A 57671-nucleotide genomic window follows, 5' to 3' on the forward strand; every position below is an offset into this window, starting at 1 on the left:
CGACCCCATCTTTGTACGGCGCCGGTTGACCCGGTCGGTAAAGGCAAGGCCTTTTGTGGTACCAGCCAGTGATCTTTTTTGGGTTACCGACAATTCTTCCAGGTTATCCTCATACTGGCTCTGGTGAAGAAACTCCGTGGCATCGGTATGGTACTCAAACCTTGAAAACCCTTTTTTCTCGAAGTCTTTCGCCATGTTGTCCATGTATCGTGCAAAGCCATCGCCTTGCACTATTGCGTCGAACTCCTGCCGGGCATTGTTGGGCGGCATGAATGCCGCGATAACGGTCTGTATGACAGTGAGCAGCTGGCCGACCAGGTCGGCAATCACACCAAACGGTGGAAAAAAGTCCAGCACCATGCCGACAAGATCCAGGGCAATCGAAATCGCATCCAGGGCGATCATCATTTCGTAATAAGTCGCCTGGGCATCGTTGCCAGACGCTCTTGCATCTCTGGCGGACATCTCATTAGAGGTGATGGAAACAACGGCACCTGCAATACCAATGAAACTGCCTCCCACCGGCACCATCCTGGTCACGACCCTTGAGGCTTTTGCCGCCCTGGTGGTGGTCTTCAAGGTCTTGAGACCAGAGCCTGCGGCATCGCTCCCCTTGATCAGACGCTTGCCACTGCTCACCAGCCAGTGGCTGGTCATCGCCAGGCCATAGACAGAGTTGCCAATCTCCAGGCCGGCCCCGGCATAGGCCAGGTTCCGGGTTTCATCAGGCAGTATGTGGCCGTATTTCTTCAGATTCTCAATGGCCTGGATACCACTGGCAAGCCCTACAATGGATTGCCCCGCGCCAACACCGACTTTGATACGCCCGTATGTTTTGCTTCTGTCCAGCTTATCGAGCATGCGGGTAACTTTTCCGGGCCGCTTCTTCGACCCGCCCCCCGGACCGTTGGCATCAAAGCCACTCCCTCCGGGATGATCTTTGCGGGTCTTCAAGCCCTCCATGAACGCCTGGTTTTTAAGCAGCTGCTCTTTTACATACCGGGTATCGTCAGCACTGTAGCCCGAGTCATTGAGCGAACTGACAACACGGTCAATCACCTGCTCTGGCGTCAGCCCCTGCTGCTCTGTCAGTGTTTGCCGGAATAGATCAAGGAACTTCTTGCGAAACACCGGGCTGTCCTGAATATCCTCGGTGGCCACCGCTGCAAAACGCCCTTGTTCCAGCAGCAGGAAGGCGTCTGCCAGTAACCCCTTGTCACCGGCAGTCTGCCTGATATGGTTGAAACGATCACTGACCTCAATGGCATCCAGGTGCCCGCTGATCCGGTCCATCAGGTCCATCGCCGTCCTGACCGGTCCGGAGCCGTTGCACAGCACGCAGTCTGCATCGGGCAGCCGTGTTGCCTGACCGGCTGGCAAACCCGCCTTGTCCAGTTTCTGCAGGGCCTGCCGGAAATGAGATTCGGTCATATCAACGATGCCGGCCATCTGGCCAAAATCAATATCGCTCCTGAGTGCTGTCAGGCTGTCGGCCACATTCTGGCGAATCTCCCCGGCCAGAAGGCGGGATTCAGAGGAGCCCTCCCGGTTCAGCCTGTGGGCCATCCCGATAAAGCTGGTCAGACGTTCCACCAGCCCGGAAAGCGTCAGCTTGCCCTCTTTAACCGTGAACTCGCTGACCAACGACTCAGGCGACAGCTTGTCCATGCCCTCTGGCAATTTGATCCGCTTCTGTTGCAGGGCCAGGAATGTTTTTGTCTGATCCTCCGGTTTCTGTGCCTGGACGGCTTGCAGCAGAGCCAGTGCTGCCGCGGCGGTCAGCGGACTGTCAGCAGCGCCATTGCCCAGCACCAGCGTGCGTTGCGCTGGCATCAGGTAGGAGGCATCGGCGGTGATTGAAGGGTCGGTCAGCACCCGCATCGTCAGGTTGCCAGAGGTCAGTGAAAACGTCCTTTTCCCGGTCAGGTTCAGCAGTCCATTAAGCCGCTGATAAAGCCCGGTAGAGATCTTTTCAGGCAGGGAACCCAGCGCGCTGATCTCTGCTACAAGTAACTTCCCGGCGATGGTTTCGGCCAGACCTGCCGGGATGGCTGACTGCCGGGCATAGTGTAGAAAACTGTCTGCAAACCGCTGGCGGGTGACATCGTCCATCTTGTCAATAACGGCATTGACCTGGCCAGTCATGTCAATGTCTTTCAGTTCCCTGAAAGTCTCATAATGGCGTGCCAGCTGTGACAGGTAAGCCTCAGTGGTTGCAGCGTTTTCACCCGGTTTCAGGGGCTGGCGCAACAGCCTCTTCAGGCCATCCTGTGACTGGGGGGACATGAGCGGGAAAGGATTGCCCGGGCCCGCCGGGGTGATTTTCAGATAGCGCCTGTCACCGTCTGCCATCACCCCATGTCGGGGACTGCTGGCGATGGTTTCAATGGTCTCAGGCTGCCACGGTAAAGCCTGCACAGACCTCTGGACGTCCTGCTGCGGGTGAACAGGCAACTGGAACGACCTTCCGACCTGCTGTCGCAGTTTTACCGCCTTCTGGAATACGGTGTGCACATCTTCATTCATATTGGCCAGCAGGCCAGTGTCAAAACGCTCCCAGCCCAGCCCCCGGGCAACAAAAGCGCAGGCTTTTTCCAATGCGGCGACCATGGATGCCCCCGATCCAATGGGAGGCAAATTAAGATTGTTGATAACTTTGATATCGCTGTCAGGCAATATGGCCGTTACCGCATCGGTCACTCCCAGATGTATCTGGCTGGCTGGCTGCCCGTTGCTCCCCAGAACCTGATCCATCTTCCAGTAGATAAAATGAACCACCAGCGACTTCAGGTAATCGCTGATAACGAGCCTTAGCCCGTAATCTTCGTAAATCACCTTTGCCCGATAGGACAGGAAGTTTGCCGCTGCCGCCCGACTTAACCCGAGCAGGTTAGGGTCGAGCAGGGATTCCATACCGGAGCCGACAGTCCAGAAGGCCTGGTAATCGGCGTCGACCAACTTAGAGGTGGAGGGCAGGGGGCTATAGGAGGCGATGTTATTATCAACGTCGGGATCTGGAATCAGGGGCGCTGAGGATTGTTTATCATTGACGACCTTGTTGAAAAGAGTGCGCTCACTGTCACTGACTTTAATTTCTCCTTTAGAAAGGCTGTCCTTTATTGCCTGAATTCTGGCTTTATCATGAAGCTCCAAATACGCCACTGCCCGGCGGTAATCGGCTTCAGTACCTTCAGCTAACAGCAGGTTATGATAGCCTTCGACCAGTTGCCGGTAGAGGCTTGTGCCTGAAGGATTGTCAGCCACCGGGGTCAGTGCGTATTGACGGGTCAGTCCCAGAGGGCGCGGCTCATGGTCAGGCACTGTCCCGGTGCTGATCCCGAACTGCTGCCGCACCTGCTGGCGCATGGCTGACAGCGATTCATCATCGCCCTCAAGAGCCTTTAACAGACTGGCCCCCACCAGGTCCATCAGGGTTTCCCGGAAAATGAACGGCCTGTTCTTGTCCTTTGTGCCCAGCAATAACAGGACCTGGGCACTGTTTTCCTCATTCACCTTGACACGGCTGTCCACCAACGGCCAGTCAGGCCGGGGGCTGATTCTTATTTTAAAAGGGCCATCATTGGCAATGCCCGCGTCTCTGACGGGTTGCACCAGCGCCTGAAGAAGGTTCGATAGACGTGACTCACCCATCCCCCGGGCAATCAGCTGAATGTCGTTCTGTAATTGCTCTCTGCCAATACGACCCTTCCGTTCCAGCCTGCGATAAGGCTCTATATGAACAACCAGCCTGATCTGCAAAAGACGGTCTGGCCAGCGATCTGGAAGCTCGACGCGAAAGACCTTGCGGTGATCTTCGCTGTGGATCAGGGCGTAACCGGGACCCTGGTCGGAAAAAGCCAGGTCATCCCGGCGACCCAGCGTGAACGTCTTTTGCCCGTCTGTGGTCTGAACCTTGGCCTGGTGACGGCCCAGCCCGGTATCGAGGGTGAAAGCCGGGGGCTCCCAGCCGGGTCCTGGCGGCAATGGCGGATTTTTTTGCAGGAGATCAAGCCATTCATTGGCCCGCAGGGCATTGGTTCGCAACCTGGCCGGGTCTGTGGTTTTCAGATCCTTAAGCCGCCTGTTAAGCCGCCTGTTAAAAAAATACTCCGCCAGTAGCGGCTCAGCGCCGGTCAGGGATGACTTTTTAAACAAATCAACAAGGGTGTCGTCCAGGTTGTTGGCCTGGGGTCGGGACAAAGGCGACAGTGTTCGCTCGATCGCATCCCGGTAATAATCCGAGTCGGAGGTAGGGACCCACTGAAGCTGAGTCCGCAATGCAGCCACAACCTGCGGGTTGTCAGGCGACTCCTGCCTCAACAGCGCCAGCAAACCGGTCAGTTCATCCCCTGCCGGAGCGGACAGGGGGCCGTTCCGGCTTTCAATGGCAATGAGATGCTGGTCACCCAGTTGGCTTACCTTTTGCCGCCCGGTGCTGGTCAGGGCAAGGTTTTTCCGGCTCCCGGCGGTGACCGGTACATTGTCGTAGGAATCCTCACCGAGAGGAAGCTGTCCGGGGCCGGTCCATTGATCGCGCACCGCCTTTGCGTCCGTCAGTACAGACTCTGCACGACTTAACCAGGTCAACAACGACTGTCGTTTGGTCGCCGTGAGGGTGCTGCCCCGTCGGTCTTTCAGGGCATCGCTCAGTACATCCTCAAGGTGCCCGGCAAGATCGTCGATTCCGGCCAGTGCTTTCAGCTCCTTAGCGTCGAGTATGGCCATGACCACATCCGCCGGATCAGCCAGAAGTGCAAGCTGCGAAGTCACCATACCCTCGCTGACCAGCGCACTCCAGGTCACCTGGGTCAATAGTGAGCGGAGGTTTCCCAGTCTCGAACGACCAGCGTCGGGTAACTGGTCAACCCGTTGGTTGCAAAAATACTGAACCCGCTGAAACAGCAGACGGGTTTCCCTGTCCCCTACCAGCTGGTCAAATCCGGACAGCGGCTCGGCAATGGCTTTATAGGCAATCCGGACCTGCTGGCCGGTTTTCACGGTCGTTATCCCGCCTGCTGCAGTGACCACCTGAACAGGCGCGGGGGCAGAGGCTTTGGTCTGGACGGTCAGCAGGTCGAACTGTTTCCGAAGCTGGTTTTCCAGTTGCAGCAGCGTCCGGGTACCGGTGATTTTTTTCCCCTGCAACCAGGTCATGGCGATGGCTGGTGAGTTCGCCTGGTCAGTACTGGCCAGTGCTGCCCGACAGAAATCCTTCAGGACAGAGGCCAGTGCCCCCAGGTAATTACTGGTGGAATGGCGCTGTCCGGCCAGTACCGCCGGATCAACCTGCAACACCACGAGCCGGTTGCCACTCGTGTCCCCGCTGCCTCCGGGGCGATAGGGTATCACCCGGTCAGCGAGAGCCTGTTTGTCGAGTCGGATCACCAGCCTCAGAGGGTTGGGGGGCTTCATACCGGACAGCAGCTTAGTGTCCAGCTCAGTCATACTGGCAGGTTTGATGAAGCTGTCTGGGAACCCCAGGGCGTTGACTAGACGCTGCCCTGCGGAGCTGGCAATAAAGACTCTCAGTTCCGACAGCAGCCGTTCGGCCTGGTTCGCCAGTGACTGACCGGGGCGATAGTCGGCAGTAAGGATCACGGCGATCCTGTCATCCGTGCCCGTCAACGTCCGTAGCTCGGAACTGTCGGCTGACAGCCGGTGATTTTCCCGGCGGGCGGCGGCCAGCTGATCTTCCAGCGGTTCCGCCGGGTTGAGTTTGAACAGCCCGTTTGTATCTGACGCGGCGTTGTCCAGTTTCAAGCCATAAACTGTCTGTCCATGGTCGTTTTTTTCCAGCACCGGGATCAAGGTTTTCCCGCTGCTGTCGTAGGCGGCTAAGAGTCTGTCGCTGGTTTGCAGGCGGATTGCGCGGTAGTGATCGTCATCTTTTGAACTCAGCTGATAAACCTCGCCGCTGGAACGCCTGACGGCCACGGACGTGGTAGTGACCCCCGTGGCCGGAATGACACGCTCAAATCGGGAACCGTCGCTATCGTGGATACTGTCATGGAGCGAAACTTCATCGCCCAGAGGAGTGGCTGTGATATCGCTATCTGAACGGCTAAGCACCTTGTGCAGCTCACCTTTGTAAGTAAGGAACTCAACTGGGTAATAAGGTTTGCCGGTATCGGTGTTACTGATGTCCTTTTTGTCAATGTCCAAAAGGGGGCGATCTGCCAGATTTCCCGCTAGTAGCAGGCGAGTACCGCACCCGCCGACCCCTCGTCGGCAGCGTTTCTGGCCTGACGCATCCGGGCCTTTGATGACGACAACCTTCAGCCCGCTTTCAGAGTGAACCAGCCGGTAGGGCGATGGACCATACCCGGCGGCATCGGTTACCGGGGCTTGCGAGTTGACCGTTGTCTTAAGTGTGCCTATGAAGTTAATCAGTTCCCAATGGTGAGGAGCCTGTTGAGTCAGAACATCCTTCAGTAATTCGACCTGCTGATGAGTGAGCGTCGCTCTGAACAGGTCCCTGTCATCGTTCGACAGTTTCTGATCAAACTCGTGCAGTGCCCTGGCAAAGGTTTCAATATCCGGGTCATCCCGGTGCGTCTGAATGTAGTCGGAGACCCTGTCAAAGCTCAATGAGAGTAATTCAGATTCCCGGAAGAACAGCCGGATCATCGCTTGTCTAAAGTCTTCCTGACTGGCGGGTGGGCCAAACTGACCTTCAATGGCCTCCCGTTTGTTGTCTGCCAGAAGGGAATAGAGGGTATTGGCCCGATTCCGCAGCGCAGGCAGGGAAACCCATTGCTGGGCAGAGTCAAAACCAATGGCGTCGCCCAGTCGCGCCAGTTGCCCGGCCTCCTTTGGCCAGCCAGACTGGAACAGGGCAGCATCAACAGCCTCTACACTCTTGGCCAGAGCCAGGGCATAGAAGCGGTCGACGACTGTGTCAAAGGACTCGAGGGTCAGCGGAGGGTTTTCCTTCATTCCAAGCTCAACGATGACCACCGTATCCCCGACCTGCAAGCGGGATTCCTGCAGGTGAATGTGGGGGTTTAACCGCCAGTGGACAGGTCGCCCCGCACTCAGGTCAAGCGGTTGCTGCTGTTGCAATCGCTGGCGATAGCTTTCCGGTCCCGGGCTGAAAATTTTAATCAGCCGCCCGACATCATCCCGGAAACGGTTGGCTGCCAGCTGGCCGTCCTGCAGGGCTTGCCGGTAGAGTCTGCTGCTGTGGCGCGTATCCAGAAAGGACCCGGGAAACTGGCTACTGTGTGACCCCATCAGCAGCATCGGTTGCGGATCGGGTGATGGGACCTTTTTGTGGGTTACCGGCAACAGCGAGCCAGCATGAAAATGGACCTTGCTGCCATCTTCGGTTGTCAGCGTGCTCTCGCCTGAGAACGATTCCAGACTCTTGATGCGAAACATCGCCGGTGTCTCGGGATTATTACCCTGAATGATCTGCTCATTGATAATGCCGAGCTGGATGTTGGTAAAGGCACGGGCCAGCCGCCTGACATCGGCCTCCGGATTGGTCGAACGATATTGATCCAGTGCCTCCACCACGAAGAAACGCCGCAATTCAGGCAATGAGGAGAAGCGTCTTGAAAACCATGGCCAGTTGGCTGTATCAACTCCGGACATTGCCATTTCAAGAAAGGCGCGGGTCACCTCCTGATCACGGCCCAGCGAGTCCGGTTTTAACGCCAGCTTGAGAGGGGGCGTCAGGGTATCAGACTGATACAGCAGCTCCATACTGCTGCTTTCGAGCGGCAGGGCTGCGTCCAGCAGATAATAGCCATCGGCGTTCCTGGAGACCCGTCGCGTGGTGCCGTGCTCTGACATCAGCCCGGTCCAGAGTGCCCGGTATTTTCCGCCATCCGCCAGGGGCAGCGAGTAGGTGTCGGGCAGCGTGCCGGGCAAGAGTCCGGCCCCGTTGGCAAGGCGGTAATCCAGGGCCGTTCCCAGCAGGTCTTTGATCCTGGCACCCGCTTGCGGGTCCGGGGTACCGGCTAGCTGTCGTGCAAGATCAGTGAGTTTCGCTGCCAGATCGTCAGTGAATGGTTGCAGGCCAACACGGTTGATGTAGTGACTGAGTGTGGTTACGGCACTGTCAGAAAGGTAGGTGTGGACCCAGTCTGCCAGCCTTACCCCCGGAAACAGGGTTTTCCCGGTCAGGTCGTCACTCGACAGTCGGAACAACAACAGGGTAAACAGCGACCTTAACTGGGCATGGGTTGCCTCGTTACCGCCTGAAGCCGGGGCAACAGCGTCCAGGAACCGGGAGGCGGCCTGCAGGCTGGCCAGCAGTCGCTCCCCCTCGGGGCCGTCAGTGACAGCAAACAGGGCAGGGGCCAACGTCTTATCCAGGTTTTCGGAGGCAAGCCTCAGGATGATTCCGGTGTCTGCCTTGCCGGTGATTTTTGTCTGCCAGATTGTCTTCGGGTCTTCAACAAAAGGGGGCAGCCGGAATTCAAAATACCTGTCAAAGTCTAAGTGAAAGCGTTGGTCACTGAGCGGTTGAGGCTGCGTCGAGATAATTTTGTCCACCGCGTAAAAAGTGGCTTCCAGCTTATCCTTGTTGGTGGTCTGATGACTCAGGGAAAGGGGCGGCGTTACCAGTTGCAGACCCGGGTGGAGTCCGGGACCAAGCCATTTCAGGGTAGTCAAAGGGGTATCACCGATTTTTATCGGGCTTTGATACATCAGGGTGTGTGATCCGGTGGGCCTGTGGACTGTGTAAGTTATTTTTTCAAAGATTAACCAGCCCAGTGTGTCGTTTCTTTTTACTGTCTCCGTGTTGGCAAGCTGTTCGTGAAAGGTCCAGACCAAATCCCGGTTTTTAACCGGGCCAGACAGGGTCGAGATCGTTTTATCCAGTGCCTGAAAAGCCGCATCCAGCAAAGGCCGGTGCCTGCTCAGCTCATCCAGGGAGAGCGGGGCTGTTATCAGTTGCAGACCCTGTTGACTGTCGGTATCCAGCCATTTAAGGGTGAATAAAGGTGAATCATTGACGACTGTCGGGCTTCTGGCCAGCAGCCTTTCCGGTATGGCTGGTTTGTCAATGGTGTAGGTCTTTTCAAGGACGATCCTGTCAGATGCACTGTCCTCTTTTGGAGTTAGATTCTCTATGTTGGCAAGTTGCACCAGGGGAGCCAGTCCCATTTGCTGGCGAACCCTTTTTTCAATTTCTTTAACATCCAGGGGGGCAGGCTGACTGCCTCCGTTCAGTTCATAGCCGGATTTAACCAGGGCCGTAAACACTGGAATCAAGCTGGACAAACGGGTTTTTTGACTGGCAGCGGCATCGGGGTTAATCACCACTCTTTTGCCGGTACGTGAGAATGAAACAACGATTTGCTGCTTTCCGGCAACGGCTTTCGGGGCATCAACTGTCAGGATCTGATATTGAGATGCAGCTGCGGGATCGTTCCCGATTCTCTTCAGGTAATCTTTGCCCAGGGGCGTTGCCAGGAAGTCCTGAAGACTATCGACTAATAAAAGATACTCTGTGCCACCATAACGAAAGTAAGCACGGCTCAGTTTTACCGATATTTTCCTGTCAATCTCAAATGCTGTAGTGTCATCGAACGAATCACGGTCATCATAAAACCGGTCAATAGTCCCGACCCATATCATCGTATTGAGTCCGGCAGTTAATGATGCTTTCTTGTCCGTAAGGGCCTGTTGCAGATAAGTGCACCCCTCTTTCCCGATAGCCTGACGCAGAACCAGACCCGCCCGTTCATCGGGCAGATTCCTGTGTGTCTTCACCAGAGCCGAGGCAAAAGTATCCAGGGATACTTTGAGGTGCTGACGATGGTAGTTCCGAACCCGTTCAAAAGCCTCTTTCAGCCTTTGCTGATCATGCTGGGCAGACAACCAGTACAGAACCCGGGCGAAATCCCCGACCGACCCGGGAGCAAACTGCCAGTTGTGATTGATGCTGCCGACGCCATTCAAAAACTGTGTGTACAGGGGGGCTTTCTGCTTTGGAATAGTAGCCAGCACCAGTTCTGTGGTCAGGCCATAACTACGGCCAGTCGTGATTGCCGATAATCCCCAGATCGCCCGCAACTCTCTTTGAGTCTGACCGAGTGCCGCTACTTCGGGATGGTTTAGCAGGGCCGTTGCGAACAGCTTTCCTATAGCGATAGCCTCACGGTTATCAAAAGAGGCGTCTTTTATTCCCACCGTCAGGGTCAGTGGACCGCTATCAAGGTGACTCTGATACAGGTACCTTTCGGAGGTAAGGATTATGATTATTTCCCGACACAAACGACCCAGCGACATTCCGTTCCCGGAAACTGCCTTTCCCGACTCAAGAACCGCTTTAATAAAATCTTCGGCTCCGGAAAACAAGTACAGAAGTCTGTAGAGACTGGCGGGCAGATTGAACCTTGCCAGCTGCTGCCAGCGGGCGACAAGCAGGGCCTCGCTGTCAGTGATTGTCGCGGGAAGCTGGTGATCCCGGCTGGGCACTCGCTGAAGGTTAAAATCCACAGACACGATTTTTTGCAGCTGCGCCAGGGTGTCCCAGGATGATTCTGAGCGCCCGCCGGTCATTGCCCTGAGGTTGGCCGTCAGCAGCAACCGGCCCAGTGTGTCCTGCCCGGCTGAGCCCTTTACTGCCTCCTGATAGTCGAGGAAGGAGCGGGTTACATGCTCCAGCTTTGCCTGGCTGAGTTGACCCAGTCGGTCGAGGATGGACTGTTTTGCCCAGTCCCGGTAATCCCTGGTTCCGATGTCAGAGGTGAGCAGGGATCGGGCTCTTATAAAAAAGATCCCGTCAATGTCCGGATCTGCACCCAGTAAACTCCGGTTCTGAACGAATTTTATTACCGCAGTCGTTGAAGGGTTGGGAGGGGCAAAACCCATCTTTTTGAGTGCAGGCCAGGGTTCACGAACCTCCAGGGTGCCGAGGTAACGGACTCCATCGACGCCACTGTTATGACGAGTGACAGGTTGTCTCAGGGTTCCCGGGGCATCGATATAAACAAACTTCGGTTCTTTGTTTTTGCCTTGCGGTAATTCGGTACAATCATAGTAATTACTCAGGGGTAAAGGCATCCTCCCATGTTCGATACGATAATCCAGGGTGTTGATAAACAGCGATTCTAATCTGGCTTGCAGTCGTTTTTCGGGCGCTGTCCACTGTCTGCCAGTCCCTTCAGTCTCAGATCCCACTCTGGCCAGTTCATTGACCGTTTCCTGCATCAACGAAGCAAAGGCTTGCCAGCTGTAATCCCGGATGGCTGACTTAAGTTGAGCAGCATCCAGATCAGAGATAACAGTCATTAAAAAATCGGCGGTACCCAGTTTCAATAATCCTTCAAGTTGAGTGACCGGTGAGCCTTTAATACCCTGTTTATCTCTTTCAAATTCCCTGGTTGAACTGTCCAGTGCCTGCTTGTATAAATGAGCAGTAAACATGGATTTCAGCAAGTCAGAATTCAGACCCAGTCTTTTTGAGACATCTGAAGCCATATATTGGCTCCACTGAAAAACTTGCCTTAATAAATCACTTCTCCTCGGAGCAATAAGAGTGGCAATATAGGATGTTACATCCCCAATCCCGCTAAGATCGACCCCGATATTCACCTGAACATGGTAAGGTAATGGCTTTCCTTTTAGCTCGGGAGGCAATGAGACTTCAGGATTCATCTTTGAATTAGTGCGTAACCGGTATTTTTCTAAATCATCAGTGGGATTATTGCCAAGTAGCTTGTTATTATACTCTCGAGTGATGTCGTCTACGGTATAACCACTCTTGGGTAAATTCGCTAAAACCTTGACCAAGGTATTGGTGGCACGAAATAGAGCTGAGGATTCATCCATATAATCCGAGAGAGGTTTGGGCCCGGTAATGATTTCAATGATAGAGCGACCCTCATTGTCATCGGTAGATAGAACCAGATCAGGGTAGGTAGGGTTCAAAAGCTTCTCAGCGATATATCTGGTAAACGCAAGCGATTGTCTCGATTCAGTATCTACGGTTATGCTATCAAGCTCTATTTCAAGACCGAGCCGTCCTCCGCGAGTGTCTTCAGGGATAGTTGGAAGTTTTGCATCCTTTAGTGATATCGCGATTTCGCCAACGCCAATGTCATGCAGAATGTTTTTTCGAAGGGTTTCAGAATCGCTGTCGATGCCTTCCAGGCGATTTGCTGCAACAATATACCGGGCAATCAGGCTTGATAACCTGTGATATTGTTCAATACGCATTTTGCCTTCGGTGAAATACTGGCTCGGATCTGGGCACTGAGGTCCTGAACCAGTCGCTGGTAGTGCTGGTACAGTTCCGTATCATTCAGGTTTGCCATCACTGGCCGCTTAGTTTCCGCTAAACCCATTTCAACGTCGCCTTTCTCACCTGCGACCAGGCTGCACAGGTAATTAACCAGCCGTTGCCCCCTGACAATGATACTGTTCAGGTAGGCCAGGGCTCCGTCCTCTCCCTCGTCACTGTCGCCCACGGTTAAGGTACTCTCATTACTGTTGATCACAGCCATGGGGTTCAGGCTGACCTGTCCGCCTTTAAAGTACAGACTGGCCAGCACGTCCGGTTTCACCAGTGCCAGCGTCTGGTTAGTGGCGGTATTGATGATCCTGAGGGTCTGGCTCTCCGATGGAAGAGAGTAGTTGCTGCGGGTGAGGTTGCTCTGCGCCTGCGGGTCACAGCGACTGAACGCCACCTGTTCTGCGGTCAGGTCGGTAAAGAATAGTGCGGTGCTTTTATCACCAGACAACTGTCTTAAATCTGCCTTCGATCCGGACGAAAGAAGGATATAATGCTTGCCATGGTTGTCTATTGTGCGGGCCGGTTTGCAAGCCCGCAGGTCATAGACATCATTGCCAACACCACCGGCCAGGGGACGAGTCCAGTCCAGGATGGCTTGCCACAGGCTGTTATTACCGGGTGCATTCAGTTTTCGGTTGTCACAACGATCGTTCAGGCTCGCCAGCACTTCTGGCCGCGCAGCGGTTTTTCCCGAGGCCCCAAGCAGCAGCAGGTCATGACCGCCTCGCCCCTGGAGTGACCACTGTCGGGCATCGGCGCCAAGGTACAAGACGTTATTTCGGCTATTGCCCCAGAGCCTCGCTGTCCCGTTGCCCACGGTGGACGAGCTGATAACGGCAGGTATAAACGACCATGAATGGTAACCACTGCGGGGTTCTGGCCCGCTCACCTGTACACTGCCCGGCTCCCAGCCCCACTGCCCTGTGCCGGTAAACAGCCCTGTGCCGGTAATAAACACATGACGTCTGATATAGGCGGTATCCAAGGGTTGCAGTATCAGCATGATCCCGTCCATCGCCTGATGCGTGACGATTTTCACTGACTGATCTCGTTGGATGTACAGGGGGTTGCTGGCTGTAGCCTTGATGAATCGAAGGCGCTCCTCCCCGACAAGAAGGCTGCTCACCGTTAATGGAAACACCATCCCCTGGCCAGAGCCCATTACCCGTTCCGCCAGGTCGGATAACGGCAGCTCAAGGTCACTGAACACCAGTATCGTGGGCTGCAGGAGCCGGTCGTTTTGTTTGGCCCAGACCTCCCGAATCTCGATCTCGGCGTCGCCGGTGCTAAACCGGTTCACCAGCCTCAGGTCCTGACCCCGGCGCTCGGCAATGAAGAGGAAGGCCGGTGCATTCAGCTCAATGCGAGTCTGTGTCTGGTCGTCAACGGCGGTTTTTTCTCCAGCAAGGTTTTCTTCAGCCAGGCCGGGGTGAATAATGATTCTGGCGAAAAACGACAAGTCGGGCTCATCCAGTTCAATCACGTCTGACCCGCCCTGGCCCTCCACCAGAACCCCGAACCGCTGTCGGGTACCGTTCTTGACGAAGGCTACCTGGTGCTCGCGGTAGTAAGTGTCCAGCCGCAACGCTTCCAGGCTGATCTGGTCGGCTCCGGGGGTTCCTGACAGCAGCAGGCCCCCAGCCAACACAGCGACCCTGTTAAAGGTTCCCAGAGACTGGTAACCCTTGGGGGTGATCCGGTACAGCGTTTTCTGATCCTGACTATAAACGACTGTAGCCGGTGACCGAAGGAACCAGAAAGTCTTTTTACTGCCCCCCACGGCGTGCCCAATCAGTTGCTGAACACTGTGCTCCCTGTCAGGCAGGCCGAACATCAGTCTCTGTTGACTGGAATGCCGGCCCCGGTAATCTATCCAGGCTGTCTGGGTTGGGGCATAGCCAGGGCGCAGCCTGAGGGCGATCAGTCCAGCGTCGATCCGCACTTTAATGTCCCCTGGCAGGGATCTCACGGCTCTGTTGAAATCCTGCCGGGTCAAAAAGATTCGGTCGTTGGAGGCTTCCCTGGACCCCATCCAACTGAAATCGAGAGCCACCAGGGTCACATGCTGCCGGTTGGCCAGGTACTGGGCCTCCGGTGTCTGGATGCGCCATGCCCGGGCACCGGGTTCCCACTGGTAGCTGCCCCGAAGCCTGACACCAGGCAGGGTGTAACGGCAGGGAGTGGAGATCAGGTCATCGAACACGCTGGGCACTCCGGTCAGCGGAATGCTGTCTGCTTCCCCACAAAAGGGGTGGCCTTTGGCGCCCTGGTCAGGCCGGAGGAAAAACTCGAAAGCTTCCTGTTTGCGGGTGTCCGACAGGGCGAGCAGCTGGCCGTCGTCGTTCACCATGACCTCAAACCGGTCGCGGGTGTTGGCCGCCAGCAGGGTTTCGCCGTCCGGGAAGTACCAGAAGTCCAGTTGCCTGAAAGGGTTCAACAGAGGGTGGTCAGTGATCGCGGTGATCGGTCTCAGCGGCACCAGTCCCACCCTGGCCGAGAACTGCTCCCGGGCCTGTTCCACCCGGCTGCGCAACCGCTGCTTCAGGGCACGGATGAAAAGCCCGGCACTGGCAGTGGTCCAGGTTGTGCCGGGATGTTCATAGGTCACTCTGGTGAAGACCAGGTTGACTATCCAGCCCAGGTTCAGGCTGTCCATCACCAGGCCAGATTGGGGGGTGAACTGGTGCACACTCAGGGTATCGTTCGACTTGGCGACCATCTGCCCGGTGGCTTCGACCTGCCAGTGCTTAAAGGGTCCTGACTCCAGCGACAGGTTTTCGCTGACCACCCGGGTGTTGTCCCAGGCCTTGTCCGGTATCAACAGCCGGTAACCACTGAGGGTATCGGCCAGGAGGCTGCCGGAGTGCGCCTGCACACGGGTAAAGATGTGCTGGCCGGCGATCTCTGCCACCGTCCGGTTCTCACCTGCCGGGCGGATCAACTGGAAACCGGAACTCAGCCGCTGGACGCTGCCGGGGCGCTCCATGTCAGTGCTGAAGTGATGCAGGTTGCCGGAGTGCTTGCTGAACATAATGTAATAAACACTCTGGCCTCGCACCACCTTATGGACCGGCAAGTGCTCTTCGCGCAGTGCCCTCCGGACAGGCTCATTGATCGTACGTAAACGGCTACCATCGTCTGTATTGTCCGGCGCTTCGCCATCCAGCAGGCTGCTCAGGAAGGCAATATGAGTTCGGGTGTCATCGTCATAAAAACCGGTCTTCAGTAGCCGTCGATTGGCGTAGTCATCGACGACCCGAAAGGGAATCAGTCCCTGGTTGGATGGCGTGGTGTTGGATGCCGTTATTGGTGGGGCAGGAGGGACGCTGAGCTGGTCATCCAGGGTTTCCGCCGCAATTACCTGATGAGTCAGCTGGCCGGATGGGCTGGCGGTCAACAGGTAATAATAAGGGGCATCAAACACCAGCAATTGGGAATCATCTTTGACCCGCACTGTCTTTGATACACTGTTACCAAACCAGGTGCCATATTTGCTGGCGTCAAGTTCATGGAGGTGCTTGATTTCCCGGTTCAGGGCCCCGGCGCTCTGGAATAATACCCGGCCTTTGTCGCGGTCAAAAAAATAGTAGCCCGTAGCCGGGCTTCCCTGGACCAGTTGCAGATCACTAAGGGCAAGGAGCCGGATTTCCTCACCGTGAAGGGTATCGTACCAGAGCCGGATCCGGTCTAACTGACCCCAGTGCGCCCTGGGCAGTCCCAGCTTGTCAGGGAAGCAGCGGTAGGGTTTTTGAAGATACTCATTGACCTGTCGGTCACAGTCCTGCTTGCGTTGCAGCCAGGCCGGGTTCTGCTCGATCCGCGAGGGCCGATCGGGCCCCATGGGTGGTGGATCAAAGGCACTGTTCAACTTCCACGGCTGCGGTTTTTCAGGCGCCAACCAGATTTTCAGCCACTGCTCCGGCGCTCCGGCCATACAGCGTGCACGGATCTGAGGTGAAAAGTCACAGTCTTTTAGCTCCAGCCGGAGGAACCGGCTGGCCCTCCTGGTGTAACGGCTCATGATTCTGTTCAGTTTCGATGCCCTTGACGACTTGTCATTCAGTCCTCCAGTGTCGTACAAACGATGAATCACTTTGCCATCCCGCCGCCACTCAAACAGTCCGTTGACATCCTCGGCCATCACTCTATACGAAACGTCTGGCGTTGGGGCAGGAAACTGGAAACGGGTCTCACCCAGCGTAAGGGTCCAGGTTTTTTCGCTCTGGTTCAGTTCGGATGAACAGCGTACCGACAAGCCTTCCCACTGAGTAATGCAGATATAGGGGAGCTCTCCATCGTAGCTCAACATCCAGGTAGAGGCCGACCCACGTGGGTGAAGGCGGATGCGGTGGCCACCGTTGGACATGAGGACGTTGGTGTTATTGGCTCCTTTGGGGCTGTACAGGTCGTAATCCAACAGTTTGGAAAATTCATCATCGACCTCGCGAAAGAAGACGATGTGATTCTTGTTATTGAGATACAGGCTGGTGGTTGAATGACGGAACTTCAGGCCGTCCGTACCGGTGAGCATTTGTCCGAGGTATTTATAGAGATAGGAGATGGTAGATGAGCCATCTACCGTATGCTTGGTGAGCTGTTTTCTTGCCACTTTTTTCCGGTAAAACCGTTTCAGCTTGCTATCGCTAACGGCATCCAGAAGCTGCGCACCGGGAGAACTGCTGTCTGGAGAACTCCCCGGAAAGTCCTTCTCCTCGTCATAGGCAAAGGGCGTGTAGCGGAGCCTGGCCTCCCACTCGGGTACGGAAGGCATTAAAATGATGAGTTTATCGGTCATCTGCCCAAGGTTGTGGAACACGCCGTTTTCGCATTGGTACCCGGTTAAACGTGACTCCTTCTTACATAAGGTCGCCAGAGCGTCGTCGATCAGGTTAAAGGGGACAGAAGAGTAGTCGATCCGGTTGACTTCGGTGGCGCATTTATGGGTAATTTTTACCATAGGGGGCACATTCTTGCACTTTTTCGAGTCCCAGTCTTTATTACTGCGGGCGACGAAGGTTGTCCGGTTTGAATAGCCGCCACCGTAGGTCAGGGTCTGGTTCACCAGATTGATCGACTTGATGTTCAGGATCAGGGGATTCTTGTCATCCCCGCTGATCAAAGCATTGAGGGTCTGGTTGCCGGCCAGGAAACTTCCGGGATCCAGTTGAGCGTGCATCGGGTCAAAGACCTGTGCCGCCTTACCCGAGACTTCCCGTAACTTTTTATAGTTCAGCCTGTTTAACTTCCTTTGATAATGGCTATCAAAAATATTTCTGACAAAGTGCATGATCCCGTCAATCATGAACCCGAATGGCCCGGCAAAATCTGAGATGATGGAGACAGCCGCATCCACCGACTCAAAGATCACTCTGGATTTCAGTAGTTCCCTGACTTCCGGGTCCTCTTCGGTCTCATATTCGATCACGGTCAGGGTGAGACTGCTAGCCTGCACGCCGAAACCCGCTAAGGGTATAAAACGAGCAGCTTTTTTGCCTGCTCCTTTGGCTTTTTTCAGTCCTCCGGGTAACTTGGATCCGCTATTTGCCGGTAACTTTGGCGCTGCCTTATTAGAAGGAAGTGATGGCAAGACAGCTGGGGCGATCACCTTGATCCCGCGTCGCCCGAGATCAATCATCTCAATCCCTTGTAATGCCATCGCCGTATAAAAAACCGTCTGACGCCCGATATAAATCTGCTGTTGGGTGTCCGTCATATTCCCGGGCGAGGAATTTTTATAATGATGTCCTATGGGGGCAATCCCTGTCATCAGGTCGTAAAGGCCTATAAAAGACCTGAGCCTTTCCAGACTGCCGGTGGAGGTTTTTTTCCCCTTGACTAACATCCCCTGGCGACCCTCTTTCTGGAGAAAGCCCCGGAAGCGGCCAAGGGCTCCGGACGTAAACCGAATGTTCTTTCGGGCCAGGGTGTCGGGCTCCATAAAGTCCATGCGCCAGCCACGGACATCCCGACGAAGGGTGTCCAGTTGGGGGACCATGCTGTCGGGGAGTGAGTGCCGGGCTTTAATGTCGCTCAGGGCGGAGCCAAACTCCAGCAGCCGCTGCCTGAATTCGCTCCGCTTACTGGCGACAATGGATAGACTATCCACTGTCGCTGATTGGAGCTTCGCTGGCACCAAAGTATGGCCAGACGCGCGGGGTGGCAAATACCGGAGAGCTTTTGAATCCGATGGCCGGGGTGGTATCAGCACAGTGGTTTCGCCGGGAAACAGCCGATATTCCGGCTGTCCGCTGGCCGGAGAGCGCAGCACAAGAGTGTCTATCGCCGGACGGTCCTTTGGCATCAGACGCTCGATATCCTTTACCATTCGCTTGAAGGTACGGATGCTTTGGCTCCTGGGTTCGATAATCAGCTCGCCCACCAGGGGTTTGCCGTTAGCAGGCGATTGGCTCATAAAGTTTTTCAGGGCATTCAGGGCTATGATTCCGCGGGGCTGGTCGCTGTTGGCAAGATTGCTGACGGTCAGGGTGGCGATGCGGCCGCCCGGGGCGAAATCAGTGACCAGTGTCGTTAATGCACGGGTGATCAGTCTGGCTGGCCGGCCAATGAGGGTGACGCGATTGCCCTCCCCCCCGGCGATGGCTGACTGAACCCGGCCATCAGGTTTAAGCAACACATAACCGCCAGAGGGGGTGGCTCTGAGTAGCAGGGGCTGCCCATTCAAGGTCCCGGCCTTTATCCGATGTTGGGCGCGGGTAAACGATGTGTCGTCCAGGGCAATGACAGAGTGCATGCCTCGGGTGTCTGCTAACGCGGCCTTGCCTTCCTGACGACGAAATCTAGTGAAAAACGCCTGCAGCCAGAGTTCCCCCTCGTCGGAAGTATTGAGCAGGGCGATATCGGTTTTATCTTCGAGATAGAGTTGAGTATCGGGGCCGGAAAGTAACCGGAGGGCATTCGCCAGCTCTTTACGTCGAGCGTCACAGCGGGCGCTATTGGCTGATCTTCGGCTCCTGCTACAAGACAACGATGGCAGGTTTCTGAAAACCTTGATGTTTTCAAAATCATTTTTGAATAGCGCGTTAAGCGTGGCGACATCTTTTGCCTTTGTATGATCGAGAGGGTAGATGTCGTATGACCTTACCTCTACCCGTCTTTTGAGAGTTGCAAAAGCCCTTTTCTTTGCTTCTTCACTCTGGAAGCTGCTCATTGCCCGCTCAAGCTGGTGGACTTCGTAAGGCTCGGTGTGGAGACATGCGTAGAGAACAAACCATTCCTGATACGAGGAAGAAACCAGCGCCAGACGGAGTGTGTCTTCCATACGAACAGTTTGTCTCCTGTCCGGATTCGCGAAAACAACTTTTTCAGTCGCCGGTTGCTCCACTAATCCATGTAAGAGCGCTTCTTGAAAATCATCGTATAATGAGTATTGACTGGCATCTTTTCTGTTATCTTGAAGGGCGAAGTCGTTTGTGGGTCTGCGCACCTCATCTTCCGATCTATCAGAGTCAGACTCAGCTTCGATCGAACTATCTATTACGACCACGGGCGCGCGAACCTCACCTTGCGAGGCAGGCCTGGCTTCGACCGAACTATCTGTTTCGAGTGGGGTAGGGCCGAACTTATCTCCAACTATGGCTGTGACCAAAGTGACTTTGAGTTCTGAATCGATAGACTTATGGTGGACTATGGTATCGATTAAATTCTCTTTGGTGGTCTCATCAACAGGCTTGCTTCTGACTTCGACTTTGATCAAATCCTCTTTGAGTCCGGCTTCGATAAACTCATGTTCGACTACGGTTTTAATCAAATCCTCTTTGGGTCCGGTATCGGTATGCCTGACTTCGGGTCCGGTATCGGTACGCCTGACTTCGGGTTCGGTGCTGGTGTGCCCAACTTTGTGTCTGATACCGGTAAACTTGATTTGGGGTGCCAGGGAGGCCAACCCGAATCTGGCCTGGTATGTAACGGTGTTGTCGTTAGTCAGGGTAAAAACAATACGGTTGAGTTCAGAATAGGGTCTATCTTCAGAGGCTGCCGGCCCACCAGAATCCCCCCCGGTCGTTTGCTGAGGAACGCCTGCTGACAGTGGACCTCGAACGGCAACAGCTGTATTTGCACGGATGCGTACTCTGGTCAACTCCCTCAGAACTTCAGGTATAACATAATCTCTACGGCTGGCATCCAATGTACCCGCAGAACCCGGAATGTTTTGTGCAGAGTTATCAAAAAAGAATGTTATGCTTTGAACGGTGGTATCCGTGGGAATCGCCATATTTAAAAGCGATGATAGCTCTGCCACTATTTCCCGTGAGAAGAAAGAGGAGCTTTGACTCAGCCTATCGGGGTAATAGAGCATTCCGGTTATGATGACTCTGGTGTCTTCGCCAATATTATTGGGTGGTTCTCCTTTTACTGTTATAAGTTTTTTTCCTCCCTTTGGAGAAACATCAACAGCGTCGTACAAAACGCTGCCTTTTTCAGTTTTGTACATTTTATAAATATCATAAGACTTTGTTAAAGATTGCGCTTTAGCGTCATTATTATCACAAACATTAATTACTATTAATTTGTCGTATTCACGTTCACGTACAATATGTAAATCGTCCATGTCAGGGTTATAAGATTCCCTGTTATAAAAGGGGGTGTTCGCTAACAGGTTATCAGTTAGACGGATTAAAGGCCTTCCATTTATTTGCAATTTTATTATTCTTTGAAAAGCGTCATAACCTAATTGATTAATAATGTCGTAGTCAAACTCCCTGGTATTATCTGAAAGAGCAGGTAACATTCTTACAACTTTATCAATCCTGTCGCCGGAGACAGTGACTCTGTTTTCTCTGTAGAATTTTTCGATACTTTCTTTTGTTCCAGGCAAGAGTTCTTCTATGTTTATCGATGATTTTCTTAAATTACCCGCAGTTTCTTGCAGAAAACGCATTTCATCGAGCAGCATTTTGAATACTGGATTTCTCAGGCGAGACGCTACCATTATTGGCTGGATTGTAGCAGCAAGAGATCTGGCGACAATATTTTCTTCAGAATTTACTTTTGTATTTAAAAATATTTTATAGCGGCCACTTGCGGATAGGCTGTGCTCTTCCAGAGCATGGAACAGGTCACCAATAGGGGTGTTATCTACGATGCCTTTGATCTGACTAAGCAGTACTTTCGGTAGGTTTTTGTCGTATGCCTCAAAATAAGGAGCAGGATCTTGAATAATTTTTTCTGAAAACAGTTTCTCTAAAACAGCGCGTATCTTAGCTCTTTCAAGCTGTTTTCTCCTCTCATCACCTACTGCCGTTCCCGATATCGGGTCGAGCAAATTACCCCTTTTTAAAAAGGGATCGCGCTTCAGCTTTGGCATTATTCCTTTATCAATATATACTCCGCCAAGATCGTATTCATGAGTCAGTCCTATATATCTTTCGATTATTATAGGGTTAGTAAAACTTAAACTGTGCCTGATAAAATCACTGTTGACTTTTTCAAAATGCCCCGTGTCTTTATGAACTTCAGCATTGCTGATGGAATTTTTAATTTCATTTAAGAAGTTGTTGACTCTGGTTATTTGGATGTTAAACGCCGTCTTTACATTATCTGAAAAATCAGATGTCATTATATTCAGGCTTTCTATGGCAGCATCCTTGCCCATAAAACTGTCAACTTTTGCCCAGATGCTATCCCTCAACTGTGCAAGATCAACAGGATAATCTTTCTCAATAGTTATTTTGTTTCTCTCAGAAAAAAGCAGCGAATATAGAATCTTTTGATATATCAAACGTTCGGGAGCCCATACATGGACTGTATGCAGCGGGTTCACTCCGGCCCATATTGCCAGAACACTGAACTCCCAGCCCACTACAGGACCGACAATACTGAAATGAATATCCTTGGGTACTCTGATGTTTGGACTTGGCATGATAACACCTGACAGACTGCCCCACATGGTTTGGGGGGGTCGCAAAACTCCAACCACTCGTTCCCACGCTGGGACCCACAGGGCCTAAAAGCATGGGAGCCAGAGTTTTGCGACAGCCTCAGTTTCGGTTACGACACTCGATTTTTCATTGGTGTGTGGTTGCAGGGCTTTAGATACGAAAAAATTCCATCTTGCAGTGTAGTTCGGAATTGAGACAGTTACCTTCTTAACATTCTTATATAATAAAAGTGTCGTATTAACTTTTAGCTACAGTGGTTTTTAATTTTTATTAATAATCTTTCGTCGTTTATATTTTCAGCGTTGTCACCTATGACCAGGCTGCACAGGTAATGAACCAGCCGTTGCCGCTACTAAAAATCTGACATAATCTGTAATTATCTAGTGCACTCAAGCTCTGATATCCGTACACCCCCCCCCTCGTTCCCACGCAAAGCGAGGGTGTCGCAAAAGCCCAACAACTCGTTCCCATGCTCCGAGGTCGTCATTCCCGCGAAGGCGGGAATCCAGCGCCAACGGTGGATCTCTGCCTTCTCAGGGATGACAAGGCCAGGGGGCACCGGGCAGTACGGTTCTGGTGGTGAGTCAGTGTGGATCCCCGCCTTCGCGGGAATGACGACGTCAGAGCATGGGGACGAGCTGTTGGAGTTTTGCGACACCCTCAAAGCGTGGGAACGAGGGGGTTTTATGTATATCAAGGCTTGGTTGCACTGGACTTATCTACGCCGTCACCATGGATGTACGACGAATCGTGTCTAACTCCACTCTCGCGCAGGGTGTCCCGGTAAAGCCTGCACAGACGTTGTACTCTTTACTATGGGCATCCTGCTGCTGGTTAACCGGCAACTGGGACGGCCTTCCGACACGGTCTCGCAGCCTTACCGCCTCTTCAAATACGGTGTGCACATCTTGACTCATATTGGCCAGCAGCCCAGTATCAAAAGGCTCCCAGCCCACCCTCCGGGCAACATCAGCACCGGCTTTTTCCAATGAGGCGACCATGGATGTCCCTGATCCATGCCATGAGGCGACTATACAGAAGGGTTTCTCGCAGTAGCAGCGCGCCAAAATCGGAGGACATTCCACCCACGTTGAAGTCGTATCTTACGGTTTTACCATTAGATGGATGAAATCGAAGCTGTTTTTGTGCAGATTGAGTCACGACAAGTTCCGGTTTGCTTCTTCCGAAGCTTATTTTTGGTCGACCCAATCATATCAGGTGATTGGGCGGAACCTGCTCTTCTTTATGAAATATCCGGGATAGAACCTTGTTCTCTGCTGGAGCTGTCAGTATAACAATTGCCAACCGTGGTGCTTCAGTGTCCGCTGATGCTTCCTCTTCCATGCCGGTGTCCGGTAGCCGGACTTCACCATAGTCCTCACCGTGACTTGAAATGGCATGAACCGTAGAGCCGGTATCAATATGTGTTTTCAATTTCTCCATACAAGTTTGACTGGTGGCTATCTCTGCATGGGAAAACCTTGCGCCTGAGCATAGCGGGAGGCTGTGATCAGTATTCGCAAGCTTAAAAGTGATCGATGCATCAGCAGGAGTCTTCAGTGGTGCTGGTTTTGAGAGTGGCACGCCTGCGTGGAGATGTGGAGCCAGAAAGCTGACCATCAAGGTTAGAACCCATACACTGGTGAGCAACCATGAGCTGTAAAAAGATTGGATTTTCATAGAGTATTCCAAGGATTAGTGGAAAATACTGAGGGTAGGGAGCCTGATGAAGGATAGAAGGTATCTCAACGGTTACAAGGACGACAGTGAGTGTGGATCGGGGCAATAAAAAAGCGTACAAATAAAAGGACGTACACAAATAAAAGGGCACCCTTACACAAATAAAAGGACACTCTTAAATTTTATGAATATATCCAGTACAAGCTGGCTCACAACCAGAGGTTTGTTGTCAGGGCAACACAAAACCGAATTTTGATTGACCATGACCAACTTCTTTTTGATGCCCTGGCTGAAGAGCCAGCCTTGGGAGCTTTTACGATTAAAGTGCCTCAGCGTGGAGGTCGAAATGCACGTAAAGCACGCGAAGGCTGGGCAAAACTGCAAGACCGTCTCCACACCTACCGGATGACAAGGGGTGTGGAGATCTGACTAAGATACAGCTTTACCTCGTTCCCACGCTGGGACCCGCAGGGCCTAAAAGCATGGGAGCGAGTCAAAATGGAGCAGCGCCAGAAAGGTTAGAGCTCAACTCCGTTAAGGGGATACCAGTCTTTTTCCATTAGCTTTTCATAAGACCATGGGCAGGTATCAGGGAAGCTGCTGTTGTCCAGTTTTGGGCATTCAGTGGGGATATGGCGATTCATTTCCCGAATGGCTCCTTTTTTCCCATCAGGGTAAGACTCAACTAAAGCATCTTCCACCCGTTGTTCTAAACTGTGATTTTTTCTTAATAATTTATTAATACCGTCCCTTGCATTATCAATAGAGTTTAGCCACCCGTTTATGACCCGTTTTGTAGCTACAGTATTCCGCAGCACACTGGTTTGGTAGTCACACTTAAGAAGATGAAGTATGAGATTGGTTAGAAAATGTTCAAGATTATCGACTTTTGATTCTATGCCCAACTCCAAATCCTCTAACAGATTTTCTAAATCCAACTGGTCAAAGTGATGATTTCTCAGCAAAGCTACCTGATTGGATAACCACTGGTGATAATCAGTTTCGTATAAATTACTCATAAATGTTCACTCCATTAAACGGATACCATTCTTCAGCCATCAACCGCTCCCTCCCATCTCTGGGGATAAGTCGGCCAGCAGGTCTGAGTTTCACTTTTGTTCGAGGTTTGAGGATAGCATTTGGTGAGGGGGGTGCAAGTTGTTGGCGGGGGGTTCACCTGGTGAGTAGACCGGCGGAACTTCGCCGCCAGCCCCTCTCAGAACAGTACGTGAACCTCTCGATTCATACCGCTCCCATCAGGCAGGCTACCTCATTAGCCAAAATTTACTCGGGGGATACCTGTCTTCCAGCAGGTATTCCTTGCTAAACCTTGATATCATGATTTGCCCTGTTTTTATTCAACACCTCATCCCACATGGTCAGGTAGTTGTGATCCTTCAACAGGTTGCTGGCTACACCCTTACAGGCATCCAGACAAGATCCTGCTTTCAGAATGACAAACAAGCTCCCTCCCATATCGTTGGGTATTTATAAAAAACTGCCTGACGCCACCCCTTCGCTTCACTCCCATTACAGAAGCTTCAACACTACTACGAGTGGCTCCGCCCCAGTGCGCGGCTTCGGTACTCAGTCTCTTGTGGGGGTTCCACTTGAGATTCTCCCTTAACATCCGCACGACTGGTTCCCGCAGTTCCATAGGAAAGCCCGATACAGAGTCATGCCTTCTATACGCCGGACACCGCCTACACAACATTCGGAATGCGCCTGTAGGCTGACCACCGGAGGGGAACGTGCCTTCGACGACCGACTCCGGCGGGCCTACCGCCATCTTTCCAATAGCTTCCACACACCCAGGCTAATCATCCCTTATCATTCTGATTGTGTGCTACGGCACACCGTTCCCACGCTGCAGCATGGGCACCAGAGTTTTGCTACAGCCTCAGTTTCGGTTACGACACTCGATTCTCACTGGTTTGTGGTTGCAGGGCTTTAAATACGAAAAAATTCCACCATGCAGTGTAGTTCGGAATTACGACAGTGACCTTATTATCTATTTTATATAATAAATGTGTCGTGTATAATTCTTAGCGTCAGAGTTTTATAATTTTTTATTAATTATCCTACGTCGTTTATATTTCTGACGTTGTCACCAACGGCCAGGCTGCACAGGTAATCAACCAGCCATTGCCGCTACTAAAAATCTGACATAATCTGAAATTATCTGGACTTGTCTACACTGCCACCATGGATGCACGACGAATCGTGTCTAACTCCACTCTCGCGTAGGGTGTTCCGGTAAAGCCTGCACAGATGTTGGCTCTTGAGCCAATGCTTTGCCAGCAAATATCTTGAAAAAAACCTTGTTACTACTCTTGATCAGCTACAATTGCCATGTTTTGCTCGCTACTTGGTTCTTCTCATATGAAAACTCCATCCTACTTAGCCGCCTCTGCAACTCTGGCCGCGTTTATTCACTGCAATACCACCATGGCATGGACTTCGGTAAGGACGAGCTCCGACTCCGTTCGGCCTAACTCAAAGGTACTGCAACTATATCGAAACTCTGCCGATGGCGATGAAATTAATTACATCTATTACGATATAGACAAAAGGCGATTGCTTTGGAAAGTTGTTAAGAATGCTAGTCACGAAGAATCTTATGAGCAACTATTACCTGATTTTATTGGTAGTGTCAGCGCATCTGTATTCAAAGGTGATCACTTGTACATCGCTGGGCAGTTGCAATACAAACAAGAGTGGTTTATTAGCGCTTTGAATCCAAATGGTAAAGTTATTTGGGTTAGGCAGGGTAATGATAACGATCCTTCCAGCATACCAAAAGATATTACCTTTTATAAGATCATGACAACGGAAGAAGAAAAAGTAATTTATGCTGTTGGTAAAACACCCAGCGCAGAAATTGTTTTGGAATTAAATTCTGAGAATGGTTCAGATGTTTCTGGGGAAGCATTTAATAAATTTTCAAATAGAAAGCTACTTAATACTTCAAGTAACTCGAATGATGATGGAATCCTTTCGCATGAGCACGATGCGTATTCTGGTCAGCTTGAACACCCATTCTGGTTCATTTGAACACCCTGGATCTCCTACGCATCACCCAGTCTGATTTTTAGTCCAAGTGTTCAAGTGTTTCCAGTTTTCCCAGCTTCTTGCGCATGGATTCCCCTTTCAGCGTAATCCTGTGGGCGTTGTGCATCAGGCGATCCAGAATGGCGTCTGCCAGTGTCTCATCACCGATGCTGCCATGCCATTGCCGGGTCGGTAGCTGGCTGGTAACCAACGTTGAACTTTGTTCGTGACGGTCATCCATCACTTCCAGTAAATCGTTGCGTTGCTGCTGGGTCAGAGGTTCCAGTCCCCAGTCATCCAGTATCAACAAATCCACCTTCGCCAGTTGCTTGAGTTGCCTGCTGTAGCTGCCATCACCATGGGCAAGGCTCAGCTCTTCCAGTAAGCGCGAGAGTCGGTAATAGCGGACACTGTAACCCTGTATGCAGGCCCGGTGTCCCAGTGCACAAGCCAGGTAACTTTTACCACTGCCACAAGGTCCGGTAATCAGCAGGTTCCTGTGCCTATTTAACCAATCCTCGCTGGACAATGTGGCTATTTGGACTTTCTTCAACCCCCGGGGATGTTCGTAGTCAATGTCGTCTACCCGTGCAGCCAGCTTAAACCTGGCCGCCCTCAGTAACCGGGCAAGACGTTTGTTATTGCGCTCGGTCTCTTCCTGTTCTGTCAGGAGGGCCAGCCGCTCCACAAAGCTCAGGCTGTCGTAGGTGCCGGGCTGCTCCAGTTGCTGAGCCAGGGCATCGGCCATGCCTGTCAGGCGCAGTGACCGCAGACGGGTCAGAGTTTGATTCATCATGATACGTCTCCGGTTACTGATAGCTGGCTGCACCACGAACATTTTCGTGGCTGTCATGAAGAGGTAGTGTCGTTTGTTTCACCTCAGGTTGAAGAGCCTGTTTGTCTTTACCTGATTGCAGGATCGCCCGGATATTCTTGAGTCGGTAACCTTTGATTTTCCGGGCATGGGCGCAAGCATTGTTTAACCGGTCAGCTCCGTAATCCCGTTTGAGGTTCAATAACCCCAGGCAAGACCGATAAGCCTGCTCCGGATGCTCACGACTGTTCAACAGATACTGAGTTATCCAGTGAACATCGGGGCCCAGCTGTTTTGCCCACTCCAGCAGTCGTTCCGGTGTCCACTCCTGGTGCTTGCTATGTCGTTCAGGCATATGGGCTGATTGAGTGGTAAAACCGGTTGTGAACTTACGGGGGTGACAGGCCACAACTTCACCTTTGCAGAAGACAGTGACCGTATGTTCTGTTGCCTGAACTTCCACCTCTTTCTTGACCAGCTGATGAGGCACTGAGTAGTAATGGCCTTTACAGTGAATGTGATAGTCAATGTTCACCCTGGCTTTGCTGAACTCAGCGTACTCAAAGGCCTGTTTGGGCAAAGGTCGCAAAGCGGGTTCATCCAGTTGCTCAAAGGTACTTCGTCGTGTACCTGGCAGTTTTTGAAAGGGCTTAAGGTTGAGTTCAGTCAATAGCTCCCGTATACGACTGTTCAGTTCTGCCAGGGTAAAGAAGGTCTCATGACGAAGTCTGGCCAGTATCCAGCGTTCAACCAACTGCACACCCACTTCGGCTTTCGCCTTGTCCTTGGGCTTGTAGGGCCGAGCTGGAATGACCGCCACCTGGTAGTGGTTGGCCAGGTGTTGGTAAGCCGGGTTCAGGTCCGGTTCATAACGGCAAGCCTTACTGACACCGCTCCGGAGGTTGTCTGGTACCACGACAGCTGGAATACCTCCAAAGAACTCAAAGGCCCGAACATGAGACCCCAGCCAGTCTTCGGACTTCTGGGACAGGGTGGCTTCTGCGTAGGTGTAGTTAGAGGCTCCCATCACCGCTACGAAAATCTGGGCGTTATGGGCGATCTCACCGGTCTTTGGATTAACGACAGGGACCGTAAGACCGGCGTAGTCTACAAACAATTTTTCACCCGCCTTGTGATGCTGTCGCATGGAACGTTTCTGGCAGCCCAGCCACTGGTTGTAGCGGTGACAAAACTGCGAGTAGCTGTAGGCATTGAGAGTGCTCTCCTGGCAGTACTCCTCCCAGAGTATTTGCTTGGTCACCTCCTTGCGCTTGAGTGACTGGTGAATAACGCCCCAGTCCGGGTCGACCAGACCTTGGCGGCTCGACAGTGGGGCCTCAGGGAATAGTGTCTGCACCAAGGTAGCCTCAGAGCAATCCGAGGGCAGAGGCCAGCTCAGAGGCGACCGCTCAAAGGCCTGAACATAGTTGGACACATTGCCAACACTGACCCGCGTGCTGCGAGCTATTTGCCGGATGCTGAGGCGATACTCAAAGCGCATCCTAAGTATTTCTTGAAGTTTTCGCATGGAAATCCTGTTATCTGACATGGCTGCTGTCCTTCCTGTTTAGAAAGGTCAGCGGCTAAAGTTCAAGGAAATCAATGCGTAAGAGATAATCTACCGAAAGAAGAGGTTTCAGATTCTGGAGGCTTGAACACAGATTCTGGGCAGTTGAACAGCGATTCTGAAAATAGCCAAAAAGTGTTCAAGAGTTACCAGAATGGGTGTTCAAGCGCTACCAGAATAGGTGTTCAAGAGTTACCAGAATGGATGTTCAAGTGATGCCAGAATATCCAGCAGGGGACTACGATTAGCAGGAAGCCCGCCGTTGCAAATCCTGCAATAGCAGCAACAGAGCTGTACCAGTAATTACACTTAGTATCCTTGATATGTAGTAAGAATCCTTTATAGGTGATTGTACAGTAAGCCCCCTGGCAGTTAGGCAATCGACCGACGTCGGGTAAATCACCTTGCTGACTACTACACTCATTGCAATCGTACTCGACAACAGTACTGTCGCGTTTAGTTTCTACACAATTACTTGATTGTCTGGTCGCTAACGATCGAGATCTTCGGCAATGCTGGTTTTGCGAAGTAACACAAAGTAGCCTCCCATTTTGAAAAACAGGCTCACCGTCGTTTAAAAGCTGAGTATCATCGCCATTGTGAACCGTACAAAGTTCACCTTTACAATTGTCAAGTACGACCTGATTGGCTATAGACCGCTTATGCAGGTTATCTTCGTCGTGTCCTGCCCTGTGAACTGTGACCGTTGAGTTAGATGATATTTCATTGATATGGATAGCAGGCCATAGAACCTTGTTCTCTGCTGGAGCTGTCAGTATAACAATTGCCAACCGTGGTGCTTCAGTGTGCGCTGATGCTTCCTCTTCCATGCCGGTGTCCGGTAGCCGGACTTCACCATAGTCCTCACCGTGACTTGAAATGGCATGAACCGTAGAGCCGGTATCAATATGTGTTTTCAATTTCTCCATACAAGTCTGACTGGTGGCTATCTCTGCATGGGAAAACCTTGCGCCTGAGCATAGCGGGTGGCTGTGATCAGTATTCGCAAGCTTAAAAGTGATCGATGCATCAGCAGGAGTCTTCAGTGGTGCTGGTTTTGAGAGTGGCACGCCTGCGTGGAGATGTCGAGCCAGAAAGCTGACCATCAAGGTTAGAACCCATACACTGGTGAGCAACCATGAGCTGTAAAAAGATTGGATTTTCATAGAGTATTCCAAGGATTAGTGGAAAATGCTGAGGGTAGGGAGCCTGATGAAGGATAGAAGGTATCTCAACGGTTACAAGGACGACAGTGAGTGTGGATCGGAGCAATAAAAAAGCGTACAAATAAAAGGACGTACACAAATAAAAGGACACTCTTAAATTTTATGAATATATCCTGTACAAGCTGGCTCACAACCAGAGGTTTGTTATCAGGGCAACACAAAACCGAATTTTGATTGACCATGACCAACTTCTTTTTGATGCCCTGGCTGAAGAGCCAGCCTTGGGAGCTTTTACGATTAAAGTGCCTCAGCGTGGAGGTCGAAATGCACGTAAAGCACGCGAAGGCTGGGCAAAACTGCAAGACCGTCTCCACACCTACCGGATGACAAGGGGTGTGGAGATCTGACTAAGAGACAGCTTTACCTCGTTCCCACGCTGGGACCCGCAGGGCCTAAAAGCATGGGAGCGAGTCAAAATGGAGCAGCGCCAGAAAGGTTAGAGTTCAACTCCGTTAAGGGGATACCAGTCTTTTTCCATTAGCTTTTCATAAGACCATGGGCAGGTATCAGGGAAGCTGCTGTTGTCCAGTTTTGGGCATTTAGTGGGGATATGGCGATTCATTTCCCCGATAGCACCCTCTTTGGCATCTGGGTAAGCACCATTCAAAGCACCCTCAACCCGTCTTTCTAAACAAGCGTTCTTCCGCATTAACTTATTAATCTCACGCCTTGCATTATCAATAGAGTTCAGCCACCCATTGATAACTCTTTCCGTGGCAACCGAATCTCTTAATACTGTTGTTTGATAATCACACTTGAGTAAATGGAGAATAAGATTGGTTAGAAAACGTTCAAGATTATCGACTTTTGATTCTATGCCCAACTCCAAATCCTCTAACAGATTTTCTAAATCCAACTGGTCAAAGTGATGATTTCGCAGCAAGGCTACCTGATTGGATAACCACTGTTGATAATCAGTTTCGTATAAATTACTCATAATGTTCACTCCATTAAACGGATACCATTCTTCAGCCATCAACCGCTCCCTCCCAGTCGCGCTCCAGGCGCTTGGTGGGATACCCCCCATCCCTGGGGATAAGTCGGCCAGCAGGTCTGAGTTTCACTTTTGTTCGAGGTTTGAGGATAGCATTTGGTGAGGGGGGTGCAAGTTGTTGGCTACACCCTTACAGGCATGCCTTCTATACGCCGGACACCGCCTACACAACATTCGGAGTGCGCCTGTAGGCTGATCACCGGAGGGGAACGTGCCTTCGACGACCGACTCCGGCGGGCCTACCGCCATCTTTCCAATAGCTTCCACACACTCAGGTTAATCATCCCTTATCATTCTGATTGTGTGCTACGGCACACCGTTCCCACGCTCTGAGGGTGTCGCAAAACTCCAACCACTCGTTCCCACGCTGCAGCATGGGCACCAGAGTTTTGCTACAGCCTCAGTTTCGGTTACGACACTCGATTTTCACTGGCCTGTGGCTGCAGGGCTTTAAATACGAAAAAATTCCACCATGCAGTGTAGTTCGGAATTACGACAGTGACCTTATTATCTATTTTATATAATAAATATGTCGTGTATATTTTTTTATCGACAGAGTTTTATAATTTTTTATTAATTATCCTCCGTCGTTTATATTTCTGACATTGTCACCAACGGCCAGGCTGCACAGGTAATCAACCAGCCATTGCCACTACTAAAAATCTGACATAATCTGAAATTATCTGGACTTGTCTACGCTGTCACCATGAATGCACGACGAATCCTGTCTAACTCCACTCTCGCGTAGGCTGTCCCGGTAAAGCCTGCACAGATGTTGGCTCTTGAGCCAATGCTTTGCCAGCAAATATCTTGAAAAAAACCTTTGTACTTCTCTTGATCAGCTACAATTTCCATGTTTTGCTCACCACTTGGTTCTTCTCATATGAAAACTCCTTCCTGCTTTGCCGCCTCTGCAACTCTGGCCGCGTTTATTCACTGCAATACCACCATGGCATGGACTTCGGTAAGGACGAGCTCCGACTCCGTTCTGCCTAACTCAAAGGTACTGCAACTATTATATCGAAACCCTTCCGATGGCGATGGCGATGGCGATGAAATTAATTACATCTATTACGATATAGACAAAAGGCGGTTGCTTTGGAAAGTTGTTAAGAATGCTGGCCACGAAGAAACTTATGAGCAACTACTACCTGATTTTATTGGTAGTGTCAGCGCATCTGTATTCAAAGGTGATCACTTGTACATCGCTGGGCAGTTGCAATACAAACAAGAGTGGTTTATTAGCGCTTTGAATCCAAATGGTGAAGTTATTTGGATTAGGCAGGGAAATGATAATGATCCTTCCGGTATGCCAAAAGATATTACCTTTTATAAGATCATGACAACGGAAGAAGAAAAAGTAATTTATGCTGTTGGTAAAACACCCAGCGCAGAAATTGTTTTGGAATTAAATTCTGAGAATGGTTCAGATGTTTCTGGGGAAGCATTTAATAAATTTTCAAATAGAAAGCTACTTAATACTTCAAGTAACTCGAATGATGATGGAATCCTTTCGCATGAGCACGAAGTGAATTTTAGATATATTGAGTGGACAGCTGGAGTAGTTAGTTTTTTAGGCGCGTTAGCATTGGTGCCAGCTTCTTATGGTTTCTATAGATTTATAGTAAATATAAGAGAGAAACATAAGGCGAAAATTACTCATGCAAAGGATATAGAAAGTAATAGGCGAAAAATTGAAGGTGATTTAATAAGAAAAATGGCAAGACAGCAAACAAGCTTGTTATTCATGCCTCCTGATTCGTCTGTAGTTATTTTTCCTGATGTTTCCGTTATTGATAACCCTGAAGTTAATGTTATTGATAACTCTGAAGTTAATACTGATGCCGATCGCACTGAACAAGAGGAATTATTTACATCTTTGCAAAATGCGGTTCGCCAAGGGGACGTTGAAAAAGTTGGCAACCTGTTAGACTCTTCTCCGGATTTAATTGATCAATCGGATTCCTCTGGAGATACGCTGTTGCATATAGCCATAACTGCCAAAAAATTAAAGATGATTAAGCTTTTGCTCAGTAAAGGAATCAAGTGTGATGAAAGAAATAATCAGGGTTTTACCCCTTTGCATGTAGCTGCAACACAGGGGGACGTAAATACCTTAAAAGAACTCTTAGATAAAGAGGCAGATATAAAGCTACTTAACAGTCAGCAACACTCACCACTGCACTTAGCAATCATTAACAAACATCCTGAAGCTGTAAAGCTATTGATTAAAAGCCTAGCTGGTATTCCTGAGCAATTGAGAATTATCAATCAAGAAGACTATCAAGGCAATACACCTCTTCACTTAGTAATCATTAACAATCATCCTGTAGCTGTTGTAAAACAATTGATTAAAATTCCAACTCGTATTCCTGAGCGATTGAGAATTATCAATAAAGAAGACTGTCAAGGCAATACACCTCTTCACTTAGCAGTATTGGAAAGGAATACTAATTTCGTGACTTTACTTCTTAATTATGGTGCTAGCCAGGAACTATCCAACAATGATGGATTTACACCACTATACCTTGCTGCTATTAGTGGAGTACAAGGTGCAACACAAGATGCAATAATAAGAGTGTTATTAGAATGGAAATCTAAGTTTTCTCAAGATGAATTATCAGCACTTTTTCATATTGCCGCAAATTTCAATATTAAGTCCCTTATGGAAATGTTGCTAAATAGAGATCTACATCGTGGGCTTAAGTTTTATCAACCATGCAAGCGTGGGCTTAAGTTTTATCAACTATGCAAGCCTGATACAAAGGACCAGTTTTGCGTTCAAACTCAGTCAGGTCTAACTGTCTTACATGAGGCGGTTCTTGCTAATTCACATTCTGTAGTAGGGCTTCTAATAAAAGAGCGTTTGATAGAAATTAATGCAAAGGACGACCAAGGTAATACTTCGCTGCACTATGCAATCCAGAATAATGATATAGAAATGATTAAAATTCTTTTGAAAAATGGAGCAGGTATTAATATACAGAACAGCCTTGGTTACACACCTTTGCATTTTGCAGTTCTTCTGGAAAATAAGAAAGTTGTAGGTTGTCTAATGGAACATAAAGGTGAAATTGCCAACCCCAATATTTGTGCGAACGATGGCCGAACACCTTTATCTATTGCCTATAAAAGTAGGCTAATAGACATAGTAAAAGCTCTAGGTCAGGATAAAAGTTTACAATATATAGAAAATGATGAATTTATTAAACTTCTCAATCAGATTTATGTTTTGAAGAAGACTAAAGACGAAGAAATTCGTAAAAAACCTGACGACGAAGAAGGTCTTAAAAAACTTCACGACGAAGAAATTCGTAAAAAACTTCATGAATTTGATCCCGACAAGTCATTCAATCCAAATAAGCAATATTTTTCCGGCAATACGCCTTTGCATGTTGCTTTAAAAATGGAGCTTGACCAATTTTCTGTAATATTCATTAGTTTATACAAGCCAGATTTAAATATCCAGAATGATGAAGGGCAGACACCTCTACATCTTGCTTTATGTGTTGGAGGAAATCAAGAATCTATAAAATCAATAATACAACAAGAAATTACAAATTTAAATATTAAGAATAATGAAGGACAGACACCTCTGCATGTTGCTTTACATCATGGAAATGAAGCAACTATAGAATTATTAATAGATGGAGGTGTACTTTTAAATGTCACGAATAATGAAGGACAGACACCTCTGCATGTTGCTTCACTTTATGGAAATAAAGCAGCTGTAGAATTATTAATAGACGCAGGTGCAGATTTAAATTTCAAGAATAATAAAGGAGAGACACCTCTGAATGTTGCTTTACGTCGTAAAAATCAAGAAGCTATAAAATTATTAATAGAAAACACTGAAGGTTCACAATTAACGGATAAAAATAATGAGTCGGTTTTAGACTTGGCAGAGTCCATTGGTAATGACGAAGCTGCTTCATTGATTCGAAATAAAATTGAGAGTTCGAAGCCCAGCGAAACGAAAAGTGACTCTGAGCAGAACCCTCCTGTGGTTATTGAGCTGCAAAATTGAGGTGAAATTCATCCTCAACTTTAGAGTTCTCAAAGGACAATAGTTCTACTTATTCATCCAGATTCTGCTAAAAGCAAGCGCCTCAAGTCCAGTAAAAAGAGAGACGGTTGCCATGCTCAAGGTTGTGCATCAGGAAACCGAATATAAAACCGGACTTGGATGACGAGTCTGGCGGATCAGGCTGTCTCTTGCCTGTGGATTAAATCGAACGTTGGTTTTTGTCAAACTCTAAAGTCGAACACTTTAAAGATATTATGGAAAATGCTATACGTATCGATCATAGTTCTTATGTTGATACCTTACGGGAGATGACAGATGAGTCAATTTAAAACACTATTGGTTGAGGTTACTGAAGAAGCTGAGAAATGCATTGGCAACAGTGCTATAAAGATTGATGCAATAGATGGTAAGCTTGTGGTATTCCCTACAAAAGACCCAAACGCCACCCCTTTAAAATCCATCGACCCTGCCGAGGATAACCCGTTTCGGCAAAATTGTAAAAAATACAAAACCTTGATGAGTGCTAAGGAATAGGAGGGGTTGATTGATGAAGATAATCAATCAACTGGCCCTTGTTGATACCTGTATATTAATAGACTCGACTTTAGAGTTTTCAAAGGACAATAGTGCAACCAAGCCTTGATATTCATACAACCCCCTCGTACCCACGCTTCGCGTGGGAATGCATGCCTCACCTAACAAACTGGTACACATTTCAATGAGTTTGATGTGAACAATCCACGTTCATCCTGAGCGCCCTTCGACTCCGCTCAGGGTGAACGGAGTTTGGGTGCCATTGATAATCTGGAGCGTAGGAACGAGGGGTGTACGGATATCGGAGCTTGGCTGCACTAGTGTAGTGCGACCTAATTAACACTACATAAAAACTCCTAACAGTCTATTATGGATGTCATTCCAACCACTGCCTGTTTTTACTATGCGAGTTGCCACAGAGATAACACTTGATGCTTCTGAAGAAATACGACTCAGAAAGATTACTTCGTCAAATACTTGCCCCGTTCGCCTGGCCCGCCGTGCCCAGATTGTTCTTCTCGCTGCAGAAGGAAAAAGCAATCTTGAGATTGCGCAAATACTGAAGATCGGTCGTCATCAGGTCAGCCGCTGGCGTGACCGATATGCTCAGGAAGGTTTCTCCGGAATTGAACAGGATCGAGCTCGCAGTGGCCGTAAAAAGCAGATTGATGCTGCTGAGATTGTGAGTCTGACCACAAACACCCTTCCGGAAAATGCTACTCACTGGAGCACCCGAACTATGGCTGCTGTTAGCGGTATCAGTGAAAGAAGTGTTCGCAGGATATGGCATGCATATGGCCTCAAGCCTCACCTGGAAAAGACATTCAAGGTGTCCCGAGACCCGAAATTTGTGGAGAAGCTTGAAGATATTGTCGGACTCTATCTGTCTCCTCCTGAACATGCGTTGGTGCTGTGTTGTGATGAAAAAAGTCAGGTTCAGGCGCTCGATCGAACACAGCCTGGCTTACCGTTGAAGAGGGGGCGTGCCGCAACAATGACTCATGATTATAAACGACATGGTACAACCACTCTCTTTGCAGCGTTGAATGTACTTGATGGTGCTGTCATCGGTCAGTGCCAGCAGCGTCATACCCATGTGGAATGGTTGAAGTTTCTTAAACAGATAAATAGGGAAACGGCAAAAGACAAAGAGCTGCACCTGATTTGCGACAACTATGCAACTCACAAACACCCGAAGGTGCGAGAGTGGCTGGAAAAACATCCTCGTTTTCATATGCACTTTACGCCAACGTCAGCATCATGGTTAAACATGGTTGAGAGATTTTTTCGGGATCTCACGAGTCAGCGGTTACGCCGTGGTGTGTTTGTCAGTGTGCCAGAGCTAGTCAGTGCGATTGATGAATATATTGAAAAGCATAACCAAAATCCCAAGCCGTTTATCTGGACTGCTAAGGCAAATGACATCTTAGAAAAAGTCGTTCGGGCTAATCGCCGGTTAAGTTGCAAAAAGAACGACGCACTACACTAGTTTGTTGGGTGAGGTATGCATTCCCACGCTGGAGCGTGGGAACGAGGGGGTGTATGGATATCAGAGCTTGGGTGCAATAGTTCTACTTATTCATCCAGAATCTGCTAAAAAGCGCCAGAGGTTTTTTAATTTTTTATTAACTATACTACGTCGTTTATATTACAGGCGTCGTCAGGTTCTGAATTGTTCTGCCACTTGCCGTCGGCACATACGACGGGCTCTCACCACTGCGATTGCCCATCGTGGCATTGATCTCCTGAACTAGGCGCTGGTAGTGTTGGTTCAGTTCTGTGTCATTCAGGCTTGCCACCACGGGCTGTTCACTGTCCGCTTCACCCGCTCCAACGTCGTCTTTCTCACCTACGGCCAGACTGCCCAGGTATTTCACCAGCTGTTGCCCCCGGCGAATGATCCTGTTCAAAAAGGACAGGGTTCCGTTGCCTCCACCCTGAGCGGCCAATGCATCCTCCGGGATGCTCTCATTCAGTGAGCGTCTGTCATTTGACTGTGGGGCGTCCACTTTCGCAGCTACTTTCGCAAGCACCTCGCTCCTGCTGAGCACCTTGTTATTGACGATCAGGCGCTCAATGGTCTCACCTTCCTTGCTGAAAAAATCTTGCACCCAAAGGCTCTGGGTGGCATTGATCGGGCTGGTGCTATTTTCACTGTTTTTCAGCAGGTTATTATTCGGCAGGACAGTCAGGATAAGATCCTCGTCCGACTTTTCATAGCGCAACGTCTGGCAGTCATGGGTATTAATTTCGAGCTGGTCAGCCGTGCCCGTGGCGTTTGCCAGAACCCATTGGTCAGAGTTAGAGAAGTCATCGCCAGCAAAGTAGTAAGTGGCGCTCTCTTCATCTATCGGGTATTGATGTCCGGGGATTTTTTTCTGCAACAGTGAATAGCCAGACCCCAGCCGTTGACCGATGAATTGCTTGTCATCCAGAATCCCGTCATCCAGCTCCAGGCTGTCTGGCCAATTATTGGCATAGACGCAGTGAGGGTCCCGCAAAGTGCCTATCCTCACCAGAGCTTTGACATCATCGGATGTCATCATTTTTATGCCGTCAGGCGACGGGAGTTGCTGACTGATGACCGGTTTCTCAACAGCATAACAGTTCAGCGTCCGGATTTTTCTGCGTGGCCTGAAGGCCTGCGCTTCCAAGGTAATCCGGCCATCCCGGTAGATGGTTAGAAACCCACTGTCATCTATTGTCATGGCCAGGTGTTGACGGGAGGAGGTGAAAAATGGCCTGACCCTTCTGTGAAAGACCCTGACACCCTCCGTTAGCCTGATTTCCAGCCCATCGGCTTTCAGGCTCAGGCTGATGGCATCAGAGCCGTCAGCATCAGCAAAATGAACCAGCGTACTCCCGGCCCCCGTTCCCCGGCCGAGGGGCAAGCCCCGGCGAATCCAGGCTGCCAGAAAAAAACGGCCGCCGGTGACCGGAGGCGGCATCAGGCGTGACAAACCGGCTGGACAAGGAGGCTGGTCCTGGTCACTGCTGTCAGTGGCATTGCGCAGATCCAGCGAACGCCAGCTTGCTGCCTGCAAATCCGTAAGGCTGACACCCTCCATACGAACCCGGTTAAACGAAGAAGGAGCAAAGAACAGCTTTACCGAGCCATTTTTCTCTGCATTTTCCAGCTCCAGACTGACAAGGTTATTGCCGGGACCGGGGTGGACACTGGCACCGCTGCTTTTGAGGTGGAAAATATCATTGCCCGAATCGCCGAACAGCCCGGCCTCCGGTTTGACAGTACCCGAGATGAAGAACACGTCATCACCCGGTCCGCCATGCACCGGTGCCGTGACATTGTCAAGCCGATAAGTGCTGTCCAGCCGATTGTCAACTGTCAGCTTGTAGTGATAGTAATTCCGAAGGTTTTTGCCGGTCAGTACTCTGGCTTCGTTGCTGACCGGATCAACCGTTGTCAGGTGCCGGATATGCTGCTCCAGACTGTCGATAAAGTGCCCGGTGACTAGACTGCCGTCTTTGCGTACACAATGGGGAACGTGCCGTAAATCGATGCTGAAAAATATTTGTCCATCGTTGTGCACTTCCAGGCGGGTATAATTTTCGGTCAGCCGCCAGTCCAGCTTTTCCTGTTGTACCTCGTGCAATATCAGGGAATTCCCATTATCCCGGTCTATGATTTGGGTGCCATTGGCCTGCGAGTGGATCACGTAGATATCCCGGCCCAGGTCGCCAGCAAGCAGGTCAGGCCCCAGGTTGGCCACCATCCGGTCAGCTTCCCGGCTGCCATAATGTCTGTTGTATCCCGTTCCTCCTATGGTGGTGGTGATTGAACTGTTGCCCTTGATGTGGGTAGAGAAAATGATGAAAGTGTCATCACCAGCGTTTCCATCGACAACGAGGCCAGCGAGGGCCGGGATTTCGAAAATATCGTCGGTTTTCGGGCCATTGAAAATCTCAAAATTTCTGACAGTGGAATCCCATGTTTGATAGGTGACCTGCGATCCGGGTAACCTCAACGTAAGGAACAGACGACTTTCGATGTTTGTTTCCGCAGAGCAGGGTTGCGAATCGGTTACAGGACAGGAAAGAGTCACTGGTTTTGTTTGCACAGACAGTTTGAGCCGGACAAATTCCGGGGTAAGGGCTGCCTGGCTTAAGTCCAGTGTGTCCCTGCCCGGACCACCGTTAAAATGGATATAGGGCGGCAGCTTCAGAAGAAAAAGGTAGTCATTCCCCCCCCGGCCATTAAAACTGCGCAGGGAACCTCTGGACACATAAACGTTATCTTTATCATCGCCGGAAAATCTTATGTTGCCCTTCCCGGTGTCTTCCAGGATAAAGTTATCGACCGTTAAACCCTCCTTCAGGTCGACCGTCACATCACGACGAATGGGCAAATCAAAGACCAGTGTATTGGCACCGCTACCTCCGTCCAGAGAGGTGCCCTTCTGCCAGGGGGCGTCAATGATGACCCGGTCGTTTCCGTCTCCCATGTTTACTTCGTCCAGGCCACCCCCGGTGCTGAAAATATCCGTACCATTGCTGCCAAAGTAGATGTCATTTCCCTTGGTCCCGACAATCTTGTCGATAGCATTGAATACTGTCTGGTGATAGCGCCAGCTGTCCGTCGAGTCAGTATTTTGCCATCGGGTCTTTATGATGCCCTCTGTCACATTGACGGTCATGCCATCCAGTTGATAGGCTGAGGCGACCTTGAGGCCGAGACCACTGATGTGTTTCCACAGGAGCCGGGCACCATAAACGATGCCACGCTTGTCGTGTATTAGCTGGTTGTGTCCCTCCTCGGCAGCCATAACGGTGGTATCGCCCATGCCGACAATGAACAGGTTATTGCCGCCCATATCTTTCAGCCTGTCACTGCCTCCCATGCCCAGCAAGACGTTATCCGTGGACGGGTTGCCCGTCAGCTGGTCATTGCCCGGGCTGCCAATAATGATGGGAATGCCAGCGTGTGAATCTGAAGACAGGTCAAGGTGAACAGTCGGCATGGTCAAAGAGATTCTGTATGGTTCAGACTTCCGGCATGCAAAAGGAAAAGGTATGTCGTCAAAGGTATAATCTATCTCCAGCATGCTCAGGGTTTTCGCCATTAGCTGACCGGGGAACATTTCAGCCCACTGTTTCGACGCTGGTTTTAATTCTGATAGCCTGTGGCGGCCGTGTTCCTGTTTGCGACCGTATTTATCGGTCTTAACCAATTTTAAAGTCAGTGTGTGTTCTTGTTTTATAGAGAAGGGGGGGTATTCAAGCCCATCAATGACGGGGGCTGTGCCTTCAGAGAGCAGCTGCTGCTGGTCCAGCTTCAGGGTCAGCTTCCGCAACACTGTACTGTGCTGAGGGCATTTGGAATAGCTGTAACGAAGCTCTATCACCATCGTGATGTTGCTGCTTTCCTGGTTGCCAATCCGGTGCTGGCCAGCGCCCAGGGTTTTTCCCTCATTGGCAAGGCTATCCAGTTCAGACTCTTGACGCCATTGATCCCGGGGGAATCCACCCAAAGGTTTTTCAGGGTAGCGATTTAAAAATGCCAGCATCTGCTCTTTGGTAAAGGCATAGTCATCCACTACCCGTGTGATCCGGCATGTTCTGCCGCCTGAGTTAGCACTTATCGAGAGAGTGGTGTTCCTCAGGGTTGTCAGGGCCTCGGTCATTGACTGGGAAGGGTTGTTGTTCGCTACTTCCTCCCAGTAAATACAGGTATTGACCTGAACCGTGTTGAAGTCCCTTAAATCAGGGGTGTGAAAGACAAAAGCCGCATTCTGATCAGGCATTTGAGCGTCAAAAAGCAGGTTCAGGCTCTCGTCAAAGGGATTGATCGTCAAACTGGCTTTCTGAGGGTGGTTGCAAGAGCTACCGGCTATTTCCCAACGGATGACCAGAACCGGCCATTTTCCTGTAGGAGGTGCCTGTCGTTTATGAGTGTGGATTCTGAGATGGCCCAGATCGCTGCCGGGACGCAGCCAGATTGTGTCCGAATGAGTGCCCGGATAGACATCGTGCCAGCCCTTACCCAGTACTACCCTGTTAAAGCCGCTGCGCAACCGGATAAAGGTGTCTCCGCCGCTGGCGACCACCGTGTCGTTCCCGCCCCGGACATCGACGATATCGGTGCCATTGGTGATAACGAACAGGGTATTACTGTGGTCTCCCCGGATTCGGTCATTGCCAGGAGAGTCCTGAATGATCTCTACCTGTTCCAGCTGCTCTCCGGTCTTTTCCTTAGACGGGTTCCGGTGGGTAAGGTCCAGTTTAATACCCTTTGTTCTGAGACGGTAAGAAACGGTGTCCCTGTCAGGACCGCCATACACCTCGTTCGTGCCATCACCTAACAACGCCAGGTCATTACCCGGCCCAAGATATATCAGGTTAGTGCCACTGCCGACATTGACAGTGTCATTCCCGCCCAGAGTGTGAACCTTATTCTTACCATCCTTTAAATAGATTTTGTTGGGCTCGTCTGTTCCCCTCACTATCAGACCCTGCTTCGAACCCACTACATTTTCAATACCGGTAATTGTCCCCCCGGTTTCCAGTAGCTGACACAGGGTTGCGTAAAATACGGTGGGCTCGTTGGGGTTGTCTCTTTTGCTGCGCTCTATCAATCCCTTCTTGCGGAAGTAATACAAATCCCGGTTTGATTTCAGGTAGATGCCATAATTCGAAAAATAGACATGACCTCTTTGTGTTTTTTCTTGCCACTGATGGGCGAATCTAAAAAAGATTTCCCCAGCGTAAAAGAAGGTCCCGTGGAGATACTTATCAGTAATCCGTCTAACTCCTGTGTGCTTTTTGTCATACCCCATCAAGAAATGTTCAGATATCAACGCTTTGTCTTCCTTTTTACGCGAGTAGTCAGCTTTTATCTCTGATAGCGGGGCAATGTATAATTTCTTTGGGTTCAGATCCCCGTCGGGTGAGGATGTGACTGAGGATTTGACTGAGGAATATCTGAAAGTGCGTTCTGTTACGCCAAAGAGTCGAAAAAGAGTTATTCCCCCTGCTTCATTGCCGTCTGGCGTAAAGCGCCTGAGGTTGTAGTCTTGCAGGTATTTAGCAAAATGGTTGCTCCAGCGTCCTTTTTCTAAGTTAACCTCAAAAAATGCGCGGGATTTTGTCTTGCGAAGGTAATAGTAATCCTTAACCTTTTGCGAGAAGTTGTTGTGTCTGTAGTAAGGAAACTTGATTTCTTCCGGCAAAACCAGGGTATCTTTGCCATGCCCCCCTCTAATGTTCCCTACGCCTAAACCCGGTTGAAGCAAGTCGTTTCCTTTACCGCCATCCTGTTCGATATCGCCAAGGCCATCTATGAGTCTGTCATTATCAGCGCCGCCGGACTGGAAGGCGCCGTCCAGGAGGGTGTCATTACCCGGTCCGCCGAAGCCTTTCCCGCGATATTGCAGATGGAGGATGTCATTACCATCGCCGCCATAGGCAGTACCTGACTCGTCGATCCAGATCTGGTCATTACCAGGGCCTCCAAATGCCTTCCCTGACTTTTTGATCCGGATAATATCGTTGCCTTTGCCCCCATATGCTTTACCTTTTTCAAGGATCAACCGGTCATGATCTGCTCCGCCATGGAGCTCTCCCTTCTCAGCGATCAGGGTGTCATTGCCACCCAAACCATAAAATATCTTGTAGCCTTTCTTGCCGAACATGAAGTCCGTCAAGGGTGTTCCTCTCGCTACCCGCTTTGCGTTGAGCACATCTTCAAGGGCAAGACCTTTGTCTCTTTTGCCATCCAGAGACCGGGTAATGGACTTCTTCAATGTCTCGAGATTATCCTCATATTTATCCTGATCAAGAAAAACGCTGGCATCCAGGTGGAGCACAAGCTGCCTGTAGCCCCCTTTCTCGTAGTGATCCACCTTCTCGTTAACGTATTTCCTGAATCCATCGCTCTCCAATAAAGCCTCGAAATCCTGCCGGGCGTTAGGTGGCGGCATCAGTACCGCCAGGGCAGTCTGCACGAAACCCAACAGCGTGCTGACCAGGTCCACAATCAAACCCAGCGGTGAACAGATGATGTCCAGTGCTGCACTGAGAATATCAAGGCCAATCGTAATCAAATCCAGGGCCATCATTGCACCAAAAATGGTCGCCTGCTTGTGGTTGCCAGCCTCGCTCGCCGCCACGGCGTTTGTGGCATTACCGGCCAGTGAAACACTGCCAGCAACAATAGAAACAACATTGCCTATAAGCGGTAAAGCCCTGGCTACCATTCGCGATGCTTTTGGGCCAAGCTTGAGGGCGACGCCAATGGCCCCTGCCGGATTTTTCGTCTTGACAAGGGTTTTGCTCAGCAACCAGTTGCCGCTCATGGCCAGGCCATAGGTTGAGCCAATTATATTCAGGCTCGCTCCCGCATAGGCCATGTTCCTGGCTTCGGCAGGCATCGCGTGTCCGTACTTTTCCAGGTTGATCAGTGTCATCGTGGACATGGCTAAGCCAGCAGCGGCATTCGCTGCGCCGAAACCCACCCTGGCCCTGGTGAGTTTTTTATTCTGATCCAGCTTGTCGAGGGTGCGCATGAATTTCCCTTGCGGCTTTGTCGACCGGCCTCCTGGCTTGGTGTCACCCGGGCCACCAGGCTGAGGGTTGTCCCCGCCGGTGTGGCTTTTTTGGGACTCAAGGCGCTCCATGAATTCCGGGCTTGCAAGCAGCTGTTCCTTGACGTAGCGGGTGTCGTCGGCACTGTAGCCCGAGTCATTGAGCAAAGTGACCACGCGGTCAATGACTTGCTCTGGCTTCAGTCCCTGCTGTTCCGCCAGCGCTTGCCGTAACAGATCAAGAAGATTCTTTCGGAACCGCGGATTGTCGAGAATGTCCTCGGTGGTCACCGCCGCAAAACGTTCCTGTTCCACCAACAGGAAGGCGTCTGCCAGCAACCCCTTGTCACCGGCAGTCTGCCTGATATTGATGAAGCGATCACTGACCTCAATGGCATCCAGGTGACTGCCGACCCGGTCCATCAGGGCTATCAGGGTCTTGGCCGGTCCGGGGCCGTTGCACAGCACGCAGTCTGCATCAGGCAGCCTTGTTGCCTGTCCGGTTGGCAAATCGGCCTTGTCCAGTCCCTGCAGGGCCTCCCGGAAATGACGGTCGGTCATATCAACGATGTCCGCCATCTGGCCAAACTCGATGCCGCTCCTGAGTGCGGCAACGCTGTCGGCCACGTTCTGGCGAATCTCCCTGGCCAGAATGTGGGCTTCTGAGGAACCCTCCCGCTTCAGCCTGTCCGCCAGCCCGATAAAGCTGGTCAGACGTTCCAGCAGACCGGAGAGCGTCAGCTTGCCTTCCTTAACAACGAACTCGCTGACCAGCGACTCTGGCGACAGGCTGTCTATACCCTTGGGTAGTCTGATCCGCTTCTGTTGCAGGGCCAGGAATGTTTTTTTCTGTTTCCCCGGCTCCTGTGCTTCCCATGCCTGCAGCAAAGCCAGCGCTGCCGCGGCGGTCAGCGGACTGGCAGCGTCGCCATTGCCCAGCACCAGTGTGCGTTGCCCGGGCATCAGGTAGGAGGCATCGGCGGTGATTGAGGGGTCGGTCAGCACCCGAATCGTCAGGTCGCCGGAGGTCAGTGAAAATTCCTGTTTCCCGGCCAGGTTCAGGAGCCCGTTGAGTCGCTGATAAAGCCCGGTGGAAATCCTTTCAGGCAGGGAACCCAGCGCGGTAACCTCTGCCACAAGTAACTTCCCGGCGATGGTTTCGGCCAGACCTGCCGGGATGGCTGACTGCCGGGTATATTGCAGGAATTCCCCTGCAAACCGCTGCCGGGTGGCAGTGTCCATCTTTTCAATAACGGCATTGATTTGGGCGGCCGTGTTAATGTCCTTAAGTTCAGTGAAGGAATCATAATGGCGCGCCAGCTGTGACAGATAAGCCTTTGTACTCGAAAGGTTTTCACCCGGCTCAAGAGGCTGGCGTAACAGCTTCTTCAGGCCTTCCTGTGACTGGGGTGACATCAGCGGGAAAGGATTGCCCGGGCCCGCCGGGGTTATTTTCAGATAACGTCTGTCACCGTCTGCCATGACCACATGACGAGGGCTGCTGGCGATGGTTTCAATGGTCTTATCCTGTCCAGGTAAAGCCTGCACAAACGTTGGCTCTTTACTTTCGGCGTCCTGCTGTTGGTTAAGAGGCAGCTGGAAGGGCTTTTTGACGCTCTTTCGCAGCCCTACTGCCTCATCGAATAAGGTGTGCACATCCCGATTCATATTGGCCAGCAGACCCGTGTCAAAACTCTTCCAGCCCAGCCCCCGGGCGACATAAGTGCAGGCTTTTTCCAATGAGGCGGCCATGGATGGCTCCGATTCCAGCCCTCCACCCGGAAGCAAAGTCAGATTTCTGATGGCATCGATATCGCTGTCAGGCAATATGGCCGTTACCGCATCGGTGACTCCCAGGTGTATCTGGCTGGCTGGCCGACCATTGCTCCCCAAGACCTGATCCATTTTCTGGTAGATAATGTGAACCAGCAGCGACTTCAGGTAATCACTGATAACGGGCCTTAGCCCGTAGTGTTTGTCAATGGCCTTTTTCCGTTGTGACAGGAGGTTTTCCACCGCTGCCCGACTTAACGCAAGCAGTTTGGAGTCGAGCAAAGATTCCAGGCCGGAACCGATACTCCAGAAGGCCCGGTAATCCACGTTGACCTGCTCTGAGCCGGAGGGCAGGGGTTTGTATTGGGTGATTGAATTATCGAAGCGCCGATTTAACGCTACGGGAACCGCGGGACGTTTGTTATTGATGGCCCTGTTGAAAAGATCTCTGTCACTGTCACTGATCTTACCTTCATCCTTTGAAAGGAGTTCCGTTATTTCCTGAATCCTGGCGCTGTTATAGAGCGCTAAATACTGCAAAGCCCGGCGGAAATCGGCCTCAGTATTGCCCTCAGCCAGCAGCAGGTTATGATGGCCTTCGACCAGTTGCCGATAGAGGCTTGTGCCTTTGGGATTATCAGCCGCCAGAGTCAGTTCGTATTGACGGCTCAGTCCCAGGGGGCGCGGCTCACCGTCAGGCACTGTCCCGGTGTTGATCCCGAACTGCTGCCGCACCCGCTGGCGCAATGCTGACAGTGACTCACCACCGCCCTCAAGAGCCTTCAACAGGCTGGCACCGACCAGACTCACCAGGGTTTCCCGGAAAATGAACGGCTTGTTCCTGTCCTTCGTGCCCAGCAGTAACAGGGCGTGGTGACTGCTTTCCTCACTCACCCTGACACGGCTGTCTACTAACGGCCAGACAGGTTTGGGGCTGATTCTCACTTCATAAGTGTCAGCATCGGGAATGCCCGCGTCCCTGACGGGTTGCACCAGCGCCTGAAGAAGGTTCGATAGACGTGACTCACCCATCCCCCGGGCAATGAGCTGAATGTCGTTCTGTAACTGGTGACTGCCAATACTGCCCTCCCGTTGCAGCTTGCGATAGGGTTCCATATCGACAACCAGACTGATCTGCAAACGTTGGTCTGGCCAGTCATCGGGAAGCAGGAGACGAAAGACCCGCATACGGTCATCTTCGCTGCGGATCAGGGCGTAGCCGGGTCCCTGGTCGGAAAAGGCCAGGTCATCCCGGCGACCCAACGTGAACGTCTTTTGTCCGTCGGTGGTCTGAACCTCGGCCTGGTGACGGCCCAGCCCGGTATCGAGGGTGAAAGCCGGGGCCTCCCTGCCAGGGCCCGGAGGCAGTGGCGGATTTTTTTGCAGGAGATCAAGCCATTTATTGGCCCTCAAGGCGTCCGCCCGCAACCCGGCCGGGTCTGTGGTTTCCAGATCCTTAAGCCGCCTGTTAAAAAAATACTCCGCCAGTAGCGGCTCAGCGCCGGTCAGGGATGACTTTTTAAACACATCAACAAGGGTATCGTCCAGGTTGTCGGCCTGGGGTCGGGACAAAGGCGACAGTGTCCGCTCGATCGCACCCCGGTAATAGTCCGGGTCAGCAGCCTCAGGGACCCACGGAAGCTGAGTCCGCAAAGCAGCCACAGCCTGCCTGTCAGGCGACTCTTGCCTCAACAGCGCCAGCAAACCGGTCAGTTCATCCCCTGCCGGAGCGGACAAGGGGCCGTTCCGGCTTTCAATGGCAATGAGATGCTGGTCACCCAGTTGGCTTACCTTTTGCCGCCCGGTGCTGGTCAGGGCAAGGGTTTTCCGGCTCCCGACAGTGACCGGCACATTGTCGTAGGAATCCTCACCGAGGGGAAGCTGTCCGGGGCCGGTCCATTGATTGCGCACCGCCAGTGCGTCCGCCAGTGTCGTCTCTGCGCGACTTAACCAGGTCAACAACGACTGTCGTTTGGTCGCCGTGAGGGTGCTGCCCCGTCGGTCTTTCAGGGCATCGCTCAGCACACCTTCAAGGTGCCCGGCAAGATCGTCGATTCCGGCCAGTGCTTTCAGTTCCTTAGCGTCGAGTATGGCCATGACCACATCCGCCGGATCAGCCAGAAGTGCAAGCTGCGAAGTCACCATACCCCCGCTGACCAGCCCACTCCAGGCCACCTGGGTCAACAGTGAGCGGAGGTTTCCCAGTCTCGAACGACCAGCGTCGGGTAACTGGTCAACCCGTTGGTTGCAAAAATACTGAACCCGCTGAAACAGCAGACGGGTTTCCCTGTCCCCTACCAGCTGGTCAAATCCGGACAGCGGCTCGGCAATGGCTTTATAGGCAATCCGGACCTGCTGGCCGGTTTTCACGGTCGTTATCCCGCCTGCTGCAGTGACCACCTGAACAGGCGCGGGGGCAGAGGCTTTGGTCTGGACGGTCAGCAGGTCGAACTGTTTCCGAAGCTGGTTTTCCAGTTGCAGCAGCGTCCGGGTACCGGTGATTTTTTTCCCCTGCAACCAGGTCATGGCGATGGCTGGTGAGTTCGCCTGGTCAGTACTGGCCAGTGCTGCCCGACAGAAATCCTTCAGGACAGAGGCCAGTGCCCCCAGGTAATGACTGGTGGAATGGCGTTGCCCGTCCAGTACCGCCGGGTCAACCTGCAGCACCACGAGCCGGTTGCCACTTGTGTCCCCGCTGCCCCCGGGGCGATAGGGTATCACCCGGTCAGCGAGAGCCTGTTTGTCGAGTCGGATCACCAGCCTCAGAGGGTCGGGGGGCTTCATACCGGACAGCAGCTTAGTGTCCAGCTCAGTCATACTGGCAGGTTTGATGAAGCTGTCGGGAAACCCCAGGGCGTTGACCAGACGCTGCCCTGCGGAGCTGGCAATAAAGACTCTCAGTTCCGACAGCAGCCGTTCGGCCTGATTCGCCAGTGACTGACCGGGGCGATAGTCAGCAGTTAGGATCACGGCTATCCTGTCATCCGTGCCCGTCAGCGTCCGTAGCTCGGAACTGTCGGCTGACAGCCGGTGATTTTCCCGGCGAGCGGCGGCCAGCTGATCTTCCAGCGGTTCCGCCGGGTTGAGTTTGAACAGCCCGTTTGTATCTGACGCTGCGTTGTCCAGTTTCAAGCCATAAACTGTCTGTCCATGGTCGTTTTTTTCCAGTACCGGGATCAAGGTTTTCCCGCTGCTGTCGTAGGCGGCTAACAGCCTGTCTTCGGTTTGCAGGCGGATTGCGCGGTAGTGATCGTCATCTTTTGAACTCAGCTGGAAAATCTCGCCGCTGGAACGCCTGACTGCCACGGACGTGGTAGTGACCCCCGTGGCCGGAATGACACGCTCAAATCGGGAACCGTCGCTATCGTGGATACTGTCATGGAGCGAAACTTCATCGCCCAGAGGGGTGGCTGTGATATCGCTATCTGAACGGCTAAGCACCCTGTGCAGCTTGCCTTGGTAGGTAAGGAACTCAACTGGGTAATAAGGTTTGCCGGTATCGGTGTTACTGATGTCCTTTTTGTCGATGTCCAAAAGGGGGCGATCCGCCAGATTTCCCGCTAGTAGCAGGCGAGTACCGCACCCGCCGACCCCACGTCGGCAGCGTTTCTGGCCTGACGCATCCGGGCCTTTGATGACGACAACCTTCAGCCCGCTTTCAGAGTGAACCAGCCGGTAGGTCGATGGACCAAACCCGGCTGCATCGGTTACCGGGGCTTGTGAGCTGAGCGTTATTTTAAGTGTGCTTATAAAGTTAATCAGTTCCCGCTGGTTAGGGTCCTGATAGGCCAAAACGTCGCTCAGCCATTCGACCTGCTGCTGGGTGAGCATCCCCCTGAACAGGTACCTGTCATCAGTCGACAGCTTCTGGTCAAACTCGAACAGTGCCCTGGCAAAGGTTTCAATATCCGGGTCATCCCGGTGCGTCTGAATGTAGTCGCAGACCCTGTCAAAGCTCAATGTGAGTAATTCAGACTTGCGGGTGAACAGCCACATCACCGCCTGCTTGAAGTCTTTCTCACTGGCGGGTGAGCCAATGGGGCCAAACTGACGTTCAATGGCTTCCCGGTTGTTGTCTGCCAGAAGGGTATAGAGGGTATTGGCCTGGTTCAGCGCAGGCAGGGAGACCCATTGTTGGGCAGCGTCAAAACCAATGGCGTCGCCCAGTTGCGCCAGTCGCCCGGCCTCCTTTGGCCAGCCAGACTGGAACAGGGCGGCATCAACAGCCTCCACACTCTTGGCCAGAGCCAGGGCGTAGAAGCGGTCGACGACTGTGTCAAAGGACCAGAGGGTCAGCCTGGGGTTTTCCTTCATTCCAAGCTCAATGATGACCGCCGTATCCGTGACCCGCAACCAGGATGTCTGCGCGAAAATATGGGGGTTTAACCGCCAGTGGACAGGCCGCCCCGCACTCAGGTCAAGCGGCTGCCGCTGTTGCAATCGCTGGCGAAAGCTTTCCGGTCCCAGGCGACTGAAAATCTTAATCAGCCGCTCGATATCATCCCGGAAACGGCTGGGTGCCAGCTGGTCGTGCCGAAAGGCTTGCCGGTACAGTCTGCTGCTGTGGCGTGTATCCAGAAACGACCCGGGAAACCGGTCACTGTGTGACCCCCTCAGCAGCATCAGTTGCGGATCGGGTGATGGGGCCTTTTTGTGGGTTACCGGCAACAGAGAGCCAGCATGAAAATGGACCTTGCTGCCATCTTCGGTTGTCAGCGTGCTCTCGCCTGAGAGCGATTCCAGACTCTTGATGCGAAACATCGCCGGTGTCTCGGGATTATCACCCTGAATGAACTGCTCATTGATAACGCCGAGCTGGGTTTTGGTAAAGGCACGGGCCAGCCGCCTGACATCGGCCTCCGGATGGCTCGAACGATATTGATCCAGTGCTGCCACCACGGAGAAACGCCGCAATTCCGGCAATGAGGAGAAGCGTCTTGAAAACCATGGCCAGTTAGCGGTATCGACTCCGGACATTGCCATTTTAAGAAAGACACGGGTCACCTCCTGATCGCGTCCCAGCGAGTCCGGTTTTAACGCCAGTTTGAGAGGCCCCGTCAGCTTATCGGACTGAGACAGCTGCTCCACACTGCTGCTTTCGAGCGACAGGGCGGCGTCCAGCAGATAATGGCCATCGGTGTCTCTGGAGACCCGCCGCGTGGTGCCGTGCTCTGACATCAGCCCGGTCCAGAGTTCCCGGTATTTTCCGTCATCCGCCAGGGGCAGTGAGTAGGTGTCGGGCAGCGTGTCGGGCAAGAGTCCGACCCCGTTGGCAAGGCGGTAATCCAGGGCTGTCCCCAGCAGGTCCTTGATCCTGTCACCCGCTTGCGGGTCCGGGGTACGGGCTGCCTGTTGTGCAAGGTCAGTGACCAGATTGTCAGTGACTTTTTGCAGGCCAACACGGTTGATGTAGTGACTGAGTGTGGTCACGGCACTGTTGGAAAGGTAGGTGTGGATATAGTCTGCCAGCCTTACCCCCGGAAACAGGGCTTTCCCGGGCAGGTCGTCACTCGACAGTCGGAACAACAACAGGGTAAACAGCGACCTTAACTGGGCATTTACCTCGTTACCGCCGGAAGCCGGGGCAACAGCGTTCACGAACCGGGTGGCGGCCTGCAGGCTGGTCAGCAGCCGCTCCCTCTCAGGGCTGTCAGTGACAGCAAGCAGGGCAGGGGTCAACGTCTTATCCAGGTTCCCGGAGGCAAGCCTCAGGATGATTCCGGTGTCTGCCTTGCCGGTGATTTTTGTCTGCCAGATTGTCTTCGGGTCTTCAACAAAAGGGGGCTGCCGGTGCTTGAAATACACGTCAAAGGCTGCGTGGAAAAGTCGGGCATTGAGCGGTTGAGGCTGCGTCGAGATAATTTTGTCCACTGCGTAAAAAGCGGCTTCCAACTTATCCTTGTTGGCGGTCTGATGACTCAGGGAAAGGGGCGGCGTTACCAGTTGCAAACCCGGGTAGAGTCCGGGACCAAGCCATTTCAGGGTGGTCAAAGGTGTGTCACCGATTTTTATCGGGCTTTGATACGTCAGGATGTGCGATCCGGTGGGCCTGTGGACCGTGTAAGTTATTTTTTCAAAGATTAACCGGCCCAGTGCGTTGTCTTTTTTTACTGGCTCCGTGTTGGCAAGCTGCTCGTGAAAGGTCCAGACCAAATCCCGGTTTTTAACCGGGCCAGACAGGGTCGAGATCGTTTTATCCAGTGCCTGAAAAGCGGCATCCAGCAGAGGCTGGTGCCTGCTCAGCTCATCCAGGGAAAGCGGGGCTGTTATCAGTTGCAGGCCCGGTTGACTGTCGGCACCCAGCCATTTAAGGGTGAATAAAGGTGAACCATTGACGACTGTCGGGCTTCTGGCCAGCAGGCCCTCCGGTATGGCTGGTTTGTCAATGGTGTAGGTTTTTTCAAGGACGATCCTGTCAGATGCACTGTCCTCTTTTGGAGTTAGATTCTCTATGTTGGCAAGTTGCACCAGGGGCGCCAGTCCCATTTGCTGGCGAACCCTTTTTTCAATTTCTTCAACATCCAGGGGGTCCGGTTGACTGCTACCCGTCAGCACGTAGCCGGATTGAACCAGGGCCGTAAATACTGGAATCAAGTTGGACAAACGGGTTTTTTGAATGGCATCGGCATCGGGATTAATCACCACTCTTTTGCCGGTACGTGATAATGAAACAACGATTTGCTGCTTTCCAGAACCGGCTTCCGGTGCGTCAATCATCAGGGTCTGAAAAGCTACGGGATCGTTTTTGTATCTCTTCAGGTAATCTTTGCCCAGAGGTGTCGCCAGGAAGTCCTGAAGACTGTCGATTAATAAAAGATGCTCTGTGCCACCATAACGGAAGTAAGCAGGGGTCACATCTACCCATGTTACCTTGTTAATCTCGATGTCATTAAGGCCTTTGTAGAGATGACGGTTACTGTAAAACTGGTCAATGTCCCTGACCCATATCATTGTATTGAGCCCGGCCACTACGGATGCTTTTTTCTTCGTCAGGGCCTGTTGCAGATAAGTGCATCCCTCTTTCCCGATAGCCTCACGCAGAACCAGACCCGCCCGTTCATCGGGCAGATTCCGGTGTGTTTTCACCAGGGCCGAGGCAAACGTATCCAGGGATACTTTGGGGTGCTGGCGATGGTAGCTAAGAACCCGTTCAACAGCCTGTTTCAGCCTGCCCTGATCATGCCGGGCGGACAGAAAGTACAGAACCCGGGCAAAATCCCCGACTGACCCGAAAGCAAACTGCCAGTTGTGATCGGTGCGGCTGATGCCATCCACAAACCGTGTGTACAGCGCGTCTTTCTGGTCTGGAACACTAGCCAGTACCAGTTCTGTGTTCAGGCCATAGCTACGGCCAGTGGTGATTGCTGATAATCCCCAGATCGCCCGCAACTCCGTTTGAGTCTGGCCGAGAGCCACTACGTTGGGATGGTTTAGCAGGGCCGTTGCGAACAGCTTTCCTGTAGCGATAGCCCCACGGTTATCAAAAGCAGTGTCTTTTATTCCCACCGTCAGGGACAGTGGATGGCTATCGAGGTGACTCTGATACAGGTAGCTTTCGGAGTTAAGGGTAATGATTATTTCACGACACAAACGACCCAGTGACATTCCGTTCCCGGACACTGCCTTTCCCGACTCAAGCACCGCTTTAATAAAATCTTGGTGCCCGGAAAACAAGTCCAGAAGTCTGTAGACAGTGGCGGGCAGATTGAACCTTGCCAGCTCCTGCCAGCGGGCGACAAGCAGGGCTTCACTGTCAGTGGTTGTGGCAGGCAGCTGGTGATCCCAGCTGGTCACCCGCTGAAGGTTAAAATCCACAGACACCATTTTTTGCAACTGCGCCAGGGTGTCCCAGGATGACCCTGATCGTCCGCCGGTCATTGACCTGAGATTGGCCGTCAGCAGCAACCGACCCAGTGTGTCCTGTCCGAACCTGTCCCTCACCGCCTCCTGATAGTCAAAGAAAGAGCGGGTTACATGCTCAAGCTTTGCCCGATCCAGTTGACCCAGCCGATTGAGGATGGATTGCTTGATCCAGTCCCGGTAATGTCTGGATGGGATGTCAGTGGTGAGCAGGGATTGGGCTCTTCTGAAAAAGATCCCGTCAACGTCCGGGTCCGCCCCCAGTAACTCTGGATTTTGAACGGACTTTATTACCGTAGCCGTGGCAGTCCCGGGAGGTTCAAAACCCATTTTTTTAAGTGCAGGCCAGGGTTCACGAACCTCCACGGTGCCAAGGTAACGGATTTCCCCGTTGCCACTGTCATAACGAGTGACAGGTTGTCTTGAGGCGCTTGTGCTACCAACATCAACAGTCGTCTCTTGGTCTTTGCCTTGTGGTAATTGGATAAAACGTGTTTCAGAAGGGGGTAAGGGCATCCTCCCATATTTGATACGGTAATCCAGGGTGTCGATAAACAGCGATTTTAATCGGGCTTGCAGTGGTTTTTCGGGCGCAATCCACTGCCTGCCAGTTCCTTCAGCCAGAGATCCCGCTTCGGCCAGGTTATCCACCGTTGCCTGCATCAACGAAGCAAAGGCTTGCCAGCTGTAATCCCGGATGGCTGACTTAAGTTGCTCTGCATCCAGGTCAGAGATAACCGTCATTAAAAAATCGGCGGTACCCAGCCTTAATAATCCTTCAAGTTGAGTGACCGGTGAGTCTTTAAGACCCTCTTTATCTCTGTCAAATTTTTTGGTCGAACTGTCTAATGCCTGGCTGAATAAATGAGTGGTAAACATGGAGTTCAGCAAGTCAGAATTCAGACCCAGTCTTTCTGAAATGACAGAGGCCTGATATTGGCTCAACTCAAAAACTCGCCTTAATAAATCACTTCTCCTTGGGACAATAAGAGTGGCAACATAGGATGTTATATCCCCAATCCCCCTGAGATCGACCCCGATATTGACCTGAACATGATAAGGTAATGGCTTTCCTTTCAGCTCAGCGGGCAATGAGACTTCAGGATTCACCCTGTCATTAGTGCCTAACCGGTATTTTTCTAAATCATCAGTGGGATTATTGCCAAGTAGCTTGGCATTAAACTCTTGAGTGATGTCGTCTACGGTATAACCACTCTCAGGTAAATTGGCTAAAATATCGGCCAACATATTGGTGGCACGAAATACAGCAGAAGATGCATCCATGTAATCCGAGAGAGGTTTGGGTCCGGTAATGATTTCAATGATAGAGCGATCGCCACTTTCTTCGCTGGATACAACCAGATCAGGGTAGACAGGGTTCAAAAGCTTGCTGGAGATATATTCAGTAAACGCAAGTGGTTGTCTCGATTCAATAGCTACGGTTGTGCGATCAAACTCTATTTCAAGACCGATCCGTCCTCCGCGAGTGTCTTTACGGATAGGAACTTTTGCATCCCTTTGTAATATCGCAATGTCGTCAATGCCAATTTCATGCAGAATGTTTTTTCGAAGGGTTTCAGAATTGCTGTCGATGCCTTCCAACCGATTTGCGGCAACAATATACCGGGCTATCAGGCTTGATAAAATGTGATATTGTTCAACCCGCATTTTGCCTTCGGTGACATACTGGCTCGGATCAATTTTCAGGACACAACCCGCATTACCCACCAGAACCGGTTCCGGCTGAGTGATACCCAATGAACCGGGAGGAGTGATGACCAGTAATAGTCGGACAGAGTCAGGTATTTTGACCCGCTCGGAGCCTCTGCCGGCAGGACCATCAATAACACCCTGATTCACCAGAGTCTTGAGGTTTCCGAAGGTCTGGCTCCGTATTTTCTTGAGTGTTTTGGAAAAATCCTCGTATTTAAAGGTTCTTTTGAATATTCGAAGCGTTCTGATAATCCTATCCTGTACTGAATGCATCTCATTTGAAGGCGCATCGTTTTTCAGAATATCCCTGATATATTGGGCAGAGAACAAAATTGCGATTTGCGACCGTGCACCTTCGTCGCCATAGAAAGCCAGTGGCACTTCTCTGAGGATGCCGGGACTGCCCGCTTTGATTGCCTGACCATGGAAGTAAGAAGAACTTCTGCCAGTGTTCGGACCTGTGTCTGGAGGGTTTTGCATAGAACCCAAATCTGACAATAACCTGCCCTTGTCTTCGGTGGGCAAACAGGAGCTGGAAATTCGTGTTTTCAACATCCGGTAATCTGCGCTCTGCAACTCCAGCGCAGAACGCAGGGACGAATCCTGCATCTGTTGCCAGTAATCTGTGTGGATCTTTACCAGGCCCTGCACAAAGGCATCGACAGAGCTCTCCGGCTTTATTTTGAGGTAGTTAATAACGGCTCTGACCGAACGGGCAAGACGTTCTTCCCTGAACAATACCGCTAATGCCCTATGGCAATCATCCACAGTGCCCCGGGCAAACTTAAGATCATGGTCATTGCTGTTAGCGACCAGCACCTGATAAACGGGATCACTGTCGGTGGGCAGTCGCCGCAGTTTCAGACCGTTGCTAAAACCGTAACGGCCAGCAGGAGAACGAGGATAATCCGTTTCCCATATTTCCATAGCCCTGGTGATAACAAAATGGGGCGCCTGCTTTGCTTGCAGTTGCAGGAGCAGAGCCAGTCCGTAGGATTGAGTCATTACCCGGGCGAGGGGGGAGTCAGACGATCTTGGTCGTTCACTCGACAGTCCGACCTGGATGACAGCAGGCTCATTTTTTTCCCACCGCCGGATAACCACCTGACTGTCCGGGATCAAAAGGTAGGGCTCCAGCCGGATATCAACGAGTGGCGTGATCGTCTCCAAACCATTCTCTGTCTGCCATTTGCGCCAGGACAGAAGGCTATCGATAAATACATTCGGTTTGTTGATATAGCGAAGCACACCCTCCAGCTCTTTTGGCAGTCCATACAGTTGCTCCAGCTCACGCAGCTGGAAGCGATAGGCATTATGATCAATGGCAGAGATAGAAAAGGGCGAATGAGCCCCCAGAAATGTCCGTGAGGAAGAATGGTGATCTTCATCGAGGGGCAGGGAAGGGTCCAGATAAGCCCGGTGTTCACGGTTTTCCGGAAGCAGGACCCTGAAGCCGCTGTCGTCGTCAGGAAGTCGGTTGGACAACTCCGTAATCAGGAGCTTCTGCTGGCGATTGGGTTTGTCGCCGTTTTCCAGAGTGGTGACTACGCTGGCCACCAGACGCGACAAGAGTTTTCGCATCAGGCTCTGGGCTGCTCTGTGCTCGGTGTCGAAGTGATCGATTTCATTGGCCAGTGTGACCACATCAGCCAGCGGCAGTCGGGCCATTTTTTCATCGAGCCACTGTTCTGCCAGGGAGGGTGAGCGATGGGAATAGGCTGACTCAATCGTCTTGATCAG

General features: G+C 51.6%; 17 protein-coding genes (2 of these 17 cut by a window edge). 4 read left to right on the forward strand and 13 right to left on the reverse strand.

The window, feature by feature from the left end; genetic code table 11:
* The 7 genes from P6910_RS09175 to P6910_RS09205 form a co-directional block, all read right to left on the reverse strand.
* Positions 1-12177: the 5' portion of a calcium-binding protein gene (locus P6910_RS09175; RefSeq protein ID WP_317145971.1), read on the reverse strand. It extends 6159 nt beyond the left edge of the window; 12177 of the gene's 18336 nt are visible here — the first part of the coding sequence; its start codon is at positions 12175-12177; its stop codon lies off the left edge, out of view.
* On the reverse strand, positions 12141-22133 hold the full coding sequence (locus tag P6910_RS09180) for a hypothetical protein (protein ID WP_317145972.1): 9993 nt from the start codon (positions 22131-22133) through the stop codon (positions 12141-12143). The genes P6910_RS09175 and P6910_RS09180 overlap by 37 nt, the downstream gene beginning before the upstream one ends.
* Positions 22134-22528: 395 nt before the next feature.
* A complete protein-coding gene (locus tag P6910_RS09185) occupies positions 22529-22810 on the reverse strand; it encodes a hypothetical protein (protein WP_317145973.1) in 282 nt (93 codons plus the stop codon).
* A gap of 61 nt (positions 22811-22871) precedes the next feature.
* Positions 22872-23219 carry a hypothetical protein gene (locus P6910_RS09190; protein ID WP_317146604.1) on the reverse strand — a complete coding sequence of 116 codons (348 nt, stop codon included), beginning with the start codon at positions 23217-23219 and terminating at the stop codon, positions 22872-22874.
* A gap of 142 nt (positions 23220-23361) precedes the next feature.
* Complete coding sequence (locus P6910_RS09195; RefSeq protein ID WP_317145974.1) at positions 23362-23832, reverse strand: hypothetical protein; 471 nt, start codon at positions 23830-23832, stop codon at positions 23362-23364.
* A gap of 518 nt (positions 23833-24350) precedes the next feature.
* Positions 24351-24851, reverse strand: coding sequence for a DUF29 domain-containing protein (locus P6910_RS09200; protein ID WP_317145975.1), 501 nt, complete (start codon positions 24849-24851; stop codon positions 24351-24353).
* A 304-nt stretch (positions 24852-25155) separates the two neighbouring features.
* On the reverse strand, positions 25156-25296 hold the full coding sequence (locus tag P6910_RS09205; protein ID WP_317145976.1) for a hypothetical protein: 141 nt from the start codon (positions 25294-25296) through the stop codon (positions 25156-25158).
* Between the two features lie 918 nt (positions 25297-26214).
* Here P6910_RS09205 and P6910_RS09210 point away from each other — a divergent pair.
* Positions 26215-26886: a hypothetical protein gene (locus tag P6910_RS09210; RefSeq protein WP_317145977.1), complete on the forward strand. Its 672-nt coding sequence runs from the start codon at positions 26215-26217 to the stop codon at positions 26884-26886.
* Between the two features lie 37 nt (positions 26887-26923).
* Here the strand turns inward: P6910_RS09210 and istB are convergent, their stop codons facing one another.
* From istB to P6910_RS09235, 5 genes are all read right to left on the reverse strand, one after another.
* Complete coding sequence (gene istB / locus P6910_RS09215) at positions 26924-27682, reverse strand: IS21-like element helper ATPase IstB (protein ID WP_317146525.1); 759 nt, start codon at positions 27680-27682, stop codon at positions 26924-26926.
* A gap of 10 nt (positions 27683-27692) precedes the next feature.
* Entirely contained in the window at positions 27693-29246 is a 1554-nt protein-coding gene (gene istA / locus P6910_RS09220; RefSeq protein ID WP_317145978.1) for an IS21 family transposase, read from the reverse strand.
* Positions 29247-29449: 203 nt separating this feature from the next.
* The gene (locus tag P6910_RS09225; protein ID WP_317145979.1) at positions 29450-30430 is read right to left on the reverse strand and encodes a hypothetical protein; all 981 of its coding nucleotides are present in this window, start codon (positions 30428-30430) and stop codon (positions 29450-29452) included.
* A 496-nt stretch (positions 30431-30926) separates the two neighbouring features.
* Positions 30927-31466, reverse strand: coding sequence for a DUF29 domain-containing protein (locus tag P6910_RS09230; RefSeq protein ID WP_317145980.1), 540 nt, complete (start codon positions 31464-31466; stop codon positions 30927-30929).
* Positions 31467-32177: 711 nt separating this feature from the next.
* Entirely contained in the window at positions 32178-32339 is a 162-nt protein-coding gene (locus tag P6910_RS09235) for a hypothetical protein (protein WP_317145981.1), read from the reverse strand.
* Positions 32340-32367: 28 nt separating this feature from the next.
* On the opposite strand from P6910_RS09235, the gene P6910_RS09240 reads away from it, so the two are divergent.
* The 3 genes from P6910_RS09240 (at position 32368) to P6910_RS09250 (ending at position 37534) form a co-directional block, all read left to right on the forward strand.
* On the forward strand, positions 32368-35511 hold the full coding sequence (locus P6910_RS09240; protein WP_317145982.1) for an ankyrin repeat domain-containing protein: 3144 nt from the start codon (positions 32368-32370) through the stop codon (positions 35509-35511).
* A gap of 315 nt (positions 35512-35826) precedes the next feature.
* The gene (locus P6910_RS09245) at positions 35827-36045 is read left to right on the forward strand and encodes a hypothetical protein (protein WP_317145983.1); all 219 of its coding nucleotides are present in this window, start codon (positions 35827-35829) and stop codon (positions 36043-36045) included.
* A 403-nt stretch (positions 36046-36448) separates the two neighbouring features.
* Entirely contained in the window at positions 36449-37534 is a 1086-nt protein-coding gene (locus tag P6910_RS09250; protein WP_317146526.1) for an IS630 family transposase, read from the forward strand.
* Between the two features lie 154 nt (positions 37535-37688).
* On the opposite strand, the gene P6910_RS09255 is transcribed toward P6910_RS09250, so the two are convergent.
* A protein-coding gene (locus P6910_RS09255) for a TcdA/TcdB catalytic glycosyltransferase domain-containing protein (RefSeq protein WP_317145984.1) crosses the window boundary here: on the reverse strand, positions 37689-57671 show its 3' portion. The gene runs 8562 nt beyond the window's last position; 19983 of the gene's 28545 nt are visible here — the last part of the coding sequence; its start codon lies off the right edge, out of view; it ends in the stop codon at positions 37689-37691.

Source organism: Endozoicomonas sp. 8E, from assembly GCF_032883915.1.
Lineage (GTDB): Bacteria > Pseudomonadota > Gammaproteobacteria > Pseudomonadales > Endozoicomonadaceae > Endozoicomonas_A.

Excerpts from the sequence above, each read along its gene's own strand:
- P6910_RS09200 (WP_317145975.1), bottom strand. The coding sequence starts at position 24,851 with ATGAGTAATTTATACGAAACTGATTATCACCAGTGGTTATCCAATCAG.
- P6910_RS09240 (WP_317145982.1), top strand. The coding sequence starts at position 32,368 with ATGAAAACTCCTTCCTGCTTTGCCGCCTCTGCAACTCTGGCCGCGTTT.
- P6910_RS09230 (WP_317145980.1), bottom strand. The coding sequence starts at position 31,466 with ATGGCTGAAGAATGGTATCCGTTTAATGGAGTGAACATTATGAGTAAT.
- P6910_RS09245 (WP_317145983.1), top strand. The coding sequence starts at position 35,827 with ATGAGTCAATTTAAAACACTATTGGTTGAGGTTACTGAAGAAGCTGAG.
- P6910_RS09180 (WP_317145972.1), bottom strand. The coding sequence starts at position 22,133 with ATGCCAAGTCCAAACATCAGAGTACCCAAGGATATTCATTTCAGTATT.
- P6910_RS09250 (WP_317146526.1), top strand. The coding sequence starts at position 36,449 with ATGCGAGTTGCCACAGAGATAACACTTGATGCTTCTGAAGAAATACGA.
- P6910_RS09225 (WP_317145979.1), bottom strand. The coding sequence starts at position 30,430 with ATGAAAATCCAATCTTTTTACAGCTCATGGTTGCTCACCAGTGTATGG.
- P6910_RS09195 (WP_317145974.1), bottom strand. The coding sequence starts at position 23,832 with ATGAAAATCCAATCTTTTTACAGCTCATGGTTGCTCACCAGTGTATGG.
- P6910_RS09210 (WP_317145977.1), top strand. The coding sequence starts at position 26,215 with ATGAAAACTCCATCCTACTTAGCCGCCTCTGCAACTCTGGCCGCGTTT.
- istA (WP_317145978.1), bottom strand. The coding sequence starts at position 29,246 with ATGTCAGATAACAGGATTTCCATGCGAAAACTTCAAGAAATACTTAGG.
- P6910_RS09235 (WP_317145981.1), bottom strand. The coding sequence starts at position 32,339 with ATGGAAATTGTAGCTGATCAAGAGAAGTACAAAGGTTTTTTTCAAGAT.